General features: G+C 70.5%; 42 protein-coding genes, 2 tRNA genes, 3 rRNA genes and 2 pseudogenes. 11 read left to right on the top strand and 38 right to left on the bottom strand.

All coding sequences use genetic code 11. From position 1 onward, the window contains the following. Window positions 1–28: 28 nt before the first annotated feature. Window positions 29–79: a hypothetical protein gene (locus NBM05_RS15980; protein WP_444965571.1), complete on the top strand. Its 51-nt coding sequence runs from the start codon at window positions 29–31 to the stop codon at window positions 77–79. Window positions 80–108: 29 nt separating this feature from the next. On the opposite strand, the pseudogene NBM05_RS09935 reads toward NBM05_RS15980, so the two are convergent. The 7 genes and pseudogenes from NBM05_RS09935 to NBM05_RS09905 all read right to left on the bottom strand — a co-directional run. Further along, window positions 109–609, bottom strand: a pseudogene (locus NBM05_RS09935) (ribonuclease HI); the annotation flags it as partial. A gap of 91 nt (window positions 610–700) precedes the next feature. Then, on the bottom strand, window positions 701–1,849 hold the full coding sequence (locus NBM05_RS09930; RefSeq protein ID WP_254166907.1) for an isochorismate synthase: 1,149 nt from the start codon (window positions 1,847–1,849) through the stop codon (window positions 701–703). Then, on the bottom strand, window positions 1,846–3,129 hold the full coding sequence (locus tag NBM05_RS09925) for a methyltransferase domain-containing protein (protein ID WP_254166905.1): 1,284 nt from the start codon (window positions 3,127–3,129) through the stop codon (window positions 1,846–1,848). Before NBM05_RS09925 ends, NBM05_RS09930 begins: the two co-directional genes overlap by 4 nt. Window positions 3,130–3,207: 78 nt before the next feature. After that, a complete protein-coding gene (locus NBM05_RS09920) occupies window positions 3,208–4,458 on the bottom strand; it encodes an MFS transporter (protein ID WP_254166903.1) in 1,251 nt (416 codons plus the stop codon). A 265-nt stretch (window positions 4,459–4,723) separates the two neighbouring features. Continuing rightward, complete coding sequence (gene groL, locus NBM05_RS09915) at window positions 4,724–6,358, bottom strand: chaperonin GroEL (RefSeq protein WP_254166901.1); 1,635 nt, start codon at window positions 6,356–6,358, stop codon at window positions 4,724–4,726. A 279-nt stretch (window positions 6,359–6,637) separates the two neighbouring features. Further along, window positions 6,638–7,222 (bottom strand): LytR C-terminal domain-containing protein, encoded by a 585-nt coding sequence (locus tag NBM05_RS09910; protein WP_254166900.1) that lies wholly within the window; start codon window positions 7,220–7,222, stop codon window positions 6,638–6,640. Window positions 7,223–7,285: 63 nt separating this feature from the next. Next, on the bottom strand, window positions 7,286–7,504 hold the full coding sequence (locus NBM05_RS09905) for a DUF3263 domain-containing protein (protein WP_254166899.1): 219 nt from the start codon (window positions 7,502–7,504) through the stop codon (window positions 7,286–7,288). A gap of 70 nt (window positions 7,505–7,574) precedes the next feature. Here NBM05_RS09905 and NBM05_RS09900 point away from each other — a divergent pair, with 70 nt between their 5' ends. After that, window positions 7,575–8,255 carry a uracil-DNA glycosylase gene (locus NBM05_RS09900; protein WP_254166897.1) on the top strand — a complete coding sequence of 227 codons (681 nt, stop codon included), beginning with the start codon at window positions 7,575–7,577 and terminating at the stop codon, window positions 8,253–8,255. A gap of 19 nt (window positions 8,256–8,274) precedes the next feature. Here the strand turns inward: NBM05_RS09900 and NBM05_RS09895 are convergent, their stop codons facing one another. The 11 genes from NBM05_RS09895 to NBM05_RS15675 form a co-directional block, all read right to left on the bottom strand. Beyond that, the gene (locus NBM05_RS09895; RefSeq protein WP_254166896.1) at window positions 8,275–9,918 is read right to left on the bottom strand and encodes a threonine/serine exporter family protein; all 1,644 of its coding nucleotides are present in this window, start codon (window positions 9,916–9,918) and stop codon (window positions 8,275–8,277) included. A 93-nt stretch (window positions 9,919–10,011) separates the two neighbouring features. Beyond that, window positions 10,012–10,371: a hypothetical protein gene (locus NBM05_RS09890; protein ID WP_254166895.1), complete on the bottom strand. Its 360-nt coding sequence runs from the start codon at window positions 10,369–10,371 to the stop codon at window positions 10,012–10,014. Window positions 10,372–10,479: 108 nt separating this feature from the next. Further along, window positions 10,480–11,595 (bottom strand): lipid II:glycine glycyltransferase FemX, encoded by a 1,116-nt coding sequence (locus NBM05_RS09885; protein WP_254166894.1) that lies wholly within the window; start codon window positions 11,593–11,595, stop codon window positions 10,480–10,482. Window positions 11,596–11,831: 236 nt separating this feature from the next. Then, entirely contained in the window at window positions 11,832–12,110 is a 279-nt protein-coding gene (locus NBM05_RS09880; protein ID WP_254166893.1) for an HPr family phosphocarrier protein, read from the bottom strand. A 65-nt stretch (window positions 12,111–12,175) separates the two neighbouring features. Further along, window positions 12,176–13,873: a phosphoenolpyruvate--protein phosphotransferase gene (gene ptsP / locus NBM05_RS09875; protein ID WP_254166892.1), complete on the bottom strand. Its 1,698-nt coding sequence runs from the start codon at window positions 13,871–13,873 to the stop codon at window positions 12,176–12,178. A 39-nt stretch (window positions 13,874–13,912) separates the two neighbouring features. Then, complete coding sequence (locus NBM05_RS09870; RefSeq protein WP_254166891.1) at window positions 13,913–16,126, bottom strand: PTS fructose transporter subunit IIABC; 2,214 nt, start codon at window positions 16,124–16,126, stop codon at window positions 13,913–13,915. Window positions 16,127–16,227: 101 nt separating this feature from the next. After that, window positions 16,228–17,187 carry a 1-phosphofructokinase family hexose kinase gene (locus NBM05_RS09865; protein WP_254166890.1) on the bottom strand — a complete coding sequence of 320 codons (960 nt, stop codon included), beginning with the start codon at window positions 17,185–17,187 and terminating at the stop codon, window positions 16,228–16,230. Beyond that, window positions 17,184–17,975 (bottom strand): DeoR/GlpR family DNA-binding transcription regulator, encoded by a 792-nt coding sequence (locus NBM05_RS09860; protein ID WP_254166888.1) that lies wholly within the window; start codon window positions 17,973–17,975, stop codon window positions 17,184–17,186. Before NBM05_RS09860 ends, NBM05_RS09865 begins: the two co-directional genes overlap by 4 nt. A gap of 146 nt (window positions 17,976–18,121) precedes the next feature. Continuing rightward, window positions 18,122–18,727 carry a histidine phosphatase family protein gene (locus NBM05_RS09855; RefSeq protein WP_254166886.1) on the bottom strand — a complete coding sequence of 202 codons (606 nt, stop codon included), beginning with the start codon at window positions 18,725–18,727 and terminating at the stop codon, window positions 18,122–18,124. Between the two features lie 213 nt (window positions 18,728–18,940). Beyond that, a tRNA-Thr gene (locus tag NBM05_RS09850) sits at window positions 18,941–19,014 on the bottom strand. A 100-nt stretch (window positions 19,015–19,114) separates the two neighbouring features. Continuing rightward, window positions 19,115–20,008, bottom strand: a complete 894-nt coding sequence (locus tag NBM05_RS15675; RefSeq protein WP_254166884.1) for a DsbA family protein — start codon at window positions 20,006–20,008, stop codon at window positions 19,115–19,117. A 159-nt stretch (window positions 20,009–20,167) separates the two neighbouring features. On the opposite strand from NBM05_RS15675, the gene otsB reads away from it, so the two are divergent. Then, window positions 20,168–22,639, top strand: coding sequence for a trehalose-phosphatase (otsB, locus tag NBM05_RS09840; protein ID WP_254166882.1), 2,472 nt, complete (start codon window positions 20,168–20,170; stop codon window positions 22,637–22,639). Between the two features lie 397 nt (window positions 22,640–23,036). Here otsB and rrf read toward each other — a convergent pair. The 9 genes from rrf to NBM05_RS09795 all read right to left on the bottom strand — a co-directional run bounded on the left by rrf (window position 23,037) and on the right by NBM05_RS09795 (window position 33,294). Then, window positions 23,037–23,154, bottom strand: a 5S ribosomal RNA gene (gene rrf, locus NBM05_RS09835). Between the two features lie 102 nt (window positions 23,155–23,256). Beyond that, window positions 23,257–26,392, bottom strand: a 23S ribosomal RNA gene (locus NBM05_RS09830). A 449-nt stretch (window positions 26,393–26,841) separates the two neighbouring features. Next, window positions 26,842–28,373, bottom strand: a 16S ribosomal RNA gene (locus NBM05_RS09825). The 16S, 23S and 5S rRNA genes sit together here, the layout of an rRNA operon. A gap of 654 nt (window positions 28,374–29,027) precedes the next feature. Further along, window positions 29,028–30,008 carry a 23S rRNA (guanosine(2251)-2'-O)-methyltransferase RlmB gene (rlmB, locus tag NBM05_RS09820; protein ID WP_254166880.1) on the bottom strand — a complete coding sequence of 327 codons (981 nt, stop codon included), beginning with the start codon at window positions 30,006–30,008 and terminating at the stop codon, window positions 29,028–29,030. A gap of 30 nt (window positions 30,009–30,038) precedes the next feature. Then, on the bottom strand, window positions 30,039–31,460 hold the full coding sequence (gene cysS, locus NBM05_RS09815; RefSeq protein ID WP_254166878.1) for a cysteine--tRNA ligase: 1,422 nt from the start codon (window positions 31,458–31,460) through the stop codon (window positions 30,039–30,041). Between the two features lie 10 nt (window positions 31,461–31,470). After that, window positions 31,471–32,052 (bottom strand): 2-C-methyl-D-erythritol 2,4-cyclodiphosphate synthase, encoded by a 582-nt coding sequence (gene ispF / locus NBM05_RS09810; RefSeq protein ID WP_254166877.1) that lies wholly within the window; start codon window positions 32,050–32,052, stop codon window positions 31,471–31,473. Beyond that, a complete protein-coding gene (locus NBM05_RS09805; RefSeq protein WP_254166876.1) occupies window positions 32,049–32,540 on the bottom strand; it encodes an IspD/TarI family cytidylyltransferase in 492 nt (163 codons plus the stop codon). Before NBM05_RS09805 ends, ispF begins: the two co-directional genes overlap by 4 nt. After that, a complete protein-coding gene (locus NBM05_RS09800; protein WP_254166875.1) occupies window positions 32,537–32,806 on the bottom strand; it encodes a 2-C-methyl-D-erythritol 4-phosphate cytidylyltransferase in 270 nt (89 codons plus the stop codon). Before NBM05_RS09800 ends, NBM05_RS09805 begins: the two co-directional genes overlap by 4 nt. Next, window positions 32,803–33,294, bottom strand: a complete 492-nt coding sequence (locus tag NBM05_RS09795; RefSeq protein WP_254166874.1) for a CarD family transcriptional regulator — start codon at window positions 33,292–33,294, stop codon at window positions 32,803–32,805. Before NBM05_RS09795 ends, NBM05_RS09800 begins: the two co-directional genes overlap by 4 nt. A 235-nt stretch (window positions 33,295–33,529) precedes the next feature. Here NBM05_RS09795 and NBM05_RS09790 point away from each other — a divergent pair, with 235 nt between their 5' ends. Next, window positions 33,530–34,042 (top strand): hypothetical protein, encoded by a 513-nt coding sequence (locus NBM05_RS09790; protein ID WP_254166873.1) that lies wholly within the window; start codon window positions 33,530–33,532, stop codon window positions 34,040–34,042. 111 nt (window positions 34,043–34,153) lie between these two features. Here NBM05_RS09790 and NBM05_RS09785 read toward each other — a convergent pair whose 3' ends face one another. Beyond that, a complete protein-coding gene (locus NBM05_RS09785) occupies window positions 34,154–34,834 on the bottom strand; it encodes a response regulator (RefSeq protein ID WP_254166872.1) in 681 nt (226 codons plus the stop codon). Next, a complete protein-coding gene (locus NBM05_RS09780) occupies window positions 34,831–36,129 on the bottom strand; it encodes a sensor histidine kinase (protein ID WP_254166870.1) in 1,299 nt (432 codons plus the stop codon). Before NBM05_RS09780 ends, NBM05_RS09785 begins: the two co-directional genes overlap by 4 nt. A 277-nt stretch (window positions 36,130–36,406) precedes the next feature. Here NBM05_RS09780 and phoU point away from each other — a divergent pair, with 277 nt between their 5' ends. After that, window positions 36,407–37,075, top strand: a complete 669-nt coding sequence (phoU, locus tag NBM05_RS09775) for a phosphate signaling complex protein PhoU (RefSeq protein ID WP_254166869.1) — start codon at window positions 36,407–36,409, stop codon at window positions 37,073–37,075. A gap of 157 nt (window positions 37,076–37,232) precedes the next feature. Here the strand turns inward: phoU and NBM05_RS09770 are convergent, their stop codons facing one another. The 3 genes from NBM05_RS09770 to NBM05_RS09760 all read right to left on the bottom strand — a co-directional run bounded on the left by NBM05_RS09770 (window position 37,233) and on the right by NBM05_RS09760 (window position 39,614). After that, window positions 37,233–37,976 (bottom strand): phosphoglyceromutase, encoded by a 744-nt coding sequence (locus NBM05_RS09770; RefSeq protein ID WP_373689320.1) that lies wholly within the window; start codon window positions 37,974–37,976, stop codon window positions 37,233–37,235. A gap of 105 nt (window positions 37,977–38,081) precedes the next feature. Continuing rightward, a complete protein-coding gene (locus NBM05_RS09765; RefSeq protein WP_254166867.1) occupies window positions 38,082–38,390 on the bottom strand; it encodes a DUF2516 family protein in 309 nt (102 codons plus the stop codon). Window positions 38,391–38,399: 9 nt separating this feature from the next. Continuing rightward, the gene (locus NBM05_RS09760) at window positions 38,400–39,614 is read right to left on the bottom strand and encodes a trans-sulfuration enzyme family protein (RefSeq protein WP_254166866.1); all 1,215 of its coding nucleotides are present in this window, start codon (window positions 39,612–39,614) and stop codon (window positions 38,400–38,402) included. A 161-nt stretch (window positions 39,615–39,775) separates the two neighbouring features. On the opposite strand from NBM05_RS09760, the gene tmk reads away from it, so the two are divergent. Both tmk and NBM05_RS09750 read left to right on the top strand, forming a co-directional pair. Further along, window positions 39,776–40,504, top strand: a complete 729-nt coding sequence (gene tmk, locus NBM05_RS09755; protein ID WP_254166865.1) for a dTMP kinase — start codon at window positions 39,776–39,778, stop codon at window positions 40,502–40,504. Then, a complete protein-coding gene (locus NBM05_RS09750; protein ID WP_254166864.1) occupies window positions 40,501–41,649 on the top strand; it encodes a DNA polymerase III subunit delta' in 1,149 nt (382 codons plus the stop codon). Before tmk ends, NBM05_RS09750 begins: the two co-directional genes overlap by 4 nt. Window positions 41,650–41,697: 48 nt before the next feature. Here the strand turns inward: NBM05_RS09750 and NBM05_RS09745 are convergent, their stop codons facing one another. The 4 genes from NBM05_RS09745 to manA form a co-directional block, all read right to left on the bottom strand. Continuing rightward, a complete protein-coding gene (locus NBM05_RS09745) occupies window positions 41,698–43,059 on the bottom strand; it encodes a PFL family protein (protein ID WP_254166862.1) in 1,362 nt (453 codons plus the stop codon). An 18-nt stretch (window positions 43,060–43,077) separates the two neighbouring features. Continuing rightward, window positions 43,078–43,347 (bottom strand): ACT domain-containing protein, encoded by a 270-nt coding sequence (locus NBM05_RS09740; protein WP_254166860.1) that lies wholly within the window; start codon window positions 43,345–43,347, stop codon window positions 43,078–43,080. Then, on the bottom strand, window positions 43,344–44,894 hold the full coding sequence (locus tag NBM05_RS09735; protein WP_254166858.1) for an AI-2E family transporter: 1,551 nt from the start codon (window positions 44,892–44,894) through the stop codon (window positions 43,344–43,346). Before NBM05_RS09735 ends, NBM05_RS09740 begins: the two co-directional genes overlap by 4 nt. 92 nt (window positions 44,895–44,986) lie before the next feature. Then, window positions 44,987–46,198, bottom strand: a complete 1,212-nt coding sequence (gene manA / locus NBM05_RS09730; RefSeq protein ID WP_254166853.1) for a mannose-6-phosphate isomerase, class I — start codon at window positions 46,196–46,198, stop codon at window positions 44,987–44,989. A 114-nt stretch (window positions 46,199–46,312) separates the two neighbouring features. On the opposite strand from manA, the gene NBM05_RS09725 reads away from it, so the two are divergent. Continuing rightward, the gene (locus tag NBM05_RS09725; protein WP_254166852.1) at window positions 46,313–47,710 is read left to right on the top strand and encodes a phosphomannomutase/phosphoglucomutase; all 1,398 of its coding nucleotides are present in this window, start codon (window positions 46,313–46,315) and stop codon (window positions 47,708–47,710) included. A gap of 146 nt (window positions 47,711–47,856) precedes the next feature. Here NBM05_RS09725 and NBM05_RS09720 read toward each other — a convergent pair whose 3' ends face one another. Further along, window positions 47,857–49,716 (bottom strand): phosphoenolpyruvate carboxykinase (GTP), encoded by a 1,860-nt coding sequence (locus NBM05_RS09720; protein ID WP_254166851.1) that lies wholly within the window; start codon window positions 49,714–49,716, stop codon window positions 47,857–47,859. Window positions 49,717–50,015: 299 nt separating this feature from the next. Between NBM05_RS09720 and NBM05_RS09715 the strand changes: the two genes are divergently transcribed. Further along, window positions 50,016–50,091: transfer RNA gene (locus tag NBM05_RS09715), tRNA-Arg, on the top strand. Between the two features lie 236 nt (window positions 50,092–50,327). Here the strand turns inward: NBM05_RS09715 and NBM05_RS09710 are convergent. Then, entirely contained in the window at window positions 50,328–51,302 is a 975-nt protein-coding gene (locus NBM05_RS09710; protein WP_254166849.1) for an NgoMIV family type II restriction endonuclease, read from the bottom strand. A 578-nt stretch (window positions 51,303–51,880) separates the two neighbouring features. Here NBM05_RS09710 and NBM05_RS09705 point away from each other — a divergent pair. Together NBM05_RS09705 and NBM05_RS09700 are read left to right on the top strand one after the other, a co-directional pair. Further along, complete coding sequence (locus NBM05_RS09705) at window positions 51,881–52,201, top strand: 2Fe-2S iron-sulfur cluster-binding protein (protein WP_254166847.1); 321 nt, start codon at window positions 51,881–51,883, stop codon at window positions 52,199–52,201. A 93-nt stretch (window positions 52,202–52,294) separates the two neighbouring features. Further along, window positions 52,295–52,531, top strand: a pseudogene (locus NBM05_RS09700) (hypothetical protein); the annotation flags it as partial.

The following is a 52,531-nucleotide window of genomic DNA, read 5'->3' as shown; positions in this document are numbered from 1 at the left end:
CGGGTACAACGTCTCGGCTCGGGGCCGGATCCACCAGGATGTTCAGGACGCGTACTACGCGGCGCAGAAGAACTCCTAACCGCGGAGTATCCGGTTCATCATGAAGGGCCCGCCATATGGCGGGCCCCTCATGATGGATAATCCCGGGATCGTTCCGGGGGGGGGGGGGGTCGCCGCGGCCCGGGCGCGCTCGTCCGCCGCCTCGTTCAACGGGTGCCCGGCGTGGCCCTTGACCCACTCGAAGTCGTACCTCCGGCCCGCGAGCGCGGCGTCGAGCTGCTCCAGGATGTCCCGGTTCAGCACCGGCTTCCCGTCCTTCTTCTTCCAGCCCTTCTTCTTCCAACCGGGCATCCAGCGGGTGATGCAGTTGATCACGTACTGGCTGTCGCAGAGGATGTGCAGCTCGCGTTCGGGCTCCCCGGCCGTGGCGCGCAGCAGGTCCAGCACCGCCTGCAGCTCCCCCATGTTGTTGGTGCCGTGCGGCCAGCCCCCGGCGTGCCAGGTCGTCTCGTCGACGTACCAGGCCCAGCCGGCGGGGCCCGGGTTGCCCAGTGCCGACCCGTCCGCTGCGGCCGTGATCGGTTCCGTGCTGCGCTCTCGTGCTGCCATGTCCTTCTCTCTCATCGGTCGTTGCTGGGCCGCCGTGCGGGCGGCGTCGTGCCCGGCGGGCCCGTCCTCGGCGGGTCCGGCCGGATCGCCCTCAGTCGATCAACCCGGGGAGGTCCACGGGCGCGAGGCCGAGGACGGCGAGGAAGGTCGAGAGCTTGACGCCCGTCTCCCGATGCTCGCCCCGGGCGGTGGAGCCGGCGACGACGCCCGCCCCGGCGAACAGCGTGGCAGCCCGCGGCCCCACCCGCGCGCTGCGCAGGTTCAGCACCCAGTCGCCGTCGCCCCGCGGGTCCGTCCAGCCGACGAGGCCGCCGAAGAAGCCGCGCGGCGCGCCCTCGAGCTCCGCGATGGAGCGCAGGGCCTCCCCGCGCGGGACGCCGCAGATGGCGGGGGTCGGGTGGATGGCCCGCGCGGCGTCGAGCGCGGTGACCCCGGGCCTGACCCGGCCGGTCATCGGCGTGCCCAGGTGCCACAGCTGCGGGGTCGCCAGCAGGGTGGGCACCGCGGGGACCGTGAGCTCCTCGCAGAGCGGCTCGAGCCGCGCGGCGATGTCGGTGACCACCGCGGCGTGCTCCGAGCGGTCCTTGGCCGAGCGCATGAGCCGCTCCCCGGCCTGGGTGTCCTCGGTGGCGTCCGCGCCGGGCGGCCGCGGCGCCGATCCCGCGAGCGGGTGGGTCCAGAGCACGCCGTCGCGGACGCCGACCACCAGCTCGGGGCTCGCGCCCATGTGGTGCTCGTCCCCGTCCCCGCGCACGCTGAAGACGTGCGCCGCGGCGTGCTGCGAGAGCAGGTTCCGGTGCACCGCCTCGGCACTGAGCGGGGAGTCGGCGTCGTACTCGAGCTCCAGGAGCCGGGACAGCACGATCTTCTCCAGCGTCCCCGCGTGCACGGCGGCCACCGCCCGGCTGACGGCCTCGCGGTAGGCGGGGCTGTCGGCGCCGCGGATCGACCACGGGCGCGGGATCGCCCGGAGCGGGCTCGGCAGGGCCGACGCCGGCCCGCCCGTGCGCGTCCAGGCGTGCGGGACGCCGAGGCGGGCGGGCTCCGCCGGGTCGAAGGGGATCATGCCGACGACGCCGGTGCCCCGCTCGCGCGCGAGCCCCAGCCAGGCGTCCTCCGCGACGGGGGTGACCCGCCCCCGGGTCGCGACGGAGCCCCGGGGCGAGCTCAGGGAGAACTCGGGCAGCCCCTCGTCCGCCGGCGCGCCGCTCCCGGGGCGGGCCTGGGACACCGCGCTCATGCGGCGTCCCCCACCGCGGCCGGACCCGCGGAGCGGGCCTCGCGGCGCAGCAGCAGCATGGTCTCGAAGTGGTCCGTCTGCGGGAACATGTCCAGCACGAGGCCCTCCCGCGCGGCGAAGGAGGGCAGGTGCCGCAGGTCCTCCGCGAGGCTGCGGGCGTTGCAGCTCGAGTAGACCAGCGTGCGGGCCCCGGACGCCTCGATCCACCGGGCCAGCTCCGGGCCGATGCCGCGGCGGGGCGGGTTGACCACCAGGGCCTCCGGACCGGCGCCGGCTTCGGGAGCGAGCACGCGCGCGTCGCCGACCCGGAACTCGACGCCGTCCATCCCCGCCCGCTCGGCGGTCTGGGCGGCGGAGGCCACGGCCTCGGGGCTGACCTCGATCCCCAGGACGCGAGGCGCGGCCCCGGCGTCGCGCCCCGGTACGGGGGCAGCGGCCCCGGCGCCGGACCCCAGCTCGCGGGCGGCGGACCCGGCGTCGGGCCCCAGGGGGCCGGATGCGGCCCCGGCGTCGGCCCCCAGCTCGCGGGCCGCGTGCAGCGCGAAGCCGCCGACGCCGCAGTACAGGTCCCACAGCTCCGCCGGCGCCTCGGCGCGGATCCACTCCGCCCCCTGGCGGTACATCCGGGCCGCGATCTCCGTGTTGGTCTGGAAGAAGCCCCCCGGGCGCAGGCTCAGCTCCAGGCCGTTGAGGCGCATGGGCAGGCTCCGCGCCTCGGTGAGCACGATCTCCTCGTCGCCCTCGATCAGGGCCGCGTGCTCGCGCAGGATGTTGACGCTGGCCACCCGGAGGCCCGGCAGCGCGCGCCGCAGCCCGGGCAGGCCGTCCCGGATCGAGACCAGCAGCTTCTTGGAGCGCAGCACGAACCTGACCATGAGCTCGCCGCCGGGCGAGACGGTCACGAGGAGGTGCTTGAGCTCGCCGCGGCGGGCGGGGACGTCGTAGGGGGTGAGGCGGCGCTCGACGATGAACTCCCGGAGGACCGGCAGGGCCCCCAGGATGGGCTCGGGGTACAGCCCGCAGGAGCTCAGGTCGATGCCGCGGCCCGAGCGGTCGAGGATCCCGAGCACCGGGTCCGAGGCCGTGCCGGAGACGACCATCTTGGCCTTGTTCCGGAACCCCTCCTCGGGGCTCGCGGCCGGCTCGAGCCAGCGGATCCCGGGGTGCCCGCCGAGGAGCTCCCGGGCCCGCGCGGCCTTCTCGCGCAGCTGCCGCTGGTACGGCACTCCCATGCGGGCGCAGGAGCGGCACAGGCCGGCGTCAAAGTATTCGCATCGCATCTCGGTCCCATCGTATCCCCGCGCGTCGCGAACGGCCCGCGGCGGGCGACGGGGATCACGGGAGCCGCCCGGCCCGCGTCAGGAGTCGGCTGCGGTCGGCCCGGTCCGGGCGTAGCGGACGATCTTCTCCCCCGCCGAGCCCGCCAGCAGCAGGCACGTGAACCAGATGGCCCCGGCGGGCCCCAGCGGCGCGGCCACGGCGCCCGCCGCCAGCGGGATCACCACCTGCCCCACCCGGTTCCCGGTCAGCCGCACGGCCAGCGCCGAGGAGCGCCACTCGACCGGCACGGTCTTGATCGTCATGGTCATCGTCAGCGGCTGCGAGAGGCCGAGGAAGAACCCGCCGACCAGCATGAGCGCCATGGCGGCGGGAAGCACGGTGATCAGCAGCGGCACCGCCGCCACCGTCACGGCCCCGGCCACCAGGGACACGATGACCAGCTGGCTGCGGTACCAGCGCGCGGACAGGACCCGGATCAGCATGCGGGAGACGATCGAGGACAGGCTCCGGATCGCCAGCAGGACGCCGATCCACACGGGCCCGACGCCGGCTTCCTCCCCCACCAGCGGCAGGAACGAGGTGAGGATGTCGGTGATCGAGAGCATCGCCAGGGAGGCGAGCATGTGGGACGGCACCCCCGGCCGGCGGAGGATCCCGAACGTGGTGGGCTTCCCGGCGTCGCGCGCGACGCCGGGGGCCTGCGCGGCGTCGATCATGGCCGTGTCCGTGGGCATCCGGCGGACCGCGAAGGGCACAAGCATCAGCGGCAGGGAGATCAGGGCGAAGCCGGCGCCGATCCAGGAGGCCAGCGCGATGTCGGAGAGCCGCTCGCCGGTCGTGGGGTCGGGGTGCAGGCCCAGGATGAGGCCGCCCAGCAGCGGGCCCACCAGCTGACCGGCGGACAGGCCGGCCGTGGTCCAGCCGAACCCGGCGTCGAGCATCGAGTCGGTCGAGTACCGGGAGACCGCCGACTGGATGCCGATCTGGGACACGAGGTGCCCGAGGCCGAAGACCATGCCGGCCACCGCCACGGTCACGATGTCGCCCGCGAGCGCGAGCAGGGCCGTGCCCAGCCCGATCAGCGCCCCGCCGGCGATCACCATGAGCTTGAGCCGCTCCATCCGCTGGGCCAGCCGGCCCAGGGAGATCGCCGCGAAGACGGGGAGGATCGCATAGGCGGAGGTCACCAGGCCGATGACGAAGGGCGAGGCGTCCAGCGCGATGAGCTTGTAGCTCATCTGGGGGCGGGCGAGGTTGAGGCCCGTCTGGGAGAGGAACATGAACGCCACCAGCATCCACAGCCAGGTCCGGCTCCCCCGAGCTCCCATGCGTTGTCCTCCCGACGAGCTGAACGGCTCTCCCACTGTACGCCGTCCCGGCCGTGATCGACGCCCCGGGGAGCGACGACGCCCCGGGAGGCGCCCGCACCCCGGGGAACGGCGCCGCCCCGGAGGGTGCCCGCGTCCCGGAAAACGCGCTCGGAGAGGCGACGACGCCCGGGCCACCCTACCCCGCCCGGAACGCACGCGAGGCCCCGGCCGCGACCCTGCTGGGTCACGGCCGGGGCCTCGCGAGGCGCTCGGGCGAGCGTGGCTACATCATGCCGCCCATGCCGCCCATCGCATCCATGCCCTCGGCACCGCCGCCGGCGTTCTTCTCCGGCTTGTCGGCCACGACGGCCTCGGTGGTCAGGAACAGGCCGGCGATCGAGGCCGCGTTCTGCAGCGCGGAACGGGTCACCTTGACCGGGTCGTTGATGCCCGCGGCCAGCAGGTCCTCGTACTCGCCGGTCGCGGCGTTGAGGCCGTAACCGACCTCGAGCTCGCGGACCTTGGCGGCGACGACGCCCGGCTCCAGGCCGGAGTTCGCGGCGATCTGCTTCAGCGGCGCGTCGATGGCGACCTTGACGATGTTCGCCCCGGTGGCCTCGTCGCCGGACAGCTGCAGCTTCTCGAAGGCCGTGACGCCGGCCTGGATGAGGGCCACGCCGCCACCGGGCACGATGCCCTCCTCGACGGCCGCCTTCGCGTTGCGCACGGCGTCCTCGATGCGGTGCTTGCGCTCCTTGAGCTCCACCTCGGTCGCGGCACCGGCCTTGAGGACGGCGACGCCGCCCGCGAGCTTGGCCAGGCGCTCCTGGAGCTTCTCGCGGTCGTAGTCGGAGTCGGTGTTGGCGATCTCGGCGCGGATCTGGGCCACGCGGCCGTCGATCTCCTCGGCCGAGCCGGCGCCCTCGACGATGGTGGTCTCGTCCTTGGTCACGACGACCTTGCGGGCCTGGCCCAGCAGGTCCAGGGTCGCGTTCTCCAGGGAGAGCCCGACCTCCTCGGTGATGACCTGACCGCCGGTCAGGATCGCGAGGTCGGCCAGCTGCGCCTTGCGGCGGTCGCCGAAGCCGGGGGCCTTGACGGCCACGGACTTGATCGAGCCGCGCATCTTGTTGAGCACCAGCAGGGCCAGGGCCTCGCCCTCGACGTCCTCGGCGACGATCAGCAGCGGCTTGCCCGACTGCATGACCTTCTCCAGCACGGGGACGAAGTCCTTCACGTTGGAGATCTTGGAGTTGACGATGAGGATGTAGGGATCCTCGAGGACGGCCTCCTGGCGGTCCGCGTCGGTGACGAAGTAACCGGAGAGGAAGCCCTTGTCGAAGCGCATGCCCTCGGTCAGCTCGAGGTCCAGGCCGAAGGTGTTGGACTCCTCGACCGTGATGACGCCCTCCTTGCCGACCTTCTCCATCGCCTGGGCGATGAGGCGGCCGATCTCGGGGTCCCCGGCGGAGATGGACGCGGTCGCGGCGATCTGCTCCTCGGTCTCGATCTCCTTGGCGGAGGCGAGCAGCTCCTCGGTCACGGCGGCCACGGCCTTCTCGATCCCGCGCTTGAGCGAGAGCGGGTCGGCGCCGGCGGCCACGTTGCGCAGGCCCTCGCGGACGAGCGCCTGGGCGAGCACGGTCGCGGTGGTGGTCCCGTCGCCGGCGATGTCGTCGGTCTTCTTGGCGACCTCCTTCACCAGCTCCGCGCCGATCTTCTCGTAAGCGTCCTCGAGCTCGATCTCACGGGCGATGGAGACGCCGTCGTTGGTGATCGTGGGGGCGCCCCACTTCTTCTCCAGCACGACGTTGCGACCGCGCGGGCCGAGGGTGACCTTCACGGCGTCGGCGAGGGTGTTGAGGCCCTTCTCAAGGCCCCGGCGAGCTTCTTCGTCAAAAGCAATCAGTTTTGCCATGGTGGCTGACGTCCCTCCTGGACGGTAGGCGGTTCGGTCCCCCACGGTGCCCGCGACGGACGGCCCCGGGTGCCCGCTTCTCTGCGCGGGCGCCCCGACGACCTCACCGTGGTCGACTCAGGTGCCCATCCGCTCCGGCCACCGGGCGGCGAGGCGCTGCCCCGAGGGGGCGGACGCCGGCCGTCTTTAGCAGTCGAACCGGATGAGTGCTAAGGCCAATCTTGGCACTCGAGGCAGGAGAGTGCAAACATCGCGACGACGTCGCGCGCGACCGCAGCGCTACTGCGCCGGCCCCTCGCCGGCGATCACCACCACGACCTGGTAGAAGTACCCTGCGGCCTCCTCGGTGCGGTCGATTCCCAGCTCCTCCGCCACGGCCTCGGCCTGCTCGCGCGCCCCGGCGGAGTAGTAGACCACCGAGGAGCCCTCGCTGCTGCCGTCCCAGTTGGTGACGTCCGAGATCGTCCAGCCCTCGCCCTGCAGCGTCGCGGCGGCCTCGGTCGCGGAGCCCTCGGCCGCGCCGTTGTTGTACACGGCCACGGTGGTGGACGGGTCGGCGGCGGCCGCGACGCCGTCCGAGGGGCTCGCACCGCCGCTGGAGGAGCCGTCGCCCGGCGAGGCCGAGGAGGACTCCGACTGCGCCGGGGCCGAGGAGGAGGCGACCGGGGAGGCACCGGGCGCCGAGGTCCGGGGCGCGAGCAGGAACATGACGCCGCCCAGCACGAGGGCGCAGACGCCCACCGCGATCATCACGAAGGTGCCCCGGTAGCCGCGCGCCCTGTCCGCCGGGTCCGCGCGGAAGGCGCCCCGGTGCGGGAAGTCGGCGGGGACGTCGTCGAACTCGTCGCGCTCGTACTCGGGCATATTCCACCTCGTGGGATCGGGGCCGGGACCGTGTCAGTGTACCGCGGCCCGCGGGGCCCGGGCTCACCCGAGGCGGTCCCGCTGCTCCCTGAGCCGCCGGGTCAGCTCGGGCTCCTCGCGGATCGCGCGGGGGTCCTCGATCAGGGCGTTCACGCGCATGTAGTACTGGGTCGCGGGGATGCCCAGCTCTCGGCGCACCGCGCGCTCCTTGCTGCCCGGGTACTTCCAGGTCCGCTTCTCCAGGTCGAGGATGGCGCGCTCCTCCGGGGTCAATGGGTTCACCCGGACCATTCTAGGCGGCCCGGCCCGATACGCTGGGGGAACGCATGCAGGCCCCGCCGTGAGGAGAACCATGACCGCCCCGCCGCTCGACACCATCATGTCCCCCGACTGGGCGGAGGCCCTCGCCCCCGTGGAGCCGCAGATCCGCGCGATGGGCGACTTCCTGCGCCGCGAGCACGCCGAGGGCCACCGGACCCTGCCGCGCTCCGAGGACGTCTTCCGCGCCTTCCGGGAGCCGCTGGAGGGAGTCAAGGTCCTCATCATCGGCCAGGACCCGTACCCCACCCCGGGCCACGCGATGGGGCTGTCCTTCTCGGTCCGCCCCGACGTCCGCCCGATCCCCAAGTCCCTGGTCAACATCTACAAGGAGCTCGAGTCGGACCTCGGCGTCGAGCCCGCCGGGCACGGGGACCTCTCCGCCTGGTCGCGGCAGGGCGTGATGCTGATGAACCGGTGCCTCACGGTCCGCGCGGGCGACTCGGCGTCGCACCGGGGCAAGGGCTGGGAGGAGATCACCGACGCCGCGATCCGGGCCCTCGGCGAGCGCGGCACCCCGCTCGTGGCGATCCTGTGGGGCCGCGACGCGCGCACCGCGGGCCAGCTGCTCGGCCCGGACGTGCCCAAGCTCGAGTCGGTGCACCCCTCGCCGCTCTCGGCGCACCGCGGGTTCTTCGACTCCCGCCCCTTCAGCCGGGCCAACGAGGCGCTGGAGTCCCTCGGCGTCGGGCCCGTGGACTGGCGCCTGGACTGAGCCGCGCCGGGGCCGCCCTTCAGCGGCGCCGGGGCGCCCGGAGCCGCCGCGGCTGCCGCTGCTTCATGAACGGCCGCATGAGGTAGTTGCCCAGCACCACCGAGGCCGCGAGGGACAGGATCACGGCGCTGGCGTTGATGAGCGGCACCAGGCCCTCGATGGGGTTGCTGTCCACCGTGAACATGTACATGCCCCGGAAGATGGACAGGCCCGGCAGGAGGAACATCAGCCCGGGGACCGCGAGCACCACCTGCGGGATGGTGTACCGCTGGGCGAGCCACGCGGAGGCGCAGCCGACGCCGACGGCGCCCGCGAGCGAGATCATCCGCGGCCCCACGCCCAGCGCGGTCGCGAGGTAGTAGACCACCATGCCGACGGCCGCGCTGAGCACCCCGGGCAGGATGTGCCGCGGGCTCACCTGGACCGAGACGGCCACCAGAGCGGTCGCCAGCAGCATGAAGACCACGTGCAGGTACCAGTCGGCCGAGGCGAAGACGACCTCGAGCATGTCCACCTCGGGGAAGGCGAAGAACGTGGTGGTCAGGGAGATCGCGATGGCCAGGCCCGCGATCAGCCCCACGAAGGACAGCCCCGTGGAGACCATGCGCCCCGCCGCCGTGACGGGGAAGCCGTTGATCGCGTCCTGGATCGTGGAGACCAGCCGGAAGGTCGGCAGCAGCATGATCAGCCCCGAGCCGATGACGTGCGCCGGGGAGATCGGCAGCCCGAGCGTGTAGGCCGTCATCGCGACGGCGGTGACGGTCGCCGAGCCGGCGGCCATGATGAAGAAGCTGGGCACCCGCCACTTGGCGAACTTCGCCGAGACCGGGGTGACCACGGCGAAGGTGAGGCACGCCAGCACCGCGCCGAACCACTCGCCGCCGATGCCCACGGTGAAGGAGCCCGCGGCCAGGATGTTGGCCCAGGTGGTCATCCAGCGCGGGAACGGCTTGGGCTCGGAGGTGATCCGGGTCAGCCGCCGCTCGGCCTCGGCGCGCGAGAGCTCGCCGTCGGTGATGGTCTTGACCAGCCGGTGCGTCGTCGTGAGCCCCGAGTAGTTGTCGGACCAGGAGCGCACCACGCGCACCACGGTGTGGCTGAAGATCTCGGCCTCGGAGCCGGACTGCTGCTCGGCGTCGAGGTAGATCCCCGAGTTGGAGACGTAGTTGATGGTGATCGACTGGTTGGTGATGTCGACGTCGACGTCCTCGACGCCGTAGGTCGCGCAGATCGCCACGATCGCGGACTCCACGTCCATCGCGTCCGCGCCGTAGTGGAACATCGTCTCGGCCAGCCGCACGGCGAAGTTCAGGGTCCGGCGGGCCTCGGAGGTCTCCTTGTTACGCCGCGGGTTGGCGTAGGGCGAGTCGACCAGGCGGTCGACCACGCGCATCGGCGCCGTCGGCAGGCTCTCGGAGCGGATCATCCGGCGCAGCCCGTGGGCGAAGGAGCGGCCGGGCGCGGCCTTGCGCAGCGGCAGCGCCTCCGCGGAGGGATAGCTCGACGGCGCGGGAGGCTCGGCCGCGACGTAGCCCGACGGCGCGGGGGGCTCGGTCGCGGGGCCCGCGGCGGGCGGGTAGGCGGTCTCGGGCGCGCCGGCGTCGCCGGATCCCGGGGAGGGCCAGTCGTCCGGCGAGGAGAGGTCCTGGGTGGGGCTCAGCACGCCCGTCGGGGAAGCGGCTCGCCGAGACCTCTCCCGCCAAGCCGGTCGCCCCTGCGGCCGGGCCGGCCTCGCGCGCCGCGGCCGGCTCGCGCGTCACGGCCGGCTCGCGCGGATCCGCCGCCTCGCGGCCCAGGCCCAGGGCCTCGGCCAAGTGCTGGTCGGCGATCTGGGAGCGGTCGACGACGGGGATCCCCGCAGCCCGTACGGCGGCGCGGCGACGGCGGTCCCGGTGCCCGGCTCGGCGCCGCCCCAGGGTTCGACGACGTCGTCCCGGGCGGCCTCGAAGGGCACGGCGCTCGTGGCGGTCGTGGGCGGCGAGGCGGCGAACGGGTCGAACCCCGCCTCCGCCACGCTCTGCGGGCCGAACGGGTCGGCCGGCGCCGCGGGCTCCTCCGAGAACCCCGCCGAAGGGTAGCCGCCGCCCGGCTGCTGCCCTTCCCTGCCCTCGCTCATCTGACCTCCTCACACCGCGCACCCCGCGGGATCCCCCGCGGGTGCCTCTTACGCAACGATCGTATGCGCCCCGCCCAGGGGCCGGCTGTCAGCGGCCTCGACGCCGGCTCAGTAGAACGGCTGGCGCGTGCGGCGCCACCACACCTGGCGCATCACGCGCTCGGCGATCGAGCTCCAGAGCCGGTACGCCCTCGGCTCGATCACCTGGTCGTAGACGCCCACGAAGTCCACCACCGTCTTGGTGAAGCTCGTCTTGAACATCCCCATGCCGTGATAGGGGTGCTCCTTGTCCTTCAGCTGCGCCGCGGGCGGCGTGCCGCAGAAGTCGTACTCCCGGATCCCGTGGTCGGCCATCAGGTCGGTCAGGGCCGTCCACTGCACCAGGTGCGAGTCGCCGTACTGCTTGCGCCGCGGCGTCGAGCCGCCGTCCTTGTAGGTGCCCTTGGCGCCGTAGGCGATCACGTAGGCGCCCACCGAGGGCTCGCCGTCCTCGTAGGTGAAGTACAGCCGCCCCTGGCCGGCCTCGCCGAAGGCGGTCCAGAACCGGCGGTAGTAGTCGAAGGAGCGCAGGGCCACGTTGGCCTTGCCCTGGCCCACGGTGTCCATGAGGGCGTACATGGCCCGCATGTTCTCCTCGGTCAGCTCGACCCGGCGGACCTCGCAGCCCTCGCGCGTGGCGCGGCGCACGGCGTTGCGGCCGCGGGAGTGCAGCGACTTCAGCACCGCCTCCTCGTCGCCGTCCGTGGCGAGGATGGCCGTGGAGTCGTTGGGCTGGATGTTGAACTGCTTGACCAGGCCGGCGCGGTGCAGCAGGGCCGCGTTCTCCTCCGAGGCGGGGATGTCCGGCTCGATCTTCACGGCGAACACCCGGAGCCGCTCGCGGCGGACGAGCTCGCGGTTGGCCTCCAGGACGGCCGGCACGTCCAGGACGTCGGGGACGTCCGGGCCCTTGATCATGTACCACAGGGCCCCGAGGACGGGGACCCGCTTCTCCAGCACGAGGTTGTAGCTGGAGTAGGGACGCTCCTCGACGACGCCGTCCTCGTTCTCCGTCTCGGTGACGCCCTCGTACACGAGGTGCAGGGGCTTCCACCCGTGGTGGGCCTTGACCGCGGCGAAGGATGCCGACTGCAGCATATTCCCGCCGCGGGGGTTGGAGGTGACGTGGTCGTCCCAGTCCTCGATCTCCTGGCTGGTGGCGAATCGGGCGGTGGCGTGGCGCAAGGGGTCCTCATCTGCTGGGGACGGCGGGCGCCCGGGGCACCCGCGTCGCGTGGGGCCCGCACGCGGCGGGCCGATCTTCGTGCCCAGTCTACGACGCAGACCGAGCGGGCGTGCAAAGGCCCGAGTCCGTCCGCCGGCGGTGGCGGACGGGCTCGGGCCGTCACCGACGCCCCGCGGAGGCGGGGCGTCGCGGGGCCCGTCCCGTCGTCTACGGACGGCCGGTCCCCGCTCGCGGACTACTCCGCGTCGTGGTCCGTCTCGAGGATCTTGACCAGGCTGTCGAGGGCCTCGTCGGCACCGTCACCCTCGGCGCGCAGGACGACCTTGTCGCCGTGCTTGGCGCCCAGGGACATCAGGGACAGGATCGACGAGGCGTCCATGGCCTCGTCGGCGGCCTCTCCCTCGGCCGCGATGGTGACCTCGACCGGCAGGTCGCCGGCGGCCTCCGCGAAGATCGCCGCGGGGCGGGCGTGCAGGCCAACGCGGCTGGCGATGGTGGCGGTACGTTCTGCCATGTCATTCTCCTTGAATCAGGGACGTGCGGGGCCGGTCCGGGGACCGGCCGGGGGTTCAACGGACTCTACAGGCCGAGCTCGTCGAGGATGGGCAGCTCCGCGCGAGCCGCTTCCTTCGCGTCCTCGGCCGAGCGCGCGGCCATGACCTTGGCCGCCACCCGCTGAGCCTCTTCCAGGGTAACGGATTTCAGCACGGCTGCCACGGCGGGCAGGGAGCGGGTGTTCATGGACAGGGCGTTGACGCCCAGGCCCACCAGGGTCACGGCGAGCGCCGGGTCGGCCGCGGCCTCGCCGCACACCGAGACCGACTTCGTCCGGCCGGTGCTCTCCTGGGACTCCCGGGCGCCCTGCACCGTGAGCTCGATCATCCGCAGGACCGCGGGCTGCCAGGGGTTGTTGAGCTCCGCGAGGGGGCCCAGCAGCCGGTCGGCGGCCATCGTGTACTGCGTGAGGTCGTTGGTGCCGAGCGAGACGAAGTCCACCTCGTCGAGGATCGACCGCGCGGTCACCGCCGCGGACGGGGTCTCGATCATGACGCCGTGCGTCCTCAGCCCGGCCTCCTCGAGCATGCGCGCGAAGTCCCCGGCCTCGGGGGCGGTGGAGATCATCGGGGCCATGACCCACACGTCGGCGGTCGACTCCGACGCCGCGGCGGAGATCGCCTCGAGCTGCCGGCCGAGCACCCCGGGGGAGGTCCAGTCCGTCCGGTAGCCGCGGACGCCGAGCGCGGGGTTCGGCTCCGAGGCGTCGGTGAGGAAGGGCAGCGGCTTGTCCGCACCGGCGTCGAGCGTGCGCACGACGACGTGGCGGCCCGGGAACGCATCGAAGACCGCCTTGTACTCCACGGTCTGCTCCTCGACGCTGGGCTCCTCCTCCCGGTTCAGGAAGGCGAACTCGGTGCGGAACAGGCCCACGCCCTCGGCCTTGCCCTCGGCCGCGGTCTGCGCGGCCTTGCCGTTGCCCACGTTTGAGTACAGCGGGACCTCGGTGCCGTCGGAGAGCACCCCGCGGCCGTCGAAGGCGGGCAGCGGCTTGCGGTGGGCGTACTTCTCGGCGAGGTCCTTCTCCTTCTCGCCGGGAGGGGCCACCACGGTGCCGTCGGTCGCGTCGACGTAGACCAGGGTCCCGTTGGGGATCTCGGTCGCACCGTTGGCCGCGACGATCGCCGGCAGCCCGAGGTCGCGCGCCAGGATCGCGGTGTGCGCCTGGGGACCGCCCTCGGAGGTGACCAGGGCGATGACCTTGTCGATGTCGAGCGTCGCGGTGTCCGCCGGCGCCAGGTCCTCGGCGACGAGGATGAACGGCTCGGTGGATTCCGGGATCCCCGGCGCGGGCTGCCCGTTGAGCTCCGCGACGATGCGGGAGCGCACGTCCAGGATGTCCGTGACGCGCTGGGCCATGTAACCGCCCAGGGCCTTCATCTGGGTCGCGTAGTCGCCGGCCGCCTCCCAGATGGCCCGCTCGGGCGCGAGCTCCTTGCCGGTGATGAGCTTGCCGGCGTTCTTCAGCAGCGCCTTGTCGCCGGCCATCAGGGCGGTGGACTTCAGGACCGAGGCCGCGTTGCCCGAGGTCCTGCCCGCCCGCTCCTGCAGGTTCTCCTTGACCACGGTCGAGGCCGCCTTGAGGCGCTCGACGGCGGCCTCCGGCGTCTCGCCCTCGGCCAGCGCGAGGCCCTGGGTCGGCTCCTGGATGGGTTCGGGCATCTGGAGGACGGGCCCGATGACCCGGCCCGCGGAGACGCCCACTCCGGTGAGGTTCTTCATCAACAATCAGTCCTTACTCTGGTCGTTCCGTGGGGAGCCTCAGGCGACGCCTGCGGCCTTGACCTTCTCGGCGCCGGTCTTGGCGCCGCTGATGCGCTTGAGCAGCAGGTACAGCAGGGCCGTGACGACCATGCCGACGACGACGGCCACGAGGTACATCGGCCAGTTCGTCACCAGGAGGGTGATCCAGACACCGCCGTGCGGGGCCGGGGAGGCCACGCCGCTGCTGAGGCAGATCGCGCCGGCGACGGCGCTGCCCACGATCGAGGACGGGATCACGCGCAGCGGGTCGGCCGCCGCGAACGGGATCGCCCCCTCGGAGATGAACGAGGCGCCCAGCAGCCAGGCGGCCCGGCCGTTGCTCACCTCGGCCGGCGTGAAGTAGCGCTTGCCGATGGTCGTGGCCAGGGCCATGGCCAGCGGGGCCACCATGCCGCCCGCGATGACCGCGGCCATGATCTCCTTGGAGACCTCGGTCCCCTCGGCCAGGCCGGCGGTCGCGAACAGGTAGGCCGCCTTGTTGATCGGGCCGCCGAGGTCAGCGCCCATCATCCCGCCCAGGATCAGCCCCAGGACGATGGCCGAGGCGCCGGACATCGAGAGCAGGAAGTCGTTGAGCGCGGTGAGCACCCAGGCGATGGGCTGGCCGAGGACCAGGAACAGCAGGCCGCTGGACAGCGCCGTCGCGATCAGGGGGATGATGACCACCGGCATCATGCCCGCGAGCCAGCGCGGCAGCTTGGGCTTGGCGAGCCAGTAGGCGAAGAGGCCGGCGAGCAGGCCGCCGACGATGCCGCCGAGGAAGCCGGCGCCGACGAGGTTGGCCGTGAGGCCCGCCGCGAAGCCCGGGGCGATGCCGGGCCGCCCGGCCATGCCGAAGGCGATGAAGCCGGCGAGCGCCGGGACCAGGAGGCCCAGCGCGAGCCCGCCGATCTGGTTGAGCACCGCGGCGATGTACATCCAGAACCCGACGTCGCCGGTGTTGAACAGCGTCGCGCCGTCGCCGGTGAGCGCCCCGTCCTGGATGCCGAGGATCGTGCCGGAGGTGTTGGCGATCTCGGAGCCGGACCCCACGATCGAGGAGATGAGGAACGAGATCGCGATGAGCAGGCCGCCCGCCGCGACGAACGGGATCATGTAGGACACGCCGGTCATCAGCGACTTGTACAGGCGCGAGCCCCAGCCGGCCTCCGAGGAGGAGGCCTCCGCGGAGGAGCGGTCGCCCGAGACGCGCCGGGCGTTGGGGTTCTCCGCGGCCGCGAGCGCCTCGTCGATCATGACGCCGGGCTCGTCGATGCCGCGCTTGACCGGGGACTCGATCACGGGCAGGCCCGCGAAGCGCTCGCGGTCCCGCACGTCGACCGAGGCCGCGAAGATCACGGCGTCGGCGGCCTCGATGGTCGCCGGGGAGAGCACCTCGTTGCCCGAGGAGCCCTGCGTCTCGACGTCCAGCTGGACGCCCTTCTCCTCCGCGGCCATGGACAGGGCGTCCGCGGCCATGTAGGTGTGCGCGATGCCGGTGGGGCACGAGGTCACGGCCACGAGCCGCTTGCGGGCCGGGGCCGCGCCCTGGGCGGCGGCGTCGGCGTCGGCACCGGGGGCGACGTCGGGCGGGGTCCCCGGAGTCGTGTCGGCGCCCGTCGCCGCGCCGCCCGCGGTGGCGGCACCGGCCGTGGCGGCTCCGGCGGCCGCGCCGCCGGCTGCGGTCCCGGCCGCGCCGCCGGCAGCGGCGGTCGAGCCGCCCTCGCCGGCGCGCCCGGACGGGGTCGCCCCGGCGGCCGCGGCCGGCTCACCGGACGCGTCCAGCCCCAGCGCGGAGTTGACGAGGTCGACGACGTCCTGCCGCGACTGCGCCTGGCGCAGCGACTCCTTGAAGTCCTTCTTCATGAGCGAGCGGGCCAGCTTGGACAGCAGCTGCAGGTGCTCCTGGTCCGCCCCGTCCGGGGCCGCGATGAAGAAGATGAGGTCGGCGGGGCCGTCCTTGGCCCCGAAGTCCACCCCGGGGTTCAGGCGCGCCATCCCGAGGGAGGGGACCTGGACCGAGGCGGAGCGGCAGTGCGGGATCGCGATGCCGCCCGGGATGCCGGTGTCGGTCTTGGACTCGCGGGCCTTGGCGTCCGAGTAGAGGCCGTCGAGCGAATCGGCCCGGCCCGTGTCGACGATTCGGCCGGCCAGGTGCCTGATGACGTCGAACCGGTCCTCACCGATGTTCTCGTCCAACGTCACCAGGTCCGCAGTAATGAGCGCAGACATTGTGTCCCTCCTAGCGGGCGTGGTGTCCGGAGCCGGCCGGACGGCCAGCAGGTGCGCTGGTCCGCCGGTTCCATACCGGGATGGTTAAAATTTTGAGCCGTTCAGGCGAGTTCTTCAACGGTGACCGCCTCCGGCGTCGTCTGGGCCAGCGTGGGCACCTGGGTGCCGGGCAGCGAGGCCGCCGCGGAGCCGTGCGCCACGGCCTGGACCAGGCAGTCCTGCGGGGACTTCCCGCCCTCGTGTGCCAGCAGGTAGCCCGCGAGGGAGCAGTCCCCCGCACCCACCGTGCTGCGCGCGCGGATCGGGGCGTGCTGGGCGTGCCAGGCGCCCTCGGCGGTCACCAGGACCGCGCCCTTGGCGCCCAGGGTCGCCAGGACGGACTCGACGCCGCGCTCCACCAGCTCGCGGGCGGTGCGGGCGGTCAGCTCGGGGTCGTTCTCCAGGACCTCCCAGTCGCCGGGGCGGCCCACGAGCTCCGCGAGCTCCTCCGAGTTGGGCTTGATGAGGTTGGGCAGGCCGTCCTGGCCGTTGAGGGTGTCGCGCAGCGCGGCGCCGGAGGTGTCCACGGCCATCCGCGGGGCGTCCTCGCCCAGCCCCTCGCGCACGGCGCGGGAGACCACGGCGTAGTAGTCGCTCGGCACACCGGGGGGCAGCGAGCCCGCGAGCACCAGCCAGGAGCAGCCCTTGGCCTCCTGGATCAGCAGGCGCGTCAGCTCCTGCTGGGCGACGGCGTCGAAGGGCTCTCCGGGGGCGTTGATCTTGGTCGTGGTCCCGTCGGGCTCGGCGATCGTCACGTTGGTGCGGATGGGATAGCCGGTCGAGAGGTTGGCGTAGCGGACGTCGGCCTCGGCGAGGCCCGCGAGGACGGGGTCGCCGTCGTCGCCGGGCAGCACCGCGACGGCCTCGACGCCGCTCACGCTCAGGGCGCGGGCGATGTTGACGCCCTTGCCGCCCGGGTCGGCGACCGAGCGGGACGCGCGGATCACCGTGCCGCGGGAGAGCTCGCCGGGGATCTCGACCGTGCGGTCGAGGCTGGGGTTGGCGGTCAGTGTGACGATCATGCGATGAGAACCTCTACGTTCGCTTCTTCGAGTGCCTCCGCGAGGGAACCCTCCGGGGCCTTGTCGGTGATGATGGCGTCCAGGTCCTGCAGGCCTGCGAACCGGACCAGGGACTCCCGGCCGAACTTCGCGGAGTCGCACAGCAGCACGACTCTGCGGGCGGACCGCACGATGGCGGTCTTGACGATGGCCTCGTTGAGGCCGGGGGTGGAGAGTCCGAACTCTTCGTCGAGTCCGTTGACTCCGATGAGGGCGATGTCGGGCCGGATGCTGGAGAAGTGCTCCGCGGCCCGGGTGCCCACGGCCGCCCAGGTCATCTTGCGCAGCTGGCCACCCACGAGGTCGAGCACGATCCCGTCGGCCTCGGCCAGCTTCACGGCGATGTGCAGGGCGTGGGTGATGATGAGCCGGTCGGAACCGCTCTTGAGGGAGAAGTCGGAGGCGGCGATGAGGTCGGCCAGGATCTCCGTGGTGGAGCCGGCGTCGAGGATGACGGCGCTGACGTCTGACTCCCGCAGGAGGCGGTAGGCCCGCGCGGCGATCCGCCGCTTCTCCGGGGTGTTCACGCCCTGGCGCAGCTCGATGCTCGACTCGGTCGCGGTGGACTGCTCCACCGTCACCGCCCCGCCGTGCACGCGGCGCAGCTTGCCGTCCACCTCGAGGGCGGCCAGGTCCCGGCGGACCGTCTCCATGGTCACGTCGTAACGCCGGGCCAGGTCGGCGCCGTTGACGCGCCGCGCGCTGGAGACCAGCTTGGCGATCTCCGCCCGGCGTTCCTCAGCGAACATGGTGAACTCTCCTCCGCGACGACGAAGCGACCCTCGTCTGTGCACTCTTGATTTTATGTGGCTTTAAGTGGTGGGGTCAACGCGCCGGCCCATGTTCGCCACGGAAACACAGACAAGCACACAGCGGCGGCTCGGCCCCGCGAGGCTCAGTCGACGCGCTCGAGGTCCTCCGGCCGCCAGGCGAACAGCCCCTGGAGGTCCACCTCGATGGCCTCGGCGTTCGGCACCGGCGTGCTCCAGTCGCCCGGGGTGGTCGCGATGAGGACGCGCCGGATGAGCGTCCCGTGGCTGACGGCGACGATGTCCTTCCCCGGATGGCTCCGGACGAGCTCCTTGAACGCCTCGACGCCGCGCCGGTAGACCTCGGCCTCGGGCTCGACGCCGTCGTAGAGGTCCTGGGGGTGCCGGGTGTCCTCGTAGCTGAGGACCTGCCCCTCGGCGTCGCCGTAGTGGCGCTCGATGATGCCGGGGACGGTCCCGACCTCGGCGATGCCGATGTGCTCGCCGATGATCCGCGCGGTCTCCTGGGCCCGCGAGAGCGGCGAGGCGACGAGGACGTCCCACTCGTCGCCGGGGGCCGTGAGCTCGTGCAGCCGCCGGCCCGCCAGGCGGGCCTGCTCCCGCCCGGTCTCGTTGAGGGGGATGTCCGTCGAGCCCTGCATCCGCCCGGCCTTGTTCCAGTCGGTCTGGCCGTGGCGCACGACGACGAGCCGTCCGCTCATGACCGACGACTCGGTCCTCTGCTCATCCATGGGGTCCTCCTTGATGCTCGGTCCACCGCCCGATGTTACCCGGGACTGTGGGTTCGCGTGGATTCTCGTGTGAAGAAGGATGGACGGCGGATGGACCGGCTGCGCGGCGAAAGGGGTGTTCGCCGAGGAGACCGTTCGCCAAGGAGCATGTTCGCCGAGGACGGAACGGGCCGCGGACCGGATGTCTTCCGGTCCGCGGCCCGTTGGTCGCGGAGCCCCCTGCCGGATTCGAACCGGCGACCCTCTGTTTACAAGACAGATGCTCTGGCCAGCTGAGCTAAGGGGGCGAACAGTAGATCAGGATACCCGGGGCTCTCCGGTCCCCCAAAACGCGCCGAGGCCGCCGGGGCGCCCCTCGCGGGACGGTCCGGCGGCCTCGGGAGGCGGTCAGTTACCGGCCTTGGCCTCCTTGACCTCATCCAGGAAGCTCATGAAGTCCTCCTGCTGCAGGGACTGGCTGTCCACGAACACCGTGGGGGTCCCGGTGATGCCGTTCTCCTGCGCCTCCGCGACCGTGACGTTGACCATCGGGCGGTACTTGTTGGAGTCGAGGTCGGCGCTGATGTCCGCGCCGTGGCGCGAGGCGATCTCCTCGATCTCGCTGTCGCTCAGACCGCCCTCGCCCTCGTGCGAGTACATCTCCAGCTGCCAGTCGAGGAAGGCCTCGGAGTCGACCTGCTCGGCCACCGAGTACGCGGCGGCGGCCGCGCGCGAGGAGTACTGGGTGGTGGTGTGGCCGTCCAGGAAGTTGAGGTTGCGGATCTCGAGCTCGATGTCCCCGTTCATGACCTGCTCCTTCAGCTGCTCGCCGTACTGCTCCTCGAAGCCGGCGCAGTGGACGCAGTTGTAGTCCTGGAACATCGTCACGTGGACCGGCTCGCCGTTCTGGGCGGCCTCCTCGGGGGTGGGCAGGCCCGGCGGGATCGTGATGTCCGACCCGGAGGCGCCCTCGGCGGGCGTGGCGGAGGCGGTCGAGGTGGTGATGTCGTTGACGTCCCGCTCCTGCTCGCCGGACGTGTTCTGCTCGATCCCGTCCTGGGTGAGGACGATGCCGCCGTACTGGTTCGAGCTGGCCGGCACCGGCCCGGCCTCGGGGATCTCCTCCTCGCGCGTCTGGGTGTAGACGATCGCGACGATGCCGATGATGACCACCAGCACCGCCACGACGGAGATCTGGAGCCATCGGCGCGACGAGGCGGTGGACCGCTTGCTCTGCTTGGCGGCGATCTGACGAGCTCGTTCCCGCGCTTCGCTGCTGCGCGGTGAGGACGAGTTGGACACGGGGCGACTCCCTGATGCGTCTGACGGCGGACAGTTCTCCCCACCTTATCGGCCATTCCTGGGAGGAGTCTCGTCATGCGCGGGGATTGCGCGGCGAGATCCGCGGCGGAGGCCTCCCCGACGGATACGATTGTGTGACACGGACTATGAGGAGTCAGCATGCGTTCCACCGATCACCCCGAGGACTCCGCGCCGGAAGATCGCGCGGAGCACGGCGCGTACGACTTCGTCGTGGTCGCCAACCGCCTGCCCGTCGACCGGGCCACCGACGAGGAGGGCAACGCGGCCTGGCGCCGCTCCCCCGGCGGCCTGGTCAGCGCCCTCGCCCCGGTGATGGCCGTGCACGACGGCGCGTGGGTGGGCTGGCACGGCGCCGCCGACGAGACCCTGGAGCCCTTCGACCACGACGTCTTCCACCTGGTCCCGGTCCCCCTCTCCGCGGAGGAGGTCGAGCGGTACTACGAGGGCTTCTCCAACGCGACGATCTGGCCCCTGTACCACGACGTCATCGCCCCGCCGGAGTTCCACCGCACCTGGTGGGACACCTACCGGGAGATCAACCGCCGCTTCGCCGAGGCCGCGGCGAGCAACGCCACCCAGGGCGGCACCGTCTGGATCCAGGACTACCAGCTGCAGCTCGTCCCCGCGATGCTGCGCCACCTGCGCCCGGACCTCACCATCGGCTTCTTCGACCACATCCCGTTCCCGCCCGTGGAGATCTTCGCGCAGCTCCCGTGGCGGCGCCAGATCCTCACCGGTCTGCTCGGGGCGGACCTGCTGGGCTTCCAGCGCCCGGGGGACGCGGCGAACTTCCGACGCTGCTGCGATCGCATGCTCGGCATCCAGTTCGACGGCGAACGGGCCGAGGTCACGCAGACGCCGGACGACGACGTCGCCGAGGACACCCGGAACGAGCGCCTGCGCCGCGCGTACACCCGCTCGATGCCGAACGTGACCTCGCGCCGCTCGGCTCGGCAGAAGCGGCTGGACAAGGCGCTGCCCACGTGGATCTCGCGAGCGTCGTCGTACCCGATCTCGATCGACTTCGAGGGCGTGGCGCAGATGGCCTCCCGCCCGGAGACCAAGAGGCGGGCCCGGCAGATCCGCGAGGAGCTCGGCAACCCGGAGACCGTTTACCTCGGCGTCGACCGCCTCGACTACACCAAGGGCATCCGTCACCGCCTCAAGGCCTACGGGGAGCTGCTCAACGACGGCGACCTCACGGTGGAGAGCTCGGCCATGATCCAGGTCGCCAGCCCCTCCCGCGAGCGGGTCGAGTCCTACATCCAGCTGCGCGAGCAGATCGAGGGGATGGTCGGGCGCCTGAACGGGCAGTTCGACACCATGTCGCACACGGCCATCCGCTATCTGCACCACGGCTACCCGTTCGAGGAGATGGTCGCGCTGTACCTCGCCACCGACGTCATGGTGGTCTCCTCCCTGCGGGACGGGATGAACCTGGTGGCCAAGGAGTTCGTCACGAGCCACCTGGACAACTCCGGGGTCCTGGTCCTCTCCGAGTTCACCGGTGCCGCCGAGCAGCTGCCCGACGCGATCCTCATCAACCCGCACGACATCGACGGCTTCAAGGAGGCGCTCCTCTACGCGAAGGAGATGCCGGACCTGGAGATGAGGCAGCGCATGCACCGGATGAGGGAGCAGATCTTCTCGCACGACGTCGAGGACTGGTCGACCCGGTTCCTCGACGACCTGGCCCGCACCCGGGAGGACAAGCTCGGCCCGGAGCCGACCACCGACGAGCTGCCCACCGTGCCCGTCCCGATCGCCGCGCAGGACCTGGGCCACGGCCCGTTCCCCAACCGCGTGATCGAGGAGGAGCTGCAGCGCATCGCCGCGGCGGACACGCTGCTGGTGGCGATGGACTTCGACGGCACCCTGGCGCCGTTCACGGTGAATCCCGAGGAGTCCAAGGCCCTGCCCCTCTCCCAGAGCTCGCTCGAGGACATCGCCCGGCAGCCGGGGACGCACGTCGCACTGATCTCCGGCAGGCCCATGGCCTTCCTGCGCGAGGTGGCGGACCCCAACGGCCTCATGCTGCTCTCGGGCTCTCACGGCGGGGAGTTCGACTTCTCGGCCGCCGGGGAGGAATCGCCGAACCTCGAGCTGTCCGACGAGGAGAAGAAGGCGCTGGACCAGGCCTGCTCGGCCGTGGAGGCGCTGGTCAGCCGTTATCCCGGCTCGGAGATCGAGTACAAGCCGGCCGGCGTCGCGTTCCACACCCGCCCCATGGCCGACCAGGTCTTCGCGGAGACCGCGGAGGCCGAGGCGGTGCGTGTGCTGAAGGAGATCCCGGGCGTCCACCTGACGCCCGGTGAGAACGTGGTGGAATGCGCGGTGCTCGCCGTCGACAAGGGCGACGCCATGAAGATGTTCATGGAGTTCACCGGTGCCGACTCGACGCTCTTCGCAGGAGACGACCTCACCGACGAGCATGCCCTGGGGGTGCTCGCCTCCCCTGATCTCGGCATCAAGGTGGGCCGAGCCGAATCCATCGCCCGCACGAGGCTGACAGGCCCGGAGGCCATGTCGCACGCTCTCGCGCGGCTGGCGCACCTGCGCCGGAAGCACACCCGTCAGCTGAACAGGATCGAGACCGATCAGGAGGGATGACGCCGGCCCTCCCCCGAGACGACAGAACGCCCCCTCGGGCACCCCGCTGTGGGGCTGCCCGAGGGGGCGTTCTCGTATTCGTCCTGCTCATGATCTGCATGCCGACGATCAACCGCTGATCGCGGCCGTGGCGATCGGAGTCGCGGTCGCGTCAGCTCGCAACCCACCGCTCGGGGAGGCACAGCACGTCACCTCGAGGGGACGCATCGTCGGCAGCTCATCCAATCTGCCCTGTCTGAGACGTTTCCGACTCCTCAGCGGCCCTGCTGGGTAGTGCTTCGCTAGCACCACGCAATTCCACGAGATCTGGGCATGCAAAAAGGAGGGGGGAGTCGAAGCCACCCCACCCGCCACCGCGGATGAAACGACTCCCACTCCCCCCTCCCAGGAAAAATATTTTCGGCGGTGTCCTACTCTCCCACACACCTTCCGGGTGCAGTACCATCGGCGCACAGAGCCTTAACGACCGGGTTCGGAAAGGGACCGGGTGTACCCCTCTGGCCAAAACCACCGAAAAACCTATGAAGATCAACACCCCCACTCAGGGTTGTTATCCCAAAACCATACAGTGAACGCGAACACCAACCATGACATACCCACCAACCTGAAAAAAATGGTGTGATAAGTCTTCGGCCTATTAGTACCAGTCAACTTCACGCCTCGTTAGTCGACGCTTCCATACCTGGCCTATCAACCCCGTCATCTACAGGGAGCCTCACACCCCCACAAAGAGGGTCAGGAAATCTCATCTCGAAGCAAGCTTCCCGCTTAGATGCTTTCAGCGGTTATCTCTGCCGAACGTAGCCAATCAGCCATGCACCTGGCGGTACAACTGACATACCAGAGGTTCGTCCGTCCCGGTCCTCTCGTACTAAGGACAGGTCTCCACAAATTTCCAACGCACGCAGCGGATAGGGACCGAACTGTCTCACGACGTTCTGAACCCAGCTCGCGTACCGCTTTAATGGGCGAACAGCCCAACCCTTGGGACCAACTCCAGCCCCAGGATGCGACGAGCCGACATCGAGGTGCCAAACCATGCCGTCGATATGGACTCTTGGGCAAGATCAGCCTGTTATCCCCGAGGTACCTTTTATCCGTTGAGCGACGGCCATTCCACAATGTACCGCCGGATCACTAGTCCCGACTTTCGTCCCTGCTCGACCTGCCAGTCTCACAGTCAAGCTCCCTTGTGCACTTACACTCGCCACCTGATTGCCAACCAGGCTGAGGGAACCTTTGGGCGCCTCCGTTACTCTTTAGGAGGCAACCGCCCCAGTTAAACTACCCATCAGGCACTGTCCCTGACCCAGATCATGGGCCGAAGTTAGATATCCAATATGACCAGAGTGGTATTTCAACAACGACTCCACCACCACTAGCGTGATAGCTTCACAGTCTCCCACCTATCCTACACAAGCCACACCGAACACCAATACCAAACTATAGTAAAGGTCACGGGGTCTTTCCGTCCTGCTGCGCGTAACGAGCATCTTTACTCGTACTGCAATTTCGCCGAGTTCATGGTTGAGACAGTAGGGAAGTCGTTACTCCATTCGTGCAGGTCGGAACTTACCCGACAAGGAATTTCGCTACCTTAGGATGGTTATAGTTACCACCGCCGTTTACTGGGGCTTAAATTCTCCGCTTCGCCAAAAAAGCTAACGGGTCCTCTTAACCTTCCAGCACCGGGCAGGAGTCAGTCCGTATACATCGTCTTGCGACTTCGCACGGACCTGTGTTTTTGATAAACAGTCGCTTCCCCCTGGTCTCTGCGACCCCTACACGCTCCCCACCGCACGGGCAGTTCACGCTCAGGGCCCCCCTTCTCCCGAAGTTACGGGGGCATTTTGCCGAGTTCCTTAACCATGATTATCTCGATCGCCTTAGTATTCTCTACCTGATCACCTGTGTCGGTTTAGGGTACGGGCAATTCACAAACCTCACGCCGATGCTTTTCTCGACAGCATAGGATCACCAAATCCCCCCACAAAAGGGGGTCCCATCACGTCTCAGACCTGTTGCGGGAAGCGCATTTAACAACTCCCCGTCCTACACGCTTAGACCACGACAACCACCGCGTGGCTTGGCTACCTTCCTGTGTCACACCTGTTAATGCGTTTACCGCACCGGATCAGGTCCCACGCGGAACCACCACACCAAGACCCTCACCCCGAAGGATGAGAACCCGGTAAAATGGCGGCCCGAAGTGGTTAGTATCCCCAGCTTGGTATGGGCGGTTTGAAATCGGTACGGGAATATCAACCCGTTATCCATCGACTACGCCTGTCGGCCTCGCCTTAGGCCCCGACTAACCCAGGGCAGATTAGCTTGACCCTGGAACCCTTGATCATTCGGCGGATACGTTTCTCACGCATCATTCGCTACTCATGCCTGCATTCTCACTCGCGTAGCCTCCACCACTCGGTCACCCGGCGACTTCACTGGCTACACGACGCTCCCCTACCCAATAACACATACATGCTATTGCCACAACTTCGGCGGTGTACTTGAGCCCCGCTACATTATCGGCGCAGAATCACTTGACCAGTGAGCTATTACGCACTCTTTCAAGGGTGGCTGCTTCTAAGCCAACCTCCTGGTTGTCTCAGCAACTCCACATCCTTTCCCACTTAGCACACGCTTAGGGGCCTTAGTTGATGGTCTGGGCTGTTTCCCTCTCGACAATGAAGCTTATCCCCCACTGTCTCACTGCTGCGCTTACACTTACCCGCATTCGGAGTTTGGCTGACGTCAGTAACCCGATAAGGCCCATCAGCCAACCAGTAGCTCTACCTCAGGCAAGCAACACGCAACGCTGCACCTAAATGCATTTCGGGGAGAACCAGCTATCACAGAGTTTGATTGGCCTTTCACCCCTACCCACAGCTCATCCCCTCCATTTTCAACTGAAGTGGGTTCGGTCCTCCACACGCTCTTACACGCGCTTCAACCTGGCCATGGGTAGATCACTCCGCTTCGGGTCTAGACCGTGCCACTGTAAACGCCCTATTCAGACTCGCTTTCGCTACGGCTACCCCACACGGGTTAACCTCGCGACACAGCACTAACTCGCAGGCTCATTCTTCAAAAGGCACGCCATCACACCACACAAGGCAATGCTCTGACGGCTTGTAGGCACACGGTTTCAGGTACTATTTCACTCCCCTCCCGGGGTACTTTTCACCATTCCCTCACGGTACTGATTCACTATCGGTCACAAGAAAGTATTTAGACTTACCAGGTGGTCCTGGCAGATTCACACGAGATTTCACGGGCCCCGTGCTACTCGGGAACAGCGTCCAAACGCGACCAACAGAAGTTTCGGCTACGGGACTCTCACCCTTTCCAGTGCACCTTCCCAGATGCTTCGCCTACCCCCGCGATCAACGCCACCGGCCAAGTAAGAACCGGTCAGACACATCCCACAACCCCCCTGATGCAACCCCTTACCGGTATCACACACCAAAGGTTTAGTCTCATCCGCTTTCGCTCGCCACTACTCACAGAATCATTCGTTATTTTCTCTTCCTGAGGGTACTGAGATGTTTCACTTCCCCTCGTTCCCTCCACACACCCTATACATTCAGGTGCGGGTCACTGCCCTTATCATCCAGGCAGCGGGGTTTCCCCATTCGGAGACCCTCGGATCACGGCCCTGTTATCGGCTCCCCGAGGCTTATCGCAGATTCACACGTCCTTCATCGGCTTCTTGTGCCAAGGCATCCACCGTGCGCCCTAAATAACTTAGCCACACACAAATAATCAAATTGGCATACAAAGATACATCACAATAAAAATTAGAATCGCACCACACCGGGCACCCCCACCCACGATCCGAAAACCGCCGATCAGGACACCCCCATGATGCGAACCAAAAGATGCTCGCGTCCACTATATAGTTCTCAAACAACAACCCACCCCACCAGAGAACCCCAGCACAATCCGCGCCAGGACCCCCGATGGACGGGTATCTTCATGAAACAACCCCCACCACCACCCACCCTCGTTGACACGGGAGCAAGCACCGGCGGGTTTGTTGTCTCAAAACCCAACAGCATGCTTCGTTCATCCCAGCACCCCCCGCACCACGATTACCTCGCGGCACAGAGAAGGGCCTGAGTGCTTGTATTCCACCCATGAGCAAACCATCCGTGCAACACTCGTACACGAAAATGGCCAACTAGTGTTGTGCTCCTTAGAAAGGAGGTGATCCAGCCGCACCTTCCGGTACGGCTACCTTGTTACGACTTAGTCCCAATCGCCAGTCCCACCTTCGACGACTCCCTCCACAAGGGTTAGGCCATCGGCTTCGGGTGTTACCAACTTTCGTGACTTGACGGGCGGTGTGTACAAGGCCCGGGAACGTATTCACCGCAGCGTTGCTGATCTGCGATTACTAGCGACTCCGACTTCATGGGGTCGAGTTGCAGACCCCAATCCGAACTGAGACCGGCTTTTTGGGATTAGCTCCACCTCACAGTATCGCAACCCATTGTACCGGCCATTGTAGCATGCGTGAAGCCCAAGACATAAGGGGCATGATGATTTGACGTCATCCCCACCTTCCTCCGAGTTGACCCCGGCAGTCTCCTATGAGTCCCCACCATCACGTGCTGGCAACATAGAACGAGGGTTGCGCTCGTTGCGGGACTTAACCCAACATCTCACGACACGAGCTGACGACAACCATGCACCACCTGTACACCAGCCCCAAAGGGGAAACAACATCTCTGCTGCGATCCGGTGTATGTCAAGCCTTGGTAAGGTTCTTCGCGTTGCATCGAATTAATCCGCATGCTCCGCCGCTTGTGCGGGCCCCCGTCAATTCCTTTGAGTTTTAGCCTTGCGGCCGTACTCCCCAGGCGGGGCACTTAATGCGTTAGCTACGGCGCGGAAAACGTGGAATGTCCCCCACACCTAGTGCCCAACGTTTACGGCATGGACTACCAGGGTATCTAATCCTGTTCGCTCCCCATGCTTTCGCTCCTCAGCGTCAGTAACAGCCCAGAGACCTGCCTTCGCCATCGGTGTTCCTCCTGATATCTGCGCATTTCACCGCTACACCAGGAATTCCAGTCTCCCCTACTGCACTCTAGCCTGCCCGTACCCACTGCACACCCGGGGTTAAGCCCCGGGCTTTCACAGCAGACGCGACAAGCCGCCTACGAGCTCTTTACGCCCAATAATTCCGGACAACGCTTGCGCCCTACGTATTACCGCGGCTGCTGGCACGTAGTTAGCCGGCGCTTCTTCTGCAGGTACCGTCACTTTCGCTTCTTCCCTGCTGAAAGAGGTTTACAACCCGAAGGCCGTCATCCCTCACGCGGCGTCGCTGCATCAGGCTTGCGCCCATTGTGCAATATTCCCCACTGCTGCCTCCCGTAGGAGTCTGGGCCGTGTCTCAGTCCCAGTGTGGCCGGTCACCCTCTCAGGCCGGCTACCCGTCGTCGCCTTGGTGAGCCATTACCTCACCAACCAGCTGATAGGCCGTGAGCCCATCCAAGACCAGTACAGAACCCTTTCCACCCCCTCCCAGGCAGGAGGAAGTGAATATCCGGTATTAGACCCAGTTTCCCGGGCTTATCCCAGAGTCAAGGGAAGGTCACTCACGTATTACTCACCCGTTCGCCACTCATCCACCCCCAGCAAGCTGGGAGCTTCAGCGTTCGACTTGCATGTGTTAAGCACGCCGCCAGCGTTCGTCCTGAGCCAGGATCAAACTCTCCGTTGAAAAACAAAAAGCATGAATACCCTGGACTCAACATAAATAAACACGTCGATCACGGTTACGGGGTAACCGCAGACCGACGATCATTTGAATGCTGATAACCAAGAGGTTATTCACCAATAAATAAATTTGGTACAAGCATCAAATGAACAAAGCACACTATTGAGTTCTCAAACAACAAACCTATATCGGAAACCAGCTAACAGGGGATCAACCGCCTGCCGGGCTTCCGTGGCTGCTGGATCAACGTTACTCACGTCGACCCGGCGTGTCAACTTGACGTTTCCGCCTCGTTCACCCGCCTGACTCGTCCGATCCACCAGGAATCCTCTGAGCCACAATCTCTTAGCTTATCCGATCGGATCCCTGAGCGCAAGTCGCTCGGATCCTTCGAAGCTGAGTGATCGGGAGTGCTGCTCGGGGCCTGCCTTCCGGCCGGTCGCCCTGGCAACTCGCTATACATTACCCACCTCCCCCTGCCCCCGCAAATCGACAGAGGGTGATCTGAAGCACGGGGGCCGGACCGCATGGATGCGGTCCGGCCCCCGTGCCTCACGGCTCACGGCTCACGGCTCACGGCTCACGGCTCACGGCTCACGATGGCCTCCGACCGGAGGACGGCTCGCCTGCCGGTCAAGCCTCGCCGCAGCCCGGGGTTCACTCCCCCTTGCGCAGCCGACCCACCTCGTAGAGCGCGATCCCCACCGCCATCGATGCGTTGAGCGACTCCATCGCGGAGTCGATCGGGATCGAGACGATCTGGTCGCAGTTCTCCGCCACCAGCCGGGACAGGCCCTTGCCCTCCGAGCCCGCGACGACGCACAGGGGCTCGGTCGCGAGGCTCAGGTCGGGCAGCGCGACGTCGCCGTCGCCGTCGAGGCCCACGACGAAGACGCCCTGGTCCTTCAGCTGCTGGATGACCCGGGTCAGGTTGGTCGCCTTGGCGACCGGGATGCGGGAGACCGCCCCCGCGCTCGTCTTCCACGCCGAGGCCGTGACGCCCGCCGAGCGACGCTCGGGGACGATCACCGCCTGACCGGAGAACGCCGAGACGCAGCGGATGATGGCACCGAGGTTCCGGGGGTCGGTGATGCCGTCCAGCGCGACGAACAGCGGGGGCCGGCTCAGCTCGCCCGCGTGCCAGCGCTCCATGATGGACAGCCCGAGGTCCGAGGCATCCGGGTACTTGTACTGCGGGATCTGCAGCGCGACGCCCTGGTGCACGGCGCCCTCGGTGAGCCGCTCGAGCTCGCTCCGGGTGATCTCCAGGGCCGGGATGTCCTCCCGCGCGGTGATCGCGAGGATCTCCTTGACCCGGTCGTCGGCCTCGAGGTTGCTCATCACGAAGAGGTGCTTGGAGGGGATGCCCGTCCGCAGCGCCTCGAGGACGGCATTGCGGCCGGTGACCAGCTCCTCGCTGGCCCGCTTCCCGCCCAGTCGCGGCTGACGCGCCGGGCCGGCCGAGTTCTGCCGCCGCTCGGCGGCCTTCTTCATCTTATGGGCCTTGTGGTAGGGGCGGTCCTCGGCGCGCGGCGTCGGGCCCTTCCCCTCCAGGGCGCGGCGGCCCTTGCCGCCGGTGCCCTTCAGCGGCGCCTTCTTCTTCTTGCGGATGGCGCCGGGGCGCGAGTTATCTGCCATTGGGTGTCACTTCCTTCCCCGCGGCGGTCCTCAGACCGCCCAGGTCGAGCCGTCGGCGGAGTCCTTGACGGTGACTCCCGCCGCGGCGAGTTCATCTCTGATCTGGTCCGCCCGGTTCCAGTCCCGGGCCGTGCGCGCCTCGTCCCGCTGCCTCAGCAGCGTCCCCACCAGGGTCTCCAGCGCCGCCCGCTCCCCGTGGGCCGAGGCTCCGGCTTCCTGGAAGGCCATCAGGCCGGTCAGCCCGAGGACGTCGGACATCGCCCGCACCGCGGCCGCCTGCACGGCGGCCTCCTCCGGATCCCCCGCTGCGCGAGCGGCGTTGCCCACCCGGACCCGCTCGTGCAGGACGGCGAGGGCGCGCGGGACGTTGACGTCGTCGTCCATCGCCTCGGCGAAGGCGCCCGGCACCTCGGCCCCGGGCTCTCCCCCGCCGGACGCCGCGAGGAACGCCTCGACGCGCTCGACGGCGGTGCGGGCCTCCTCCAACGACGTCGGGCGGTAGTCGAGCACCGAGCGGTAGTGCGCCTGGCCCAGGTAGTACCGCACCACAAGCGGGCGCGCCGCCGCCAGCATGTCCGCGGGAGAGACGGTGTTGCCGAGGGACTTGGACATCTTCTCGCCCTCGTAGGTGACCAGGCCGTTGTGGAGCCAGTAGCCCGCGAAGCCGTGGCCCGCCGCGGTCGACTGGGCCAGCTCGTTCTCGTGGTGCGGGAAGCGCAGGTCCAGGCCGCCGCCGTGGATGTCGAAGCGCTCGCCCAGGTACTTGCCGGCCATCGCCGAGCACTCGAGGTGCCAGCCCGGGCGGCCGCGGCCCCACGGGGAGTCCCACGAGGCCGTGAGCGGCTCGCCCTCCTTGTGGCCCTTCCACAGCGCGAAGTCGCGGGGGTCGCGCTTGCCGCGCGGGTCGGCGTCGGGGGCGGCCTGCATGTCGTCGATGCTCTGGTGGGTCAGCGCGCCGTAGCGCTCCCACGAGCGGACGTCGAAGTAGACGTCCCCGGAGTCGTTCGACGCCGGGTACGCGTGGCCGCGCTCCACGAGCCGGCCGATCAGGCCCACCATCTCGGGGATGTGGCCGGTGGCCCGCGGCTCGTAGGTGGGCGCCGCGATGCCGAGCGAGGCGTACGCCTCGGTGAACACGCGCTCGAAGCGGTAGGCCAGGGCCCACCAGGGCTCGTCCGCGACCTCGCCGGCGTGCCCGGCCTCGAAGCTCGCCGCCGAGTTGGCGAGGATCTTGTCGTCGATGTCGGTCACGTTGCGCACCGTGGTGACCCGGTAGCCGCGGTAGCGCAGCCAGCGGGCGATCTGGTCGAAGACCAGCGCCGAGCGGATGTGCCCGATGTGCGGCCCGCCCTGGACGGTGGCGCCGCAGTAGTACAGGCTCGCCTCGCCCGGGGTCACCGGAACGAAGTCGCGGACGCTGGCGGTGTCGGTGCTGTAGAAACGCAAACTCACGGGCCCCAGTCTACCGAGGCGTGACCAGCGCCGTGGCGATGGCCGCGACGCCCTCGCCCCGCCCGGTCAGCCCCAGCCCGTCCGTGGTGGTGGCGGTCACCGTGACCGCGGCGCCCGCGGCCTCGGAGAGCACCCGGTTGGCCTCCTCGCGGCGGGGCGCGAACTTGGGCCGGTTGCCGATCAGCTGGACCGCGACGTTGCCGACCTCGAACCCACCCTCGCGGACGATCCGCGCGGCCTCGGCCAGGATCCGCACGCCGGAGGCTCCCGCCATCTCGGGGCGGTCGACGCCGAAGTTCGAACCGAGGTCGCCCAGGCCGGTGGCGGAGAACAGGGCGTCCGCGGCCGCGTGCGCCACGACGTCGCCGTCGGAGTGCCCGCTCAGCCCCGGGTGGCCGGGCCAGTGCAGCCCGGCGACCCACAGCTCGGTGCCCGGCTCCCCGAAGGCGTGGACGTCGATGGCGACGCCGGTGCGGAACGCGGGGGCGGGCCGAGGCGCGGGGGCGGGCGCGGCCAGAGGCGCGGTCTCGGGCAGAGGCGCGGGCGCGGGGCCTTCGGGCCGGGGCGCCGTCGGCTCGGGGCGGGCGGTCATCGGGCCCGCTCCGCCAGCACGGCGTCGGCCAGGAGGAGGTCCAGCGGCACGGTGATCTTGAGGGACTCGGCGGAGCCGGGGACCGTGGCCACCGGGATGCCGAGGGTCTCGGCGAGCATCGCGTCGTCGGTGACGCCGGCGGCCACCTCCGCGGGCAGCGCGGCGGCCTCCCGGTGCGCGGTCGCCAGGGTGTCCAGGTCGAAGCCCTGGGGCGTCTGGACGATGCGCAGGCCCGCGCGCTGCGGGGTTGAGACGACGTACCCGGCGGCGTCGACCGCCTTGATGGTGTCCGTGACGGGCAGGACGGGGATGACCGCCCGCTCGCCGGCGTCCAGGGCGGCGGCCACGGCGTCGAAGACGGTGGCCGGGGCGAGGCAGCGGGCGGCGTCGTGCACCAGGATCCCGTGCAGGCGGGAGCGGTCCGGGAGGGACTCGACGAGCTCCAGGCCGGCCGCGACCGAGGCCGCGCGCGTGCCGCCCCCGGTCACGGGCAGGGCGCCGCGGCGGCGGCACAGCGCCTCCAGCTCGGCGTCGCCGGCGGGAGGGTCACGACGACGTGGGCCGCGCGCCCCCACGCCTCGACGGACTCGAGCGCGCGCTCCAGGATGCTCAGGCCCCCGAGGTCCACGCGCGCCTTGGGCACGCCGTGGCCGAGCCGCTCCCCGGAGCCGGCGGCGACGATCATGACGACGAACGCGCGCCCCTCCTCGGCGGAGGAACGCGCGTCCGGCGTCCGGGGCGAGTCAGCTGTCACGCAGGCTGACCCTCGAGGATCTTGTCCAGCTCGGCCTCGGCCGCGTCCTCGTCGATGTCCTTGGCCAGCGCGACCTCGGAGGAGAGGATCTGGCGCGCCTTGGACAGCATGCGCTTCTCTCCGGCGGAGAGGCCCTTGACCTGCTCGCGGCGCCAGAGGTCGCGGACGACCTCGGCGACCTTCAGGACGTCGCCCGAGGCGAGCTTCTCCGTGTTGGCCTTGAACCGGCGGGACCAGTTGGAGGCCTCCTCGGCATCGGTCGCCTGGAGGACGGCGATCACCTCCGCCAGCCCCTTCTCGTCGACGACGTCACGCACGCCGACCATCTCCACGTTGTCGGCGGGGACCTCGATGGTCAGGTCGCCCTGGGCGACCTGGAGCTTGAGATACATCTTCTCCTGGCCCTTGATGACGCGGGTCTTGATCTCCTCGATCGTCGCCGCGCCGTGGTGAGGGTATACGACGGTCTCGCCAACCTCAAAAAGCATATGGATTTACCCCTTTCAGCCTCCCTAGTTTATCACGGGGCCCTCCCCCGGCCTCCTGATGACGCCCCACGACGCCGCGGCCCGCCGCCGGGGCGCTCGCGGGCCGCCGCGAGCCGCGGACGCCCCGTCTCCGGCGGTGCCGACGATGTGTCCGCAAAAACGCTAGACTGTTCGGGAATGAGTCTCGGCGCTTGCGGCGTCGTCCGATCCTCGCATCACCCCAAGGAGTCCAGACGTGAAGTCCTACGCTCGCCAGAACGTCAAGCGCGCAGGCGCCACGGCGGTCATCGCGGCCGCCCTGCTGGCCGCGACCGGCTGCGGTTACATCCAAGACCAGCCCACCCTCATCCAGTACGACGCCTCGGACGGCGTCAGCGCCAGCGTCGGCGACGTCGAGGCGCGCAACCTCCTGGTCGTCACCAACGACGCCCAGGACGCGGGCCGCATGCTGGGCGCGCTGGTCAACACCGGCGAGCAGAGCGCCGACGTCCAGATCGACACCGGCGACGCGACCCTGCGGTTCCAGGTCCCCGCCAACAGCGAGCTCAACTTGGACGAGGAGCAGGCACTGATCGACCCGACCGGCGCGGCCCCCGGCTCGCTCCTGTTCGGCACCGAGCTGCGGGCCTCGGGCTCCACCACCTCGGTCGACGTGCCCGTCCTGGACGGCGCACTCGAGCAGTACGCGCCCTACGTCCCGGGCGGCTCCGACTACACCCCGCCGCCCGAGCCCACCGAGGGCCACTGAGCTGACGGGCCCGCGACGCGACGACGACCCCCATGCTCCTCCCCGTCGGGAGGGCATGGGGGTCGTTTCGCGTGGGGGGCCGCGGCGGGCCCGCGACGTCGGCCGCGGGCGTCAGGACTCGAACTTGTACCCCAGCCCGCGCACCGTCACCACGTGCCGCGGGTGCGAGGGGTCGGGCTCGATCTTGGAGCGCAGCCGCTTGACGTGGACGTCGAGGGTCTTGGTGTCCCCCACGTAGTCGCTGCCCCAGACCCGGTCGATGAGCTGGGCCCGGGTCAGCACGCGCCCGGCGTTGCGCAGCAGCATCTCCAGCAGCTCGAACTCCTTGAGCGGCATCGGCGTCGCGCGCCCCTCCACGCTGACCACGTGGCGCTCGATGTCCATCCGGACCGGGCCGCCCTCCACGGCCGCCGCCTCGGGCTCCTCCGGGTCCGAGCGGCGGCGCAGCACCGCGCGGATGCGGGCCATGAGCTCGCGGGAGGAGTAGGGCTTGGTCACGTAGTCGTCCGCGCCCAGCTCCAGGCCCACGACCTTGTCGATCTCCGCGTCCTTGGCCGTGAGCATGATGATCGGGACGTTGGAGCGCTGGCGCAGCTGCCGGCACACCTCGGTGCCGGACTGCCCGGGGAGCATGAGGTCGAGCAGGATCAGGTCAGCCCCCTCGCGCTCGAAGGCGGGGATGGCCTCGAGGCCGTCGTCGACCACGGTGACCTCGTAACCCTCCCGGCCCAGGAGGAAGGCGAGCGGCTCGCTCAGGGCCGCCTCGTCCTCGACCACCAGAATCCTCGTCATGCTGCGGGTCCCTCCTCGGGGGTTCGGTTGCGTCGCGAATAGGCCTCGGCGCCGTGGGGCGCGGGCCGGGGGTGCTCGGCGGGCTCCCCCGCGGGGGTGACGATCCGGACCGGCTCGCCGTCGCGGATCGGCGCGGCCTCGGCCTCGCCGCGCTCCAGGTCCCGCTCGGCGGCCTCGTCGACCTCCGGGAGCGTGACCGTGAAGGTCGAGCCCTGGCCCGGGGCCGACCACACGGAGATCTCGCCGCCGTGCTGGGCCATGACGTGCTTGACGATCGACAGGCCCAGGCCCGTGCCGCCGGTCTGCCGCGAGCGCGCGGCGTCGACCCGGTAGAAGCGCTCGAAGATCCGGTCCTGCTCGCTCTCGGGGATGCCGGGCCCCTGGTCCTTCACGGAGATCGAGACCGTGCCGTCCCGCGAGCGGATGCCGACGCCGATGCGCGTGTTCTCCGGCGAGTAGCGGATCGCGTTGTCGATGAGGTTGCGCAGGGCCGTCATGAGCAGCTCGGGGTCGCCGTGCACGGGGCGCTCGGCCGAGCCGCCCACCTTGACCGTGATGTTCTTGTGCTCGGCGGGCAGGCGGTTGCGGTCCACGGCGTCCTGGACCAGGCGGTTCAGCTCCACGAGCTTGCCCTGCTGCACGACGTCGGCGCCCTGGAGCCGGGAGAGTTCGATGATGTCGTGGACCAGGGAGGTCAGCCGCTCGGCCTCCTTGTGCAGGCGGCGGCTGAAGTGCCGGACCGCCTCCGGGTCGTCGGCCGAGCCCTCGATCGCCTCCGCGAGCAGGCCGACGGCACCGACCGGCGTCTTCAGCTCGTGGGAGACGTTCGCGACGAAGTCGGTGCGGATCGCCTGGGCCCGGGTGATCTCGGTGCGGTCGTCGGCCAGGAGCAGGATGTACTCGTCGGCCACCGGAGCGATCCGGACGTTGAGCACCAGCACCCCGCGCCCCAGGGAGCCGCGGGAGAGCTCCACGGTGCGGTCCATGATCACCCCGTCCCGGCGGACCTGGCGGATCATCTCGGCCAGCTCCTGCTGGACGAGGCTGTGCCCCCGGACCAGGCCGTAGGCGTAGGCCCCCTGCGAGGCGCGCACGACGCCGTCCACGGCGTCGACCATGACGTAGGCCCGGCCCACCACCGCCAGGATCTGCGCCGAGCCGTCGCTGATGGTGGGCTCGTCGACGACGGCCCACTCGGTGCGCTGCCGATCGCTGCGGCGCATCGCGGCGTAGCTCAGCAGGCCGAGCACGATGCCGACGAGGCCGCACAGCACGGCGATGGTTACGGGACTCACGCCACTAGCTTAGGCACAAGCCGGGCCCGAGCGCCCCGCGGCCGGGCCCCGGCGGCCCGGATTCAGCCAGAGTTCACCGGGGACGGGCCGGGTGTTCACGTGCGGTTGCCATCCTGGGTCGGTAGGGCGCGCGATCGCGACGTCGTCGGGGCGGCGCTCGCCCCGGCCGCCGGGCCGCCGCCGCTAGACTTGTCAGGGCGCGGCCGCAGCCGGCCGCGCGCCACCCCCACAGTCCGGAGCCCGGCCGCCCGCGCGGCGCCGGCAGGAAGGAAGCCCCGTGCGCAAAGTGTTCCAGGCCGAATTGCAGCAGGTCGGCGACGACCTCGTGGAGATCGCGAACCTCGTGCAGGTCGCGCTGCGCCGCGCGGCGAGCTCCCTCCTCGAGGCCGACGTCCAGGAGGCCGAGGAGGTCATCTCCAACGACGCCCGGATCGACATGCTGCAGAACCACCTCGACGAGCGCTCGATCGACCTGCTCGCCCTGCAGGGCCCGGTCGCCTCGGACCTGCGGATGATCGTGGGCGCCCTGCGGATGAGCGCCTCGCTGGAGCGCATGGGCGACCTCGCCCGCCACGTCGCCCAGGTGACCCGGCTCCGCTTCCCCGAGCCCGCCGTCCCGAGCGACCTCGAGGGGACGCTGCGGGAGATGATCGAGCTCGACGAGACCATCATCGCCGCCGTGATCAACCTGCTCGAGACCCGCGAGCTGCACTACGCCGACGCCGTCTACACCGCGAAGGCGCGGATCAACGAGCTGCACCAGTCGGTGTTCTCCAAGGTCACCACCGCCGAGTGGAGCTCCGAGGCGCAGACCACGATCGACGTCACGCTGCTCTCCCGCTATCTGGAGCGGTTCGGCGACCACGGCGTCTCGGTCGCCCGCAAGGTGACCTACCTGGTCACCGGCGAGTGGGACGGCTCGCCGACGACGACGCCGCCCGCCTGAGCCCTGCGCGAGCCCCGGACGCCGGCGTACCCAGCGCGTACGGCCAGCGCCGCCCGCGGCCGGCCATCAGCTCCCCGGGTGACAGCGCCCCCAGAACGACGGAAGCGCCCCGACCGGTCCGGTCGGGGCGCTTCCGCGCATTACGGGGACGAGGGCGTCAGCGGCCCTGGTTGGCCACGGCCTCGATCGCGTCGGAGGCGGCGTCGGGATCCAGGTACTCGCCCGCGCGGACGGGGCGGAAGTCCTCGTCCAGCTCGTAGTACAGCGGGATGCCGGTGGGGATGTTCAGCCCGGAGATCTCCTCATCGGAGATGCCGTCCAGGTGCTTGACCAGGGCCCGCAGCGAGTTGCCGTGGGCGGCGACCAGCACGGTGCGCCCCGCCCGCAGGTCGGGCTGGATGCCCTCCTCCCAGTACGGGAGCATGCGCTCGAGGACGTCCTTGAGGCACTCGGTGCGCGGGGCGTCGGGGACGTCCGCGTAGCGGGGGTCGTGGGCCTGGGAGTACTCGTCGTCGTCGTCCAGGGGCGGCGGCGGGACGTCGTAGGAGCGGCGCCACTGCATGAACTGGTCCTCGCCGTACTGCTCGCGGACCTGGGCCTTGTCCTTGCCCTGCAGCGCGCCGTAGTGGCGCTCGTTGAGGCGCCAGTCGCGCTTGACCGGGATCCAGAGGCGGTCCGCCTCGTCCAGGGCCAGGTTGGCGGTGTTCATCGCCCGGCGCAGCAGCGAGGTGTGCACGACGTCGGGGTGGATGCCGCGCTCCTTCAGCAGCGCGCCGCCGCGGCGGGCCTCGGTCTCGCCCTGCTCCGACAGCGGGACGTCGACCCAGCCGGTGAAGAGGTTTTCCTTGTTCCATTCGCTCTGTCCGTGACGGAGGAGCACGAGTTTGTAAGTGTCAGCCATGCCGCCCATTCTTCCACCTCGGCACCGCGGGAAGAACATTTCGACGCGAAGAGGCGGATGGCCCGGGATCTCTCCCGGGCCATCCGCTGCTGCGGCGCGCCTCGCCTAGCGCCGGTTGCGCACCGCCGGGCGGACGTCGGCGAGGAAGACGCCGGCCGCCGTCGCGGCGATGAGCTGGATGAACAGGCTGGCGGCCCCGCCGAACGCGGTCATGACCGAGATGATGGCCCCGAGCAGGCACGCGCCCGTGACCAGCATCCAGAAGTTCTTGGTCCGCTTGAAGGCCGCCTCGTAGGCTCCGCTGGGCGCGCGAGCCGCCTCCACGAAGGCCCACAGGGCGAGCACCAGCAGGACGAGCGCGAGGAAGATGTTGATGTAGCCTTCCAGCAGCCTGAAGATGTCCGCGATAATCATGTCTCCAGCTTACCGGGTCACGCTGTCGAGGGCCTGGAGCAGGTCGGCCCAGAGGTCCTCGACGTCCTCGATGCCGACCGCGAGGCGCACCAGCGACTCGGAGACCGTCTTGGCCTCGGTCGAGTGGCGGCGGCGGCGCTCGATGAGCGACTCGACCCCGCCGAGCGACGTCGCGGGCGTCCACAGGCGCACGGCGTCGACGAAGGCCTCGGTCGTGGCGGCGTCGGCGTGCAGGGTCGCGGAGAGGACCGAGCCGAAGCCGTCCATCTGCGCCGCGGCCCGCTCGTGACCGGCGTCCCCGGGCAGGCCCGGGTACCGCACGGAGGCGATCGCGGGGTGCGCCGCCAGGCGCTCGGCGAGGACCTGGGCGTTGGCGGTGGCCTGCCGGACCCGCAGGGCCAGCGTCCGGACCCCGCGCAGGCCCAGCCAGGCCTCGAAGGGGCCGGGGATGCCGCCGGCCAGCGAGCGCTTGGCCAGGGCCTGGCGGCGCAGCTCCGGGTCGGCCGTGACGACGGCGCCCAGGATCACGTCCGAGTGCCCGGCCAGGTACTTGGTGGCCGAGTGGACGACGTAGTCCGCGCCCCACTCGAGGGGGCGCTGGGCCATCGGCGTCGCGAAGGTGTTGTCCACGGCGGTGCGCACGCCGATCCCGCGGGCCGCGGCGAGCAGCACGGGCAGGTCGGCGACCTCCATCATGGGGTTGGTGGGGCTCTCCGCCCAGAACAGGACGTAGGGGGCCGCGACGTCGGGGCCGGCCGGCTGCGGCAGGGTCCGGACCTGCTCGGTCAGGGTGCGGATCACGGCGTCGGTGTCCTCGATCGGGACCTCGACCAGGCGGGAGATCCCCCGGTCCTGCATCTGGCGGGCGAGCGCCATGGTGCCCAGGTAGGTGTGCTCGGGCATCACGATGACCGAGCCGACCGGGACCTGCTCCAGCACCGCCGAGACCGCGGCCATGCCGGAGCCGTACAGCAGCGCCGGGAGGTCGGTGCCCTCGAGCCGGCCGATCACGGACTCGAACTCCTCCCAGGTGGGGTTGGTGAAGCGGCCGTAGGCGCGGTCGCTGGCGAGGATGGGGCCCGAGCCGTGGAAGGTCGAGGAGAGGTGGATCGGGGTGTTGACCGGCGCGTCGTGCTCGGCCGCGGGGCGCCCGGCGGAGACGACCAGCGTCTCGCGGCTCAGCGGGGACGGGGTCGACTGGGGATCGGAAGTGTTCTCACGCATATCCACAGGCTACCCGGTAGCGCGGGACGCGAGCTCCCGCGGGAGGGGGCCGGACGGCGAGGCGGGGCGCGGCGGAGAGGAGCCGCGGGGTGCGGCGGGAGGACGGGCCGCCGGACCCGGTGCCGGCGAGCGGAGGGCTCGGCAGTCGGTAGGCTGGTTCCGTGACTTCCGATCTGAGCTTCGCCCCCGTCTCCCCGCGCCCGCCGCACCCCGGGACCTTCGTGGTCCTCGAGGGCGGGGACGGCAGCGGGAAGTCCACGCAGGCCCGGATCCTGGCGGACCGGTTGCGGGAGGAGGGGCACGACGTCGTGCTGACCCGCGAGCCCGGCGGCACCGAGATCGGCGAGCGGCTGCGGGAGCTGGTGCTGGCGCACGGCCAGGGCGCCGTCGACCCGCACACGGAGGCGCTGATCTACGCGGCCTCCCGCGCCGCGCACGCGCACCAGCTCATCGGGCCGGCGCTCGAGCGGGGCGGCGTCGTGGTCTGCGACCGCTACATCGACTCCTCCGCGGCCTATCAGGGCGCGGGCCGGGGGCTCGGGGAGGACGCCGTCAGGGAGCTGTCCCGCTGGGCCACGGCCGACCTGCTGCCCGACCTCACGGTGGTCCTCGCGGTCCCCCTGGCCGACGCCCGCGAGCGCGCCGGTGCCCGCGGCGACGCCGACCGGCTGGAGGCGGAGCCCGACTCCTTCCACGCCCGCGTCAACGACTCCTTCGCCCGCCTGGCCGAGAGCCCCGGGGGCGGCCGGGTCGCGGTGGACGGGACCGGGAGCGTGGACGACGTCGCGCGCCGGGTCTGGGGCGCCGTGGCGCCCCGGTTGGAGCCCGCGGCCGATCCCGCCCGGACCGCCGCCGGAGCGACCGGTCCCGAGGCGGAGGAGGCCCGATGAGCGTCTGGGACGAGCTGGTCGGGCAGGAGGCCGTGGTGGAGCAGCTGCGCCGCGCCGCGGCCCAGGACGTGCCCTCGCACGCGTGGCTGTTCACCGGACCGCCGGGGTCGGGGCGCTCCACCGCCGCCCGCGCGCTCGCCGCCGCGCTGCTGTGCGAGCGCGAGGACCCGCGGGAGCGCGGCTGCGGCGAGTGCAAGTCCTGCCGCACCGCGATGGCGGGGACGCACGCCGACCTCACCCACTTCGCGACCGAGAACCTGAGCATCAAGATCGAGGAGGCGCGCGAGCTGGTCGTCAAGGCCCAGGACCGGCCCGCGGTGGGCCGCTGGCGCGTGGTCATCGTCGAGGACGCCGATCGCATGCCCGAGCGGACCTCCAACGTGCTGCTCAAGGCCATCGAGGAGCCGCCGCCCCACACGATCTGGCTGCTGTGCGCGCCCAGCCCCATCGACGTCCTGGTGACCATCCGCTCGCGCTGCCGGCCCGTGGGGCTCAAGGTTCCCGCCACCGAGGAGGTCGCCCGGCTGCTGACCAGACGGGACGGGATCGAGGAGGAGACGGCCCTGCACGCGGCGCGCCTGGCGCAGGGTCACGTCGGGGTTGCCCGGCGGCTGGCCGTCTACCCGGAGGCGCGCTCGCGCCGCGAGGACGTGGTGCGGTTGCCCCTGGGACTGGCCGGGATCAGCTCGGCGGTGGCCGCGGCGGACCGGCTCATCGCGACCGCCGAGGCGGAGTCCGACGCCGACGCCGAGGAGCGCAACGAGCGGGAGAAGGCGGACCTGCTGGTCACGCTGGGCGCGCCGGAGGGCGCCAAGCTGCCACCGCACCTGCGCGCGGCCGTGCGCCGGCTCGAGGAGGACCAGAAGCGGCGGGCCCGGCGCATCCAGGTGGACACGCTGGATCGCTTCCTGATCGACCTCTCGACCTTCTACCGCGACGTCCTGACCCTCCAGCTGCGCACCGGCTCACCGCTGATCAACCAGCACCTGCAGCGGGAGCTGGACGACTACGCGCTGAACTCGACCGCCGAGCGCACGCTCGAGCAGATCGACACGATCAACCTCACCCGGCGGCGGATCTCCACCACGGCCAACCCGCGGCTGGCCTTCGAGGCGATGACCGCGAGCCTGATCCTGCGGCACTGAGCGGGGACGCGCGGCGTCGGGCGCCGGCGGCCCCGCGGCCGGGACGGCTCAGTTGCGGAAGCCGTGCACCGGCGAGGGGATGTTGCCGGCGCGCGCCACGAAGACCTCCGAGGACGCCTCGTGCGCCGGCATGACGGGCGCGCGGCCGAGCAGCCCGCCGAACTCCACGACCTCGCCCACGCCCAGCCCGATCGCGGGGATCAGGCGCACCGCGGTGGTCTTGTGGTTCATGACGCCGATCGCGGCCTCGTCGGCGATCATGGCCGACAGCGTCGCCGCGCTGGTCTCCCCGGGCACCGCGACCATGTCCAGGCCGACCGAGCAGATCGCCGTCATGGCCTCGAGCTTGTCCAGGGTGATGGCCCCGGCGGCCGCCGCCTCGATCATGCCGATGTCCTCGGAGATCGGGATGAACGAGCCCGAGAGCCCGCCCACGCGCGAGCAGGCCATGAGCCCGCCCTTCTTCATCGCGTCGTTGAGCAGCGCGAGCGCGGCCGTGGTCCCGTGGGTGCCCACGGTCTCCAGGCCCAGCTCCTCGAGCACGCGCGCGACCGAGTCGCCGACCTCCGCGGTCGGCGCGAGCGAGAGGTCCACGATCCCGAACTCGACGCCGAGGCGCTCCGCCGCGAGCGTCCCCACCAGCTGCCCCACGCGGGTGATCTTGAAGGCGGCCTTCTTGATGGTCTCGGCGCACGCGTCCAGCGGCACGCCGGGCACCTTCTCGAGCGCGCGCTTGACCACCCCGGGCCCGGAGACGCCCACGCTGACGACGCAGTCGGCCTCCTGCACGCCGTGGAAGGCGCCGGCCATGAAGGGGTTGTCCGAGACGGCGTTGGCGAAGACCACGAGCTTGGCGCAGCCGAAGCCGTGGGCGTCCGCGGTGAGCTCGGCCGTCTCCCGGACGACCTCGCCCATGCGCTTGACCGCGGTCATGTTGATCCCGCCGCGGGAGGAGGCGATGTTGACCGAGGAGCAGACGACGTCGGTCTCGGCCAGCGCGCGCGGGATCGAGGCGATCAGCCGCTCGTCCGCCGGGGTGGCGCCCTTGTCGACCAGGGCCGAGAAGCCGCCGATGAAGTCGACGCCGACCGCCTGGGCCGCGGCGTCGAGGATCTTGGCGTACTCGACGTAGTCCTCGTCCGAGGAGGCGCCCGCGATCAGCGCGATCGGGGTGACCGCGATCCGCCGGTTGATGATGGGGATGCCGAGCTCGGCCTCGATCCCCCGGCACACGGAGACCAGCTCGGCGGCGCGGGTGGTGATCTTGTCGTAGATCCGGCGGCGGGCGGCCTCGCCGTCGGAGTCGATGCAGTCCAGGAGCGAGATGCCCATGGTGACCGTGCGGATGTCGAGCTTGTCCTCCTCGATCATCTGGATGGTCTCGAGGATGTTGGCGTTGGTGTCGATCATGTGTGAGCCCCTCCCGGACTAGAGGGTGTGCATCGCCTGGAAGATGGCCTCGGACTGGATGCGGATCTCCACCTGGGCGGACTCCGCGACCGGGCGCACGCCCTCCTGGATCTCCTCGATGGTCCGGGTCGTCTCGTCGAAGCTGCCCTGCATGATCATGGTGAAGTAGTCGCCCATGAGGGTCTGCGAGACGTTGAGGATGTTGACCTCGAGCTCCGCGAGACGGGTCGCGACGGCGGCGATGATGCCGACGTGGTCCAGACCCGTCACGGTCAGGATGATTTTCATGGGGTTCCTTCGATCGTGTGTACCGGCCACCGACGATTAAAGCACCGAAAGCTCTGGGGACCGGCGCTCAGCGGCTCCGGTCCTCCCGGTCCGACGCCGGGTCGGCGGATCCCGCGGCCGGACGGAGGGGGCCCGCGGCAGGTTCGGCGGGTCCGTCCGACGAGTCGGCGGGCTCGCGAACCGGGTCGAGGGACCCCTGGGCGACGCCCGACGGCGCCCAGGGCCCGGGCGCGGACACGCTTCCCGGCCCGGAGCCCGTCTCGGGCCCGGCCTCGGCCCAGCCGGTCCCGGAGCCGGTCACGGCGCGGAGCCGGCCGCCCCGGCGTCGGGATCCCGCGATGCTCGGCCGCCTCGACCTCGCGGCGGGCCCGCCGGTTGCGCTCGCGCTCCTCCTCGAAGCCCGGGGCCCGGCCGTAGGCCCGCCGCAGCGAGACCCGGCCCTCGTCGCGCAGCATGTCCGTGGTCCAGCGCAGGTCGTTGGGCTTGCCCCGGGAGTCGAAGATCACGCCGAGCCAGCGGGAGCGCGGGTCGGAGTCGATCAGCAGCGCCTTGAAGAACAGGGTCAGAGGGACCGCGAGGATCGCGCCGAGCGGGCCGATGATCGCGGCCCAGAAGATCAGGGACACGAACGTGACCGTGGTGTTGAGCCCGACGGCGTCGCCGGTCACCTTGGGCTGGATGACCGCCTGGGCCACGAAGTTGATGACCGAGAAGATCACGATGACCCACAGCGCCATCGGCACGCCCCCGGCGAGCAGCCCCAGCAGCGCGGGCGGGATCAGCCCGATCACGAAGCCGATGTTGGGGATGTAGTTGGTGACGAAGGCGAACACGCCCCAGGTGAAGGCGAGCGGCACGCCCAGGATCATGAGCGCCACGGTGTCCAGGGCCGCGACGATCGCTCCGAAGACCGTGTTGACCACCCAGTACTTGGAGGTCCGGCGTGAGAAGTCCTCGAAGGCCTGGCCCAGCCCGGGCTTGGCGGCGAGGACCTCGCCGCGGCGGGCGGGCATGATGATCGAGTCGATCATGAGGAAGGCGACGACCATGACCAGGACGAACAGCTGCGAGCCCGCCGCGGACAGGCCCGACATCACCGTGGTCACCGCGGAGACCACCCGCTCCGGCTGGAGGTAGCTCAGCGCCGTCGGGCCGAGGTCCGACTCGCTCAGCCCGAGCTGGCCGAGCCAGCCCTGCAGCTGCCGGTACAGCTCCTGGAACTGCGCCGAGTAGTCGGGCAGCGCCTCGACCAGGGCCACCACCGAGACCCCCATCGAGCCGATGATGGCCAGCAGGATGGCGTAGAGCAGCAGCGCCACGAAGACGCCCGCGGCCCACATCGGCAGCCCGCGGTCGGTGAGCCACAGCCTGAGCGGGCGCAACGCGATGACGAGGGAGAACGCGAGGAAGGCGGGGCCGAAGATGCCGGCGATGGACTGCAGGCCCGCCATGAGCACCACCAGCCCGCCGAGGACGAGGACGGCCATGACGCCGAGCGGGGCGCGGGCGCGGAAGCCCTCGTCGGGGGCGTTGACGTTGTGCGACATGGGGTTCCGTTCGGTGAGGGCGCGGGCGGGCCGGCGGGACCCGCTGGCTCGAGCTTAGACCCCCGCGGACCGCTCGGCGGCGCGCGGTCCGCTCAGCGGTACGCGGCCAGGTAGAGCCGCCCCGACCCGGTCAGGCGCGCGCGGTCGGGCGAGCCGGTGTGGAGCAGGGCCTCGGCGCCGGAGAGCTCGTGGACGACGTCGCCCACCTCCGCCCGCACGCTCCCCTCGGTGCACAGCGCGGTCGCCACGCCCGCGAGCTCCCACTCCACGGGCCGCCCGGGGGCGACGTCGATCCGGGTCAGGCTGAGCCGCGGGTCCCACAGCCGGTAGCCGGCGACGCCGGGGCCCTCCTCCCGGGGCCCGGTCACCTCGGGCGCGGGCTGCTCCGCGCGCAGGACGCCGAGCATCTCCGGGACGTCGACGTGCTTGGGCGTCAGCCCCGCCCGCATCACGTTGTCCGAGGCGTCCATGATCTCCACCGCGGTCCCCGAGATGTACGCGTGGACCTGGCCGTCGGGCGTGTGGGCCGACTCGCCCGGGGCCAGGAAGAGCTGGTTCATGGCCACCGCGACCATGATGCCGCGGTCCCCCGGGTGGCGGTCGTGGAGCAGCAGGACGAGGTCCGCCACGGCGTCGAGCCGGTCCTGCGGGTCCTGCTCGGGGCGGCCCGGGGCGTCGTCGTCGAACGGGCGGCGGAGGCTGCGCTCCATCGCGGCGTCGACCGTGGCCTGCAGCGCGAGCTCGGCCGCCTCCTGCGGCTTGGCGAAGATCGCGGTGACGATCTCCCGGGCGTCGTAGCCGGCGAGCTCGGCCAGCCAGGTCAGGCCGAGGGCCTCCGCGATCTCGCGCAGCTCCTCGGCCGGGCGGATGCCGGTCAGGATCCGCAGCGGGGACACCGCGATGACGGTCTCCGGCTTGGAGCGCCGGTCCTTGTAGCTGCGGTGCGGCGCGTCCCGGGGCACACCCTCGGCCTCCTCCCGCGCGTAGCCCCGGCCGGCCGTCTCGACGTCGGGGTGGACCTGCAGGGACAGCGGGGCCCCGATGGCCAGGATCTTGAGCAGGTAGGGGAACTCGCCGACGCCCTCGGCCAGCGGATGGCCCGAGCCCTCGCCGAACACCTCGGAGAGGGGCAGGCGGCCCTCGGCGGTCTCGACCACCGACGGCGAGAGCGGGTGCGCGCCGACCCACAGCTCGGCCTCGGGCTCCGGGGCCGGGCACGGAGCGCCGCGGAGCCGCGCGAGGGTGTCCCGCGTCCCCCACGCGTAGTTCTGAACGGGATTGTGCATCTTGAGTACCTGGCCCATGGTCCCCCATCCAACCACACCCCGGGGGCGGGCCCCGAAGGGGTGAGGCCGTCACACTCCGGGCCCCTCGCCCGCGGGGCGGGGACGCCGGACTCCGGCGGCTAGAATGTCCGGATGACCGTTAATTTCGAAGCTTCATTCAAGGCCTACGACGTCCGGGGGATCGTCGGCGAGAGCATCACCGCCGACTCCGTCCGGGCCACCGGCGCGGCCTTCGTGGACGTCCTCGAGCTGTCCGGGCGGACCGTGCTGGTCGGCGGGGACATGCGCCCCTCCTCCCCCGAGTTCGTCGACGCCTTCGCCGAGGGCGCCCGGGCGCGCGGGGCCGACGTCGTGAAGATCGGCCTGATCTCCACCGACGAGCTCTACTTCGCCTGCGGCGTGCTGGACGCCCCCGGCGTGACCTTCACCGCCTCGCACAACCCGGCGCAGTACAACGGGATGAAGATGTCCAAGGCAGGGGCGGTCCCCGTCTCCTCCGAGACCGGGCTCTTCGAGATCCGGGACGTCGCCCGCCGCTACTACGAGGAGGGGATCCCCGCGACGGAGCGGACCGGGTCCCTCGAGGAGCGGGACCTGCTGGCCGACTACGCGCGCTACCTGCGCGGCCTCGTGGACCTGGCGGGCATCCGCCCGCTGAAGGTCGTGGTCGACGCCGGCAACGGCATGGGCGGGCTGACGACCCCGGCCGTGCTGGGCGACGCCGAGCTGCCCGCCCTGCCGCTGGAGATCGTCCCCCTGTACTTCGAGCTGGACGGGACCTTCCCCAACCACCCCGCCAACCCGCTGGACCCGGAGAACCTGCGGGACCTGCAGGCCGCCGTCGTCGAGCACGGCGCCGACATCGGCCTGGCCTTCGACGGCGACGCCGACCGGTGCTTCGTCATCGACCAGGCCGGGGACCCCGTGACCCCCTCCGCGATCGCGGCGCTGGTGGCCGAGCGGGAGATCGCCCGGGCGCAGGCCGAGGGCGAGGCCGAGCCCGCGGTCATCTACAACCTCATCACCTCCCGGGCCGTGCCGGAGCTCGTGGAGCAGTGCGGCGGGCGCCCGGTCAAGACCCGCGTGGGCCACTCCTTCATCAAGGCGGTCATGGCGCACGAGCGCGGCGTCTTCGGCGGCGAGCACTCCGCGCACTACTACTTCAAGGACTTCTTCAACGCGGACACGGGCATGCTCGCCGCGATGCACGTCCTGGCGGCGCTGGGCGAGCAGGAGCGGCCGCTGTCCGAGCTGGCCGAGAAGTACGCCCCCTACGTCGCCTCGGGCGAGATCAACTCCGAGATCGAGGACAAGAAGGCCGCCGTGGAGCGCGTCCGAGTGGCGCTGACCGCCGAGGACGTGGACGTCGACGAGATGGACGGCACGACCTTCACCCACCGCTCCGAGGGCTGGTGGTTCAACCTGCGCCCCTCGAACACGGAGCCGTTCCTGCGGCTCAACGTCGAGGCGCCGGACGGGCCGACCATGGAGCGGGTGCGCGACTTCGCGTTGGACCTGGTCCGGCGGTAGGCCGGCTCCGGTGGGAGGCCGGTTCCGGCGGCCGCCCCCTGGAACCGCACGCAGAGAAGGGCCCGACGCCGCGGCGTCGGGCCCTTCTCGGCTCTCAGGCTTCCCGGCCCGCGGCCCCGTTCAAAGGAACCGCGGGCGCCGCCCGATCAGGAGCCCAGGCGCTCCTCGAGGGCCGCGCGCTGGCGACGCATCTCCTCGGGGAGGTGCTCGCCGATCTTCTCGAACCACTCGTCGATGCCGGGGAGCTCCCGGCGCCACTCCTCCGGGTCCACCGCGAGGGCGGCGGCGATGTCCTCCTCCGCGGCGTCGAGCCCGGTGAGGTCCAGGTCCGCCGGCGAGGGGACGACGCCGACGGCGGTCTCCCGCCCCTCGGCCCGGCCCTCCAGGCGGTCCACGATCCACTTGACCACGCGCGAGTTCTCGCCGAACCCGGGCCACGCGAAGCCGCCGTCCGGGGTGCGGCGGAACCAGTTGACGTAGAACACGCCGGGCATGTTCTCCGCGCCGTAGCGCTCCGAGATCGAGAGCCAGTGCTTCAGGTAGTCGCCGGCGTTGTAGCCGATGAACGGCAGCATGGCCATCGGGTCGCGGCGCACCACGCCCACCTGGCCCTTGGCCGCGGCGGTGGTCTCCGAGGAGAGCGTGCCGCCCTGGAAGACGCCGTGCTCCCAGTCGAAGGCCTGCGAGACCAGTGGGACCGTGGTCTTGCGGCGGCCGCCGAAGACGATGGCCGAGAGGGGGACGCCCTCGGGGTCGTGGTACTCGGGCGCCAGGATGTCCACCTGGTCGATGGGGGTGCAGAAGCGCGAGTTGGGGTGCGCGGCCGGGCGCCCGGAGTCGGGGGTCCAGTCCTGGCCCTTCCAGTCGATCAGGTGCTCCGGGGTCTCCTCGGTCATCCCCTCCCACCAGACGCCGCCGTCGTCGGTGAGGGCGACGTTGGTAAAGATGGTGTTGCCCTCGGCCACCGCGTGCATCGCGTTGGGGTTGGTGGACCAGCCGGTGCCCGGCGCGACGCCGAACAGGCCGGCCTCGGGGTTGACGACGCGGGGCTTGCCGGCGTCGTCGAACCGGATCCAGGCGATGTCGTCGCCGACCATCTCGGCCTTCCAGCCCTCGACGGTCGGGTGGATCATCGCGAAGTTGGTCTTCCCGCAGGCCGAGGGGAAGGCGGCGCTGATGTAGTGCACCTTGCCCTCCGGGTCGGTGACCTTGAGGATCAGCATGTGCTCGGCGAGCCAGCCCTCGTCGTGGGCGATCGCGGAGGCGATGCGCAGCGCGTAGCACTTCTTGCCGAGCAGGGCGTTGCCGCCGTAGCCGGAGCCGAAGGACCAGATGGCCCGGTCCTCGGGGAACTGGACGATGTACTTGTCCGGGTTGCACGGCCAGGCCACGTCCTCCTGGCCCTCCTCCAGGGGTGCGCCCAGGGAGTGCAGCGCTTCGACGAAGAAGGCGTCGGTCGCGGTCATCTTGTCCAGCACCGGCTGGCCGATGGTCGCCATGATGCGCATCGAGCACACGACGTAGGCGGAGTCGGTCAGCTCGACGCCGAACTTCGGGTCGTGGGAGTCGAGGCTGCCCATGACGAAGGGGATCACGTAGAGCGTGCGGCCGCGCATGCTGCCGCGGTACTTCTCGGTCAGCAGGCCCCGCATCTCGGCCGGGTCCATCCAGTTGTTGGTGGGACCGGCGGCCTCGCGGGTCTCGGAGCAGATGAAGGTGCGCTCCTCGACGCGGGCGACGTCCTCCGGGTCGGAGAAGGCGGCGAAGGAGTTCGGGAACTTCTCCTCGTTGAGCCGGACGAAGGTCCCGGCGTCGACGAGCTCGGTGGTGAGCCGGTCCCACTCCTCGCGGGATCCGTCGGCCCAGTGGATCGCGGCGGGCTGGGTGAGTTCGGCGACCTCGCGCACCCACGCGAGCAGCCGCTCGTGGGTCGTGGGGGCGCTGCGCAGCGCCTCCTCGGCCTCGGCAGTGAGCTGTGCCCTCGTTCCGACGACGTTGTCAGTCATTAATCTGTTCCCCTCAAGCAAGTTTGCGACTCGGGTGAGCCATCACGCACGACACTGTGGTGGCCGCCACTCCGCGAGGAACCGCCCCTTAAAAGGACAGTCGACGCGCTGGAGGCGCGCCGTGACCGTGGCGCGGCGGCCCGGTGATGGGACCAGACTAACGTACGGGGCGGCCGACTCACCCACCATGGCGGGCCTTTACCCCTGCGGCACAGATCACAGAGCGCCGAGTTGGCACTTCCCGGGGCCGCGTGTAAGCTAGTACTCGGCCTTGAACGAGAGATCGTGACACAGGCCGGGCGCCACTAGCTCAACGGATAGAGCATCTGACTACGGATCAGAAGGTTGGGGGTTCGAATCCCTCGTGGCGCACCACGAATGAAAGCCCCGCCGTCCTCCCGGACGGCGGGGCTTCTTCGTGTCCATCGGGCGGGCGCCGGGTGGTGCGGCCGCTGAGGGGCGGCCGCTCCTCAGCGTGCTCTGCCCCGCGCGCCGTCACCGGGTGACCAGGTCCGGTGCCGTCGCCGGGCGGCCGGGTCCGGTGCCGTCGTCGCCGGGCGGCCCCGTCCGTGGGCGCCGCCGTCGGCTGGACAGGCCCTGCGGCCGTCCCGTCAGACGGCCAGGTCCAGCGGCAGGTCCGAGATGTCGCGCAGCCGGCGGCCCTGCACCATGGTGTGCAGCAGCTCGGCGCCCGCGGGGTCGGCCTGGGGGTCGATCGCGTCCATGAGCTCGTGCAGGGCGAAGTGGTAGACGCAGTCGAGGTCCCCGGTTCCCAGCGCGACCGCCGCGATGCGCGAGGGCATCGGCTCCCCCGTGACCATGACCAGGTGCGGGGCCCGACCCCGCCGGTTGCGCACCAGGTGCTGTGCCTCCGCGCGGGCCTGCTGCGCCCGGTCGCTGCGCAGCGTCCACTTGCACGCGACCACCGCGTGGAGCAGCAGCTTGGGCTGCACCGCCGCACGCAGGGGGCTCGCCGCCGCGAGCGGCCCGAGCGGGTCCACCAGGCGGGTCAGCTCGTTGAGCTCGGCGTCGGGGATCGGCGCGCGGGCAACGACGACGTCGGGGGCGAGGATCTCCGCCTCGTACCCCAGGAGCCCGCGCAGGGCCCGGTCGGACTCGATCGTCTCGCGCAGGGACACCAGGTGCTCGTACTGCTCGAAGATCTCCGAGGCGTCCTCGATCCCGCCGTACTCGTTGCGGTCGCCCAGGCGGCGCACCATCCACTCCCCCGGGCGGACGGCGCCGAAGGCGGGGAAGATCCCCTGGAGGTAGGCGGCCACCGCGCGCTCGAAGTTGCGGCTCGCCGACTGGCCCGGGGCGCGCGGCGCCGCCTCGACGGCGCCGATGCCCTCGGCGATGGCCGTCGCGTAGCGCACGCTGGTGCCCGAATCCTTGTCCGCGTTGGAGGGGACGCCGGTCGAGGGGTGGGTCACCAGGACGCGCTCGTCCAGCAGCGCGCGGTGGAACACGCGGCGCGCCCGGTCCAGGAGGAACTCCGGGGAGGCGCGATGGAACACCGCCCGCTCGGCGCGGGTCATGGCCTCGTGCAGGTCCGGCTCCCGAGGGGCCGAGGGGCGCGGCTGCACCGCGGGCGCCGCAGACGACGCCGCGGCGGGGGGCCCCGCGGCGCGGGGGGCTCGCGGCGGAGGCCTCCGCACGGCGGAATCGCGGGTCACGGTGGGGCCTCGCCCTCGGCGGGGTCGCCGTCCCCGCTGGCGGGGAGACGCCGGCCGCGGTGGCCGCCTCCTCGACGGGCAGCGCGCCGTCGGCCGCGGTGGCGGAGCCCGGCGCGGCCCCGGCCGCGGTGGGCGCGTCGCCCCGCGGCGCCCGCTCGGGATCCGGCGCGCCCTCCGGAGAGTGAGGCGGAGGGAGGCGGGGCCCGCGGCGGCGGGCGGGGCCTGCGCGGCGGGCCGGGCGGCGTCGGGCGCGGTCTCGAACTCCTTCAGATCCAGGGAGAAGAGGAACTGCTCCTCCGCTGCCTCGGGGCGTTTCCGGGGGCCCATGCCACCTCCTGTGAGAAGACCTGCCCACAGGTTACTCGAGAAGTCACCGCGTGACCCGGGGGCATGTTTCCGGTCACCCTGGCATGCCCCCGGTTCCCGCCCGTCGCCCGACCGGTCTAAGCTGAGGCGGGGAAAACTATCGCGACTGTATGGAAGAGCATATGAGCATCAACATCACCGTGGTCGACGAGGACGGCGAGTCCCGCGAGGTCGAGTGGAGGGACAACCAGACGCTGCTGGAGTGCCTCCACAAGAACCAGTACCCCGTGCTGGCCACCTGCGGGGGCAACGCCTCCTGCGCCACCTGCCACGCCTTCTTGGACCCGGAGCACTTCCCTGCCTCGGGCGAGCGCACGGAGGAGGAGGAGGACCTGCTGGAGATGATCGACGACGTCGCCACCGAGACCTCGCGCCTGTCCTGCCAGACCGAGTACCACGACGAGCTCGACGGGGCGACCGTGACCCTCAAGCCGGGCATGTAGCGCACCCGCGCGGCCCCCTCGACGGGCACGCGCGAGGGGCCGGTCCCCCGCCCCCGGGTGGCGACCGGCCCCTTTTGTGCTTAACGTTGTGCCATGTCTGAAACCTCGACCGTGCGATCCCGCACAGCGCTCGCGGCGGCCGCGTGCGCCCTGCTGCTCGGTCTGGGCGCCTGCGCCTCGGACGACGCCGGGCCCTCGGAGGGCGCCGCCGTTGGTCATCACGATCGAGTAGTAGGTGGAGCCGGCCGCGCCCTCCTGGGACTCGACGGCGATGCGCAGGTCGGTGGTCGCGCACTCGGCCGCGGCGTCCGGCGGCGCGGCGGGAGCGGA

The organism is Rothia santali, assembly GCF_024199905.1.
Classification (GTDB): Bacteria; Actinomycetota; Actinomycetes; order Actinomycetales; family Micrococcaceae; genus Rothia; species Rothia santali.
The sequence above is the reverse complement of the archived record's forward strand: the minus strand, read 5'-3'. Positions and strand labels throughout refer to the sequence as shown.

Excerpts from the sequence above, each read along its gene's own strand:
- NBM05_RS09930 (WP_254166907.1), bottom strand. The coding sequence starts at position 1,849 with ATGAGCGCGGTGTCCCAGGCCCGCCCCGGGAGCGGCGCGCCGGCGGAC.
- NBM05_RS09925 (WP_254166905.1), bottom strand. The coding sequence starts at position 3,129 with ATGCGATGCGAATACTTTGACGCCGGCCTGTGCCGCTCCTGCGCCCGC.
- NBM05_RS09920 (WP_254166903.1), bottom strand. The coding sequence starts at position 4,458 with ATGGGAGCTCGGGGGAGCCGGACCTGGCTGTGGATGCTGGTGGCGTTC.
- groL (WP_254166901.1), bottom strand. The coding sequence starts at position 6,358 with ATGGCAAAACTGATTGCTTTTGACGAAGAAGCTCGCCGGGGCCTTGAG.
- NBM05_RS09910 (WP_254166900.1), bottom strand. The coding sequence starts at position 7,222 with ATGCCCGAGTACGAGCGCGACGAGTTCGACGACGTCCCCGCCGACTTC.
- NBM05_RS09900 (WP_254166897.1), top strand. The coding sequence starts at position 7,575 with ATGACCGCCCCGCCGCTCGACACCATCATGTCCCCCGACTGGGCGGAG.
- NBM05_RS09890 (WP_254166895.1), bottom strand. The coding sequence starts at position 10,371 with ATGAGCGAGGGCAGGGAAGGGCAGCAGCCGGGCGGCGGCTACCCTTCG.
- NBM05_RS09880 (WP_254166893.1), bottom strand. The coding sequence starts at position 12,110 with ATGGCAGAACGTACCGCCACCATCGCCAGCCGCGTTGGCCTGCACGCC.
- ptsP (WP_254166892.1), bottom strand. The coding sequence starts at position 13,873 with ATGAAGAACCTCACCGGAGTGGGCGTCTCCGCGGGCCGGGTCATCGGG.
- NBM05_RS09870 (WP_254166891.1), bottom strand. The coding sequence starts at position 16,126 with ATGTCTGCGCTCATTACTGCGGACCTGGTGACGTTGGACGAGAACATC.
- NBM05_RS09865 (WP_254166890.1), bottom strand. The coding sequence starts at position 17,187 with ATGATCGTCACACTGACCGCCAACCCCAGCCTCGACCGCACGGTCGAG.
- NBM05_RS09860 (WP_254166888.1), bottom strand. The coding sequence starts at position 17,975 with ATGTTCGCTGAGGAACGCCGGGCGGAGATCGCCAAGCTGGTCTCCAGC.
- NBM05_RS09855 (WP_254166886.1), bottom strand. The coding sequence starts at position 18,727 with ATGGATGAGCAGAGGACCGAGTCGTCGGTCATGAGCGGACGGCTCGTC.
- otsB (WP_254166882.1), top strand. The coding sequence starts at position 20,168 with ATGCGTTCCACCGATCACCCCGAGGACTCCGCGCCGGAAGATCGCGCG.
- rlmB (WP_254166880.1), bottom strand. The coding sequence starts at position 30,008 with ATGGCAGATAACTCGCGCCCCGGCGCCATCCGCAAGAAGAAGAAGGCG.
- ispF (WP_254166877.1), bottom strand. The coding sequence starts at position 32,052 with ATGACCGCCCGCCCCGAGCCGACGGCGCCCCGGCCCGAAGGCCCCGCG.
- NBM05_RS09795 (WP_254166874.1), bottom strand. The coding sequence starts at position 33,294 with ATGCTTTTTGAGGTTGGCGAGACCGTCGTATACCCTCACCACGGCGCG.
- NBM05_RS09785 (WP_254166872.1), bottom strand. The coding sequence starts at position 34,834 with ATGACGAGGATTCTGGTGGTCGAGGACGAGGCGGCCCTGAGCGAGCCG.
- NBM05_RS09770 (WP_373689320.1), bottom strand. The coding sequence starts at position 37,976 with ATGGCTGACACTTACAAACTCGTGCTCCTCCGTCACGGACAGAGCGAA.
- NBM05_RS09765 (WP_254166867.1), bottom strand. The coding sequence starts at position 38,390 with ATGATTATCGCGGACATCTTCAGGCTGCTGGAAGGCTACATCAACATC.
- NBM05_RS09760 (WP_254166866.1), bottom strand. The coding sequence starts at position 39,614 with ATGCGTGAGAACACTTCCGATCCCCAGTCGACCCCGTCCCCGCTGAGC.
- NBM05_RS09750 (WP_254166864.1), top strand. The coding sequence starts at position 40,501 with ATGAGCGTCTGGGACGAGCTGGTCGGGCAGGAGGCCGTGGTGGAGCAG.
- NBM05_RS09745 (WP_254166862.1), bottom strand. The coding sequence starts at position 43,059 with ATGATCGACACCAACGCCAACATCCTCGAGACCATCCAGATGATCGAG.
- NBM05_RS09740 (WP_254166860.1), bottom strand. The coding sequence starts at position 43,347 with ATGAAAATCATCCTGACCGTGACGGGTCTGGACCACGTCGGCATCATC.
- NBM05_RS09735 (WP_254166858.1), bottom strand. The coding sequence starts at position 44,894 with ATGTCGCACAACGTCAACGCCCCCGACGAGGGCTTCCGCGCCCGCGCC.
- manA (WP_254166853.1), bottom strand. The coding sequence starts at position 46,198 with ATGGGCCAGGTACTCAAGATGCACAATCCCGTTCAGAACTACGCGTGG.
- NBM05_RS09725 (WP_254166852.1), top strand. The coding sequence starts at position 46,313 with ATGACCGTTAATTTCGAAGCTTCATTCAAGGCCTACGACGTCCGGGGG.
- NBM05_RS09720 (WP_254166851.1), bottom strand. The coding sequence starts at position 49,716 with ATGACTGACAACGTCGTCGGAACGAGGGCACAGCTCACTGCCGAGGCC.
- NBM05_RS09705 (WP_254166847.1), top strand. The coding sequence starts at position 51,881 with ATGAGCATCAACATCACCGTGGTCGACGAGGACGGCGAGTCCCGCGAG.